This window comes from Streptomyces sp. NPDC003697 (genome assembly GCF_053587115.1).
The window spans coordinates 1-40,517 of the sequence record NZ_JBSFNN010000036.1; the positions used below are offsets into that span (position 1 = coordinate 1).

The 40,517-nt window shown below is 73.0% G+C and carries 28 protein-coding genes and 1 pseudogene; 20 read left to right on the forward strand and 9 right to left on the reverse strand.

Features of this window, described 5'->3' with window-relative positions:
* Positions 1–83: 83 nt before the first annotated feature.
* Positions 84–758 carry a Crp/Fnr family transcriptional regulator gene (locus tag ACWDNY_RS16545; RefSeq protein WP_073947085.1) on the reverse strand — a complete coding sequence of 225 codons (675 nt, stop codon included), beginning with the start codon at positions 756–758 and terminating at the stop codon, positions 84–86.
* A 275-nt stretch (positions 759–1,033) separates the two neighbouring features.
* Between ACWDNY_RS16545 and nth the strand changes: the two genes are divergently transcribed.
* The 3 genes from nth to ACWDNY_RS16560 all read left to right on the forward strand — a co-directional run bounded on the left by nth (position 1,034) and on the right by ACWDNY_RS16560 (position 4,352).
* Positions 1,034–2,221 (forward strand): endonuclease III, encoded by a 1,188-nt coding sequence (gene nth / locus ACWDNY_RS16550; protein WP_451646454.1) that lies wholly within the window; start codon positions 1,034–1,036, stop codon positions 2,219–2,221.
* A gap of 138 nt (positions 2,222–2,359) precedes the next feature.
* Positions 2,360–3,055, forward strand: coding sequence for an NUDIX hydrolase (locus tag ACWDNY_RS16555; protein WP_451646455.1), 696 nt, complete (start codon positions 2,360–2,362; stop codon positions 3,053–3,055).
* A gap of 97 nt (positions 3,056–3,152) precedes the next feature.
* Complete coding sequence (locus tag ACWDNY_RS16560; RefSeq protein ID WP_451646456.1) at positions 3,153–4,352, forward strand: MarP family serine protease; 1,200 nt, start codon at positions 3,153–3,155, stop codon at positions 4,350–4,352.
* Between the two features lie 427 nt (positions 4,353–4,779).
* Here the strand turns inward: ACWDNY_RS16560 and ACWDNY_RS16565 are convergent, their stop codons facing one another.
* From ACWDNY_RS16565 to ACWDNY_RS16585, 5 genes are all read right to left on the reverse strand, one after another.
* Positions 4,780–5,730 carry an alpha/beta fold hydrolase gene (locus tag ACWDNY_RS16565; protein WP_451646457.1) on the reverse strand — a complete coding sequence of 317 codons (951 nt, stop codon included), beginning with the start codon at positions 5,728–5,730 and terminating at the stop codon, positions 4,780–4,782.
* Positions 5,727–6,221, reverse strand: coding sequence for a phage holin family protein (locus tag ACWDNY_RS16570; RefSeq protein WP_451646458.1), 495 nt, complete (start codon positions 6,219–6,221; stop codon positions 5,727–5,729). The genes ACWDNY_RS16565 and ACWDNY_RS16570 overlap by 4 nt, the downstream gene beginning before the upstream one ends.
* Before the next feature lie 69 nt (positions 6,222–6,290).
* The gene (nhaA, locus tag ACWDNY_RS16575) at positions 6,291–7,754 is read right to left on the reverse strand and encodes a Na+/H+ antiporter NhaA (protein ID WP_451646459.1); all 1,464 of its coding nucleotides are present in this window, start codon (positions 7,752–7,754) and stop codon (positions 6,291–6,293) included.
* A 199-nt stretch (positions 7,755–7,953) separates the two neighbouring features.
* On the reverse strand, positions 7,954–9,909 hold the full coding sequence (gene acs / locus ACWDNY_RS16580) for an acetate--CoA ligase (RefSeq protein WP_451646460.1): 1,956 nt from the start codon (positions 9,907–9,909) through the stop codon (positions 7,954–7,956).
* A 460-nt stretch (positions 9,910–10,369) separates the two neighbouring features.
* Positions 10,370–12,712, reverse strand: a complete 2,343-nt coding sequence (locus ACWDNY_RS16585; RefSeq protein ID WP_451646461.1) for a SulP family inorganic anion transporter — start codon at positions 12,710–12,712, stop codon at positions 10,370–10,372.
* Positions 12,713–13,057: 345 nt separating this feature from the next.
* Here ACWDNY_RS16585 and ACWDNY_RS16590 point away from each other — a divergent pair, with 345 nt between their 5' ends.
* Positions 13,058–14,317 carry a hypothetical protein gene (locus ACWDNY_RS16590; RefSeq protein WP_451646462.1) on the forward strand — a complete coding sequence of 420 codons (1,260 nt, stop codon included), beginning with the start codon at positions 13,058–13,060 and terminating at the stop codon, positions 14,315–14,317.
* A gap of 109 nt (positions 14,318–14,426) precedes the next feature.
* On the opposite strand, the gene ACWDNY_RS16595 is transcribed toward ACWDNY_RS16590, so the two are convergent.
* The gene (locus ACWDNY_RS16595; protein ID WP_451646463.1) at positions 14,427–15,407 is read right to left on the reverse strand and encodes an ATP-binding protein; all 981 of its coding nucleotides are present in this window, start codon (positions 15,405–15,407) and stop codon (positions 14,427–14,429) included.
* Between the two features lie 147 nt (positions 15,408–15,554).
* Here ACWDNY_RS16595 and ACWDNY_RS16600 point away from each other — a divergent pair, with 147 nt between their 5' ends.
* Positions 15,555–16,418 carry an oxidoreductase gene (locus tag ACWDNY_RS16600; RefSeq protein ID WP_451646464.1) on the forward strand — a complete coding sequence of 288 codons (864 nt, stop codon included), beginning with the start codon at positions 15,555–15,557 and terminating at the stop codon, positions 16,416–16,418.
* 457 nt (positions 16,419–16,875) lie between these two features.
* On the opposite strand, the gene ACWDNY_RS16605 is transcribed toward ACWDNY_RS16600, so the two are convergent.
* Positions 16,876–17,709, reverse strand: a complete 834-nt coding sequence (locus tag ACWDNY_RS16605; protein WP_451646465.1) for an HAD family hydrolase — start codon at positions 17,707–17,709, stop codon at positions 16,876–16,878.
* A 579-nt stretch (positions 17,710–18,288) separates the two neighbouring features.
* On the opposite strand from ACWDNY_RS16605, the gene ssd reads away from it, so the two are divergent.
* The 7 genes and pseudogenes from ssd to ACWDNY_RS16640 form a co-directional block, all read left to right on the forward strand.
* Positions 18,289–19,392: a septum site-determining protein Ssd gene (gene ssd / locus ACWDNY_RS16610; RefSeq protein ID WP_451646466.1), complete on the forward strand. Its 1,104-nt coding sequence runs from the start codon at positions 18,289–18,291 to the stop codon at positions 19,390–19,392.
* A gap of 506 nt (positions 19,393–19,898) precedes the next feature.
* Positions 19,899–21,071 carry a TadA family conjugal transfer-associated ATPase gene (locus ACWDNY_RS16615; RefSeq protein WP_451646467.1) on the forward strand — a complete coding sequence of 391 codons (1,173 nt, stop codon included), beginning with the start codon at positions 19,899–19,901 and terminating at the stop codon, positions 21,069–21,071.
* On the forward strand, positions 21,064–21,939 hold the full coding sequence (locus ACWDNY_RS16620; protein ID WP_451646468.1) for a type II secretion system F family protein: 876 nt from the start codon (positions 21,064–21,066) through the stop codon (positions 21,937–21,939). The genes ACWDNY_RS16615 and ACWDNY_RS16620 overlap by 8 nt, the downstream gene beginning before the upstream one ends.
* A 353-nt stretch (positions 21,940–22,292) precedes the next feature.
* Entirely contained in the window at positions 22,293–23,042 is a 750-nt protein-coding gene (locus tag ACWDNY_RS16625; RefSeq protein WP_451646496.1) for a type II secretion system F family protein, read from the forward strand.
* Between the two features lie 129 nt (positions 23,043–23,171).
* Positions 23,172–23,363: a DUF4244 domain-containing protein gene (locus tag ACWDNY_RS16630; protein ID WP_451646469.1), complete on the forward strand. Its 192-nt coding sequence runs from the start codon at positions 23,172–23,174 to the stop codon at positions 23,361–23,363.
* The gene (locus ACWDNY_RS16635; protein WP_451646470.1) at positions 23,350–23,715 is read left to right on the forward strand and encodes a TadE family type IV pilus minor pilin; all 366 of its coding nucleotides are present in this window, start codon (positions 23,350–23,352) and stop codon (positions 23,713–23,715) included. Before ACWDNY_RS16630 ends, ACWDNY_RS16635 begins: the two co-directional genes overlap by 14 nt.
* Positions 23,712–24,194, forward strand: a pseudogene (locus tag ACWDNY_RS16640) (Rv3654c family TadE-like protein); the annotation flags it as partial. The gene ACWDNY_RS16635 and the pseudogene ACWDNY_RS16640, both read left to right, overlap by 4 nt.
* Here the strand turns inward: ACWDNY_RS16640 and ACWDNY_RS16645 are convergent.
* On the reverse strand, positions 24,170–26,770 hold the full coding sequence (locus ACWDNY_RS16645) for a DEAD/DEAH box helicase (RefSeq protein ID WP_451646471.1): 2,601 nt from the start codon (positions 26,768–26,770) through the stop codon (positions 24,170–24,172). The pseudogene ACWDNY_RS16640 and the gene ACWDNY_RS16645 overlap by 25 nt on opposite strands.
* 80 nt (positions 26,771–26,850) lie before the next feature.
* Here ACWDNY_RS16645 and bldG point away from each other — a divergent pair, with 80 nt between their 5' ends.
* The 8 genes from bldG to tmk all read left to right on the forward strand — a co-directional run.
* On the forward strand, positions 26,851–27,192 hold the full coding sequence (gene bldG / locus ACWDNY_RS16650) for an anti-sigma factor antagonist BldG (protein WP_010986038.1): 342 nt from the start codon (positions 26,851–26,853) through the stop codon (positions 27,190–27,192).
* Between the two features lie 105 nt (positions 27,193–27,297).
* Positions 27,298–27,729, forward strand: a complete 432-nt coding sequence (locus ACWDNY_RS16655; RefSeq protein WP_451646472.1) for an ATP-binding protein — start codon at positions 27,298–27,300, stop codon at positions 27,727–27,729.
* Positions 27,730–28,339: 610 nt separating this feature from the next.
* Positions 28,340–30,805, forward strand: a complete 2,466-nt coding sequence (locus ACWDNY_RS16660) for a sodium-translocating pyrophosphatase (RefSeq protein ID WP_451646473.1) — start codon at positions 28,340–28,342, stop codon at positions 30,803–30,805.
* A 192-nt stretch (positions 30,806–30,997) separates the two neighbouring features.
* Positions 30,998–31,603 (forward strand): small secreted protein, encoded by a 606-nt coding sequence (locus tag ACWDNY_RS16665; RefSeq protein ID WP_451646474.1) that lies wholly within the window; start codon positions 30,998–31,000, stop codon positions 31,601–31,603.
* A gap of 82 nt (positions 31,604–31,685) precedes the next feature.
* On the forward strand, positions 31,686–33,206 hold the full coding sequence (locus ACWDNY_RS16670; protein WP_451646475.1) for a DUF7059 domain-containing protein: 1,521 nt from the start codon (positions 31,686–31,688) through the stop codon (positions 33,204–33,206).
* Between the two features lie 458 nt (positions 33,207–33,664).
* Positions 33,665–33,862 carry a hypothetical protein gene (locus tag ACWDNY_RS16675; RefSeq protein WP_451646476.1) on the forward strand — a complete coding sequence of 66 codons (198 nt, stop codon included), beginning with the start codon at positions 33,665–33,667 and terminating at the stop codon, positions 33,860–33,862.
* A gap of 247 nt (positions 33,863–34,109) precedes the next feature.
* Complete coding sequence (gene topA, locus ACWDNY_RS16680) at positions 34,110–36,947, forward strand: type I DNA topoisomerase (protein WP_451646477.1); 2,838 nt, start codon at positions 34,110–34,112, stop codon at positions 36,945–36,947.
* Positions 36,948–37,469: 522 nt separating this feature from the next.
* A partial coding sequence (gene tmk, locus ACWDNY_RS16685) for a dTMP kinase (RefSeq protein ID WP_451646478.1) occupies positions 37,470–40,517 on the forward strand: 3,048 nt, incomplete at its 3' end.

Genomic DNA, 40,517 nt, shown 5'->3' on the forward strand with positions numbered 1-40,517 from the left:
TATTGAGCAGATAGCGCCAGTCGCCGGTGGTCCCGCCTCGTACGAGGCGGGACCACATCGGCGTACGACGGCAGGGTGCCGAGTCAGCGGGAGCGCTTGGCGAGCCGCTCCACGTCCAGCAGGATGACCGCGCGCGCCTCCAGCCGGAGCCAGCCGCGCTGGGCGAAGTCGGCCAGCGCCTTGTTCACGGTCTCGCGGGAGGCACCGACCAGCTGGGCCAGCTCCTCCTGCGTCAGGTCGTGCACGACGTGGATGCCCTCCTCGGACTGCACGCCGAAGCGACGGGAGAGGTCCAGCAGGGCGCGGGCCACACGGCCCGGCACGTCGGAGAAGACCAGGTCGGACATCTGGTCGTTGGTCTTGCGCAGGCGCCGCGCGACGGCGCGCAGGAGGGCGCCGGCCACCTCGGGCCGCGCGTTCAGCCAGGGCTGGAGGTCGCCGTGGCCGAGAGCCAGCAGCTTGACCTCGGTCAGGGCGGTCGCCGTCGCGGTGCGCGGGCCCGGGTCGAACAGCGACAGTTCGCCGATGAGCTCGCCGGGGCCGACCACGGCCAGCATGTTCTCGCGGCCGTCGGGGGACGTGCGGTGCAGCTTGACCTTGCCCTCGGTGACCACGTAGAGACGGTCGCCCGGGTCGCCCTCGTGGAACAGCGAGTCGCCGCGTGCGAGTGTCACCTCCGTCATGGAGGCGCGGAGCTCCGCGGCCTGCTCGTCGTCGAGCGCCGCGAAGAGCGGATTGCGCCGCAGAACGTCGTCCACGAGTTCTCTCCTTGTCGACCTGCTCAGGGGATGGTGCTCCCCCGTGTGTCAGGGGACCGTGTTCCCCATTTTGCCGGACGGTCCGAACAGTGTGATCTGTCACAAGGATGCCGCACAGGTGTCCCGGGGTAAGCGGCAGGGGGCCGATTGGGGGCCGATCTTCCAGGGCCGAAGCGGATCCCGGCGCCTCCCTTTAGGCTGGCCGAGTGTCCAAATCGCCGGTGAGAGCACAGAACGAGGGGGCTGCGCGGGTGGTTGTACGGAAGCGTTCCGCTGTGGGCGAACAAGAGCCCGAGGGCGGCGGGAAAGGTGCGAAGGCGGCGAAAGAGGTGCCCGCGAAGGGGTCGGCGCCCGCGGCAGGGGCCGCCGCGGGCGCCTCCGCGTCCGGAGGGACGGCCTCCGGGAGGAAGACCGCCGGGAGGAAGACCGCCGCAGGGAAGCCTTCCACCGCGCGGAAGACCGCCGCGAAGAAGACCGCCACGAAGAAGACCGCCACGAAGCAGACGACCGCCAGGCCCGCCGCGAAGGAGACCGCGAAGCCCTCCGCCGCGAAGAAGTCCGCCGCCGGCGGCGCCGCCCTGGTCAAGAAGGCCAGGCCGCCCCGGAAGGTGGCCATCGCGCCCGAGGTGGCCACGGTCCCGGTGAAGCAGGTCTCCGCGGAGAGGACCGTCGCCCCGAAGCCGCGGAAGGACGAGTCGCGCACCGCCCTCGTCCGACGCGCCCGCCGGATCGACCGCGAGCTGGCCGCGGTCTATCCGTACGCCCACCCCGAGCTGGACTTCGAGAACCCCTTCCAGCTGCTCGTCGCCACGGTCCTGTCGGCCCAGACCACAGACCTGAGGGTCAACCAGACCACGCCCGCGCTCTTCGCCGCGTACCCCACCCCCGAGGACCTGGCCGCCGCCAACCCGGAGGAGGTCGAGGAGATCCTCCGGCCCACCGGGTTCTTCCGGGCCAAGACCAAGTCGGTGATGGGCCTGTCGAAGGCGCTGGTGGAGGAGTTCGGCGGCGAGGTGCCGGGCCGGCTGGAGGACCTGGTCAAGCTGCCCGGGGTGGGCCGCAAGACCGCGTTCGTGGTCCTCGGCAACGCCTTCGGCCGCCCCGGCATCACCGTGGACACGCACTTCCAGCGGCTGGTGCGGCGCTGGCAGTGGACCGACGAGACCGACCCCGACAAGATCGAGGCGGCCGTCGGCGCGCTGTTCCCGAAAAGCGACTGGACCATGCTGTCGCACCATGTGATCTTCCACGGCCGCCGCATCTGCCACGCCCGCAAGCCCGCCTGCGGTGCCTGCCCGATCGCTCCGCTCTGCCCGGCCTACGGTGAGGGCGAGACCGACCCGGAGAAGGCGAGGAAGCTGCTGAAGTACGAGAAGGGCGGCTTCCCCGGCCAGCGCCTGAAGCCCCCGCAGGCGTATCTGGACGCGGGCGGCAGGCCGGCGCCGCCGCTGGGGGCCGGATGAGGGAAGCGGAGGGCCGCCGACTCGCGGCCCCTACGGAACACGGCAGCCCGGTCCGGGCCGGCGGGCGGCGGGTGCGCGGACCGGTGGAACGAACTCCGGCGACCGGGCGTTGGAGGCAGCAGGACGAGGGGGGTGGCGATGACGCGCGCGAGTGATACCCAGGGCGGCCGGGTGGCGCTCAGCAAGGAGGGCCTGCCCGGGTGGCTGGACCCGGTCGTGCGCGCGGTGGAGACGGTCCAGCCGGTCCAGCTCAGCCGCTTCCTGCCGCCGGAGGACGGCGCGGGACGCCAGTCCGCCGTCCTCATCCTCTTCGGCGAGGGGGAGCGGGGACCGGAGCTGCTGCTGATGGAACGGGCGAGTTCGCTGCGCTCGCATGCCGGCCAGCCGTCGTTCCCCGGTGGCGCCCTCGACCCCGAGGACGGCGACCCGGAGGGCGACGGACCGCTGCGGGCCGCCCTGCGCGAGGCCGAGGAGGAGACCGGACTCGATCCGGACGGGGTCCAGCTGTTCGGCGTGCTGCCGAGGCTCTACATCCCGGTCAGCGGCTTCGTCGTCACGCCCGTGCTCGGCTGGTGGCGTGAGCCCAGCCCGGTCGGCGTCGTCGATCCCGCCGAGACGGCCCGGGTGTTCACGGTGCCCGTGGCGGATCTCACGAACCCGGCGCACCGTGCCACGGCCGTCCACCCCAGAGGCCACCGGGGCCCGGCATTCCTGGTCGAATCGGCCCTCGTATGGGGGTTCACGGCCGGGATCATCGACCGCCTGCTCCACTTCGCGGGCTGGGAGCTGCCCTGGGACCGCGGCAAGCAGGTCCCACTCGACTGGCGGTCATGACAGGGTGGGGGTCCGTGCCGTCCCGCCGGAGGGACGCACCCCAGGTCCCCGGCCGGCCCGTGGTGAGACGGAAGAAGATGAGGCGAGGCTCGAAGCGGTGAACGTGCTGGACATCCTGCTGCTGGTCGCCGCTGTGTGGTTCGCGGTCGTCGGCTATCGCCAGGGTTTCGTGGTCGGCATCCTGTCGGTGGTCGGCTTCCTGGGCGGCGGCCTCGTCGCCGTCTACGCCCTCCCGGCCATCTGGGACGCCCTGACGGACGACTCGGCGGTCGGCACGACCGCCGCTGTCGTCGCCGTCGTCGTCGTCATCGTGTGCGCGTCGGTCGGACAGGCGCTCACCACGCACCTGGGCAACAAGCTGCGCGTGCACATCACCTGGTCCCCGGCCCGCGCCCTGGACGCCACGGGCGGTGCCCTGGTCAACGTCGTCGCCATGCTGCTGGTCGCCTGGCTCATCGGCTCCGCCCTGGCCGGCACGACGCTGCCGACGCTGGGCAAGGAGGTCCGCACCTCCAAGGTGCTGCTCGGCGTCTCGCGGGCGCTGCCCGCCCAGGCGGACACCTGGTTCGCCGACTTCTCCTCGGTGCTCGCGCAGAACGGCTTCCCGCAGGTCTTCAGCCCGTTCGCGAACGAGCCGATCAACGAGGTGCGGCCGCCGGATGCGGCCCTCGCGAACAGTGTTGTCGCCGCCCGGGCCAAGCGGTCCGTGGTCAAGGTGATGGGCACCGCCGAGAGCTGCGGCAAGGTCCTCGAAGGCAGCGGCTTCGTCTTCGACGACCGCCGGGTCATGACCAACGCGCACGTCGTCGGCGGCGTCGACGAGCCCACCGTCCAGATAGGCGGCGAGGGTGAGAAGTACGACGCGAAGGTCGTCCTCTACGACTGGCGGCGCGACATCGCCGTCCTCGACGTGCCGGACCTGAAGGCGCCGGCGCTGAAGTTCACGTCCACCGACGCGCGCGGCGGCGACAGCGCGATCGTCGCCGGCTTCCCGGAGAACGGCGCCTACGACGTCCGCGCGGCCCGCCTGCGGGGACGCATCACGGCCAACGGCCCGGACATCTATCACCGCGGGACCGTCCGCCGTGACGTGTACTCGCTGTACGCCGTCGTCCGCCAGGGCAACTCGGGCGGCCCGCTGCTCACGCCCGACGGCAAGGTCTACGGCGTGGTGTTCGCGAAGTCCCTCGACGACGCGGAGACCGGCTACGCGCTCACGGCCGACGAGATCCGGCAGGACATCACCGAGGGGCGCACCGCGAACCAGCAGGTGGGCAGCGACGCCTGCGCGCTGTGAGGCGCGGGTGGCCCGTCTCCGGGACGCTCACCCGAGCGCGCGGCGCCCGGACGGTCCGCTTCCGCGAGGAACGGGAGTCTGCGCGCGGGGCGCCGGCCCCTGTCCGCGGGGGGCGGTCGGAGGTCAGTCGCGTGCGTGACGGAGCCGTACCGAGACCCAGCGTGCCCGGCGGCGCAGAATGTGCGGGATCCCCACCCGGTCCGTGCCCGGCATCTGCGGTCCGCCCCGCCGGTGGGAACTGAGGCCACCCGTCGAGCGGTGGTCGTGTGCCGCGTCACTGTAGTCGTGCGTCCAGCCCATACCCGGACCTCTGCCCCTGCGCGAAGGTCGATAACCTCCCGGCGGCTCCCCAATTGGCCTATGCGCCGGGCACATAACCGCTGCGCGCACAGGTGTTCGCGTCCGGGGGCCGTGTCCGTCCGATCCGTCAGCGGTCGGGTTCGGGATCCTTCAGCCAGTTGACCAGTTCGGTGGAGAACGCGACCGGGTCCTCCTCGTGCGGGAAGTGGCCCAGCCCGTCGAACAGCCGCCAGCGGTAGGGCGCTTCGACGTACTCCCCGGAACCGGCCGCGCTGCGGGTGCGCTGCACCGGGTCCAGCGAGCCGTGCAGGTGCAGGGTGGGCACGCGCACGGGCCGCTTCATGCGCCGGTAGAACTGGATGCCGTCGGGGCGGGCCAGGGAGCGCACCATCCACCGGTACGGCTCGATCGAGCAGTGCGCCGTCGACGGGATGCAGATGGCGCGGCGGTACGTCTCCACGGCGTCGTCGTCCGGCAGCCGCGGTCCGGACCAGTCCCGCACCAGGCGGGCCACGAGCGCGCCGTCGTCGGCCGTCAGCTGCCGCTCCGGGATCCAGGGCCGCTGGAACCCCCAGATGTAGGAGCCGGCGGCCGTCTGCCGGACGTCGGTCAGCATCGCCGAGCGCCAGCGCCGGGGGTGCGGCATCGACGCGACCGCGAGGCGGCGGACCAGCTTGGGGCGCATCGCGGCCGCCGTCCACGCCAGGTAGCCGCCCAGGTCGTGGCCGACCAGGGCGGCGTCCGGCTCACCGAGCGAGCGGATCACGCCGGTGATGTCGAGGGCGAGGTTGGCGGGGTCGTAGCCGCGGGGTGTGCGGTCGCTGCCGCCCACGCCCCGCAGGTCCATGGCGACGGCCCGGAAGCCCGCGTCGGCGAGCGCGACGAGCTGGTGGCGCCAGGTCCACCAGAACTGCGGGAAGCCGTGCAGCAGCAGCACCAGCGGTCCGTCGCCGAGCTCGGCGATGTGGAAGCGCGCGCCGTTGGCGGCGACGTCGCGGTGGGTCACCTCGGTCCCGCAGGGCAGGCCGATCCGTACGACCGACGTGGGGTGCGCCGAAGGGGTGGCTGGGTCCGTCATGACGACGAGCGTGCCACACCTTCGACAGCCTCCGGGGCCCGCGCCTCCAGAGCCGGGGTCTCGGGGCGCGGGTGCGGCTTGGCCTTCTGCAGGACGCCGGCCGTCTCCTTCATGGACGCGGCGACCTTCTGCGGGCCCTTGCCCCTCTTGGCCTTCTTCGCGAAGACGACGCCGATCAGCGCGAGGAAGGCGGCGACGAGGACGTTGGCGGCGAAGGACAGCAGGAAGCAGACCGCGAGGTTCCAGCCGCTCCATGTACGGATGCCGTAGGCCAGGGCGAAGTTGAGCATGGGCAGGGAGAACAGCAGGAGCACCCCGGCCGCGCTGAACGCGCCGCCGCTCGTCGCGCCGCGCTTGACGTCACGCTTGAGCTGGGCCTTGGCCAGGGCGATCTCGTCATGCACCAGTGCCGACAATTCGGTCGTCGCCGAAGCGACCAGCTGGCCGATGCTGCGTTCGGCACCGACCGGGCTGCCGTCGGGTGCGCTCATCGCGGTCTCCCTCATCTGTCTGCGTCTGTCCGGCTGGACACGGTCCTGCTTTTGTACCGTCCCGTCAGATCATGCCGGACTGTCGTTCTCCTCGCCTGCCCCGCCCGGTACTTCGGCAAGCCGTCTCTCCCGTTCGGCGGCCCTGACCGCGGCGAGGTGGCGGTGCTCGGCGGCCTTCCGCTCGTGGATCCCGGCCATCCGTAGGTGGTACGCGGGATCGTCCTCCTCGTAGACGTCGGGGACGCCGTCGAGGTCCTCGTCCCGGTCCTCGGCCTCGCAGAGCCGGCGGTAGCGGGTGTTGCGCATCTTCAGCAGCACCGTGGCCAGCGTCGCGGCGATCACGGAGCCGGTGAGGACGGCGGCCTTGACCTCGTCCGTCATCACCGCGTCGCCCTCGAACGCCAGCTCGCCGATGAGCAGGGAGACGGTGAAGCCGATCCCGGCGAGCGAGGCCACCGCGAACAGGTCGGCCCAGGCCAGGTCCTCGCTGAGCGAGGCCCGGGTGAAGCGCGCGGTGAGCCAGGTGCCGCCGAAGACGCCGACCGTCTTGCCGACGACGAGGCCGAGGACCACGCCGAGCGTCTCCGGCTTGGTGAACACGTCCGAGAGCGCGTCGCCGGAGAGGGAGACACCGGCGCTGAACAGCGCGAACAGCGGCACGGCGAGGCCCGCCGACAACGGCCGTACGAGATGCTCGACGCGCTCGCCGGGGGAGTGGTCCTCCTGTCGCGGGCCGTCCGGCCCGGTGGTCTCACGCCGGGTGCAGCGCAGCATCAGGCCCATGGCGACACCGGCGATGGTGGCGTGGACGCCGCTGGTGTACATCAGTCCCCAGACGACCACGGCGAGCGGGACGTACACGTACCAGCCGCGCACGCCCTTCCGCAGCAGCAGCCAGAAGACGATCAGGCCGGCCACCGCCCCGCCGAGGGCGACGAAGTCCAGCCGCTCGGTGAAGAAGACGGCGATGATCAGGATGGCGCACAGGTCGTCGACGACGGCGAGCGTCAGCAGGAAGGCGCGCAGGGCGTTCGGCAGCGAGGTGCCGATGACGGCGAGCACGGCGAGCGCGAACGCGATGTCGGTCGCCGTGGGCACCGCCCAGCCGGCGAGCGATCCGCCCGCGGTGGCGGTGGTGACCGTGTAGACGGCGGCGGGGACCGCCATACCGGCGAGCGCGGCGACCACGGGCAGGACGGCCGCCTTGGGATCGCGCAGGTCACCGGCGACCAGTTCGCGTTTCAGCTCGATGCCGGCGACGAAGAAGAAGATCGCGAGCAAGCCGTCGGCCGCCCAGTGCTCGACGGACAGCCGCAGCCCGAGGGCGGAGGGCCCGAAGGAGAAGTGGGAGACGGTCTCGTAGCTGTCGTGCAGCCCGGGGACGTTGGCCCACAGCAGGGCGGCGACCGCGGCGACGAGCAGCAGCACACCGCCGACGGTCTCGGTGCGCAGCGCGTCCGCGACGAAGGTCCGCTCGGGCAGGGACAGGCGTCCCAGTACCTTGCGGGCGGCGTTGGTGGCGGGGATGGTCACGGCGGAGACCTCCGGTCGGTGGGCAGCACGCGTCTCATGCCGACCAGACTTCCCGGCGCACCTATGACGATCTTCTCGTATGACATTGTCCCCGGTCCACCGGGGATCTGCCGGGGCCGCCCCGATCCTCGGGTCCTCGGGGCGAACACGCGAGGAGGCACCCGGCGTGCTGGTCACCGGGTGCCCCTCTGCTCCGTGCTCAGTCCTCGCTGGACGACGTCGGCAGCTTCGACTGGATGAGGTCCATGACCGTCGAGTCGGTCAGCGTCGTGACGTCACCGAGCTGCCGGTTCTCCGCCACGTCCCGCAGCAGACGGCGCATGATCTTGCCGGAGCGTGTCTTCGGCAGCTCCGCCACCGGCAGGATCCGCTTCGGCTTGGTGATCGGGCCGAGCGTGGTGCCGACGTGGTTGCGCAGTTCGGCGACCAGTTCCTCGGTCTCCGTGGCCGTGCCGCGCAGGATCACGAAGGCGACGATGGCCTGGCCGGTCGTCTCGTCCACGGCGCCGACGACGGCGGCCTCGGCCACCGACGGGTGCGACACGAGCGCGGACTCGACCTCGGTGGTGGAGATGTTGTGGCCGGACACGAGCATCACGTCGTCGACGCGCCCGAGGAGCCAGATGTCGCCGTCCTCGTCCTTCTTGGCGCCGTCACCGGCGAAGTACCTGCCCTCGAAACGCGACCAGTAGGTGTCGATGAAGCGCTGGTCGTCGCCCCAGATGGTGCGGAGCATCGACGGCCACGGCTCGGTGAGCACCAGGTAGCCGCCACCGCCGTCGGGCACCTCGTTCGCCTCGTCGTCGACGACCGTCGCCGCGATGCCGGGCAGCGGCCGCTGGGCCGAGCCGGGCTTGGCCTCGGTGACGCCCGGCAGCGGCGAGATCATCATCGCGCCGGTCTCGGTCTGCCACCAGGTATCGACGACGGGGGTGCGGTCGGCGCCGATGTTCTTGCGGTACCAGATCCACGCCTCGGGGTTGATCGGCTCGCCGACCGAGCCCAGCACGCGCAGCGAGGACAGGTCGAACTTCGCGGGGATGTCGTCGCCCCACTTCATGAACGTCCGGATGGCGGTCGGCGCGGTGTAGAGGATGCTCACGCCGTACTTCTGCACGATCTCCCAGAACCGCCCCTGGTGCGGGGTGTCGGGCGTGCCCTCGTACATGACCTGCGTCGCGCCGTTGGCGAGCGGGCCGTACACGATGTACGAGTGGCCGGTGACCCAGCCGACGTCGGCGGTGCACCAGTAGACGTCGGTCTCCGGCTTGAGGTCGAAGACGGCCCAGTGGGTGTAGGCCACCTGTGTGAGGTAGCCGCCGGAGGTGTGCAGGATGCCCTTGGGCCTGCCCGTCGTGCCGGAGGTGTACAGGATGAACAGCGGGTGCTCCGCGTCGAACGCCTCGGGCGTGTGCTCGGCGGACTGCCGGTCGACGAGCTCGTGCCACCAGACGTCCCGGCCCTCGGTCCAGGCGACCTCCTGGCCGGTGCGGCGGACGACGAGCACGTGCTCGACGGTCTCCACGCGCTCGACCGCCTCGTCGACGGCAGGCTTCAGCGCGGACGGCTTGCCGCGGCGGTAGCCGCCGTCGGAGGTGATGACGACCCGGGCGTCGGCGTCCTGGATGCGGGTGGCGAGCGCGTCGGCCGAGAAGCCGCCGAAGACCACGGAGTGCGCGGCGCCGATCCGGGCGCAGGCCAGCATGGCGATCGCCGTCTCCGCGATCATCGGCATGTAGATCGCGACCCGGTCGCCCTTGCGCACACCGAGTTCCAGCAGGGCGTTCGCGGCCCTGGACACCTCGTCCTTGAGCTCGGCGTAGGTGATGGCGCGGCTGTCGCCGGGCTCGCCCTCGAAGTGGATCGCGACGCGGTCGCCGTGACCGGCCTCCACGTGCCGGTCGACGCAGTTGTACGCCACGTTCAGCGTGCCGTCCTTGAACCACTTGGCGAACGGCGGGTTCGACCAGTCGAGGGTCTCGGTGGGCTCCTGGGCCCAGGTCAGGCGGCGGGCCTGCTCGGCCCAGAAGCCGAGCCTGTCAGCCTTGGCCTGTTCGTACGCCTCTGCCGTGACGTTGGCGTTCGCGGCCAGGTCAGCGGGCGGCGCGAAGCGTCGCTCCTCCTTCAAGAGGTTGGCCAGGCTTTCGTTGCTCACGACATCTCCCTTTCCCAGGGTGTCCGTTGTGTCCCAGTGCCACACCTCATCAGACCCAGGGGCCCGCTGACAAGGGTCGACGGGAAATTGGTTTAGACCTGTGTGGGGCCGTGAACAGGACGTTCACGGACATATCGATGCCTGTGAACGGCGCGTGCGTCGGCCTCGACGGTCGGCGTCATCCGTTCCCACGGATGCCCGGCCGCCCCGGTTCAGCATGCCCGCCGGCGGGCCCGGCAGCCGCCGCACGGTTGCGGGTGTGTCGCCGGGCGCGTGCGGCGGGCGGACGGCGGGGGCGGTGCGTCTTGCGGGCGGCGCGTGGGGGTCGCCGGTGCCGGTGCCGTTCACGGTTCCGGGCTGTGCGGAAGTCGCCGGTGCCGGTTCCCGCGTGCGGGGAGCCGGCCGGCGCCGGTTCCGGCCCGCGCCGAGCGCGCCGGTACCGGTGCCGCACCGGACGTCCTCAGGCCGGGCTGGGCAGGTCCTGAGCCGCCTCCACGTCGGTGAACACCTCGTTGCCGTCCTCCGCCCCCGCCAGCAGGTACGCCTGCGCCTCGCCCACGTGGAAGTACATCCCGTGCAGCTCCAGCGTCCCGGCCCGCAGGGCCCTGGCAACCGAGTCGTGGGCGCGCAGGTGCTCCAGCTGCTGGACGACGTTGGTCAGGCACAGCCGCTCGGCCTCGTCGGCCGGCGGGCGCCCCGACAGCCGGGGCTCGGGGCGGCCGTCGTCGGTCATCCGCTCCAGGCTGGGCCGCCCGTGCCGCAGCCAGCGCCCGAGCGGTGTCCCGGGCTTCTCGTGGGCCGAGCCGAGCAGGGCCTGCATGGCCCCGCACCCGGAGTGCCCGCACACCGTGATGGAGCGGACCTGGAGCACGTCCACGGCGTACTCGATCGCCGCCGCCACCGAGTCGTCGCCGTCCTCGCCGGCCGGCGGCACGAGGTTGCCCACGTTCCGCACGACGAAGAGGTCGCCCGGGCCACTGGAGGTGATCATGGACGTCACCAGTCGCGAGTCGGCGCAGGTGAGAAAGAGCTGGGACGGCTGCTGACCCTCTCGCGCCAGGCGCGCGAGCTCGTCCCGCACGAGCGGCGCGGTGTTGCGGTGGAACGCGCTGATGCCGCGCGCCAGTGCCTGTCCGCTCGGACCCGCGACGGCAGGTCCGGATGTGTCGGCGCCGCCCTCCGGCGCCGCCGGCAGCGGGCGTCCGCACTGGTGGTTGCGCCAGGGCGTCCAGGGCCGGCAGCGGCAGCCGCCGGAGTCCGCCGGCTCGGCGAGGCGCACACCGGTCCGGCGGCCGGTCAGTTCGACGGAGCCGCCGTGCGCGGTGTGCGTCCGGCGCCAGTCCTGCAGCGACTCGTACGCGGCGTGGTCCATGAACGAGCCGTCCAGCGCGACGACCGCGGCGGCGCCCTGGGGCACGTGGTGCAGGATCCGGCTGAGCCGAGGGACTGCGAGGAAGGTCAACTGCCCCCGGACGTGCACGTGATGGACTCCGTCGCGCTCCTCGTGGGTGATGCGGGTGTGGGCGAGGCGGTTCAGGGCGACGCCGACGGCTGCGGCGACCCCGAGCGCCACGCCCGCCAGGACGCCGAGGGCCACCACGCCGAGGGTCGTGACGGCGTAGACCAGCACCTCCCGGTGCCGGGTCACCGTGCGGATGTGGTGCAGGGACACCATCTGGACGCCGACGGCCATCACCAGGGCGGCGAGCGAGGCGAGCGGGATGAACTCCAGGACGGGGACCATCAGCAGTGTGGCGACGACCACGAGAGCGCCGTGCAGCATCGTGGAGTTCCGGCTCACGGCACCCGCGCGCACGTTCGCCGTACTGCGCACGGCCACCCCTGCGACCGGCAGTCCGCCGAGCGCTCCGGAGACGACGTTGGCGGCGCCCTGCCCGAGCAGTTCACGGTCCAGGTCGGAGCGTCCGACCCCGGTGGCCGGCGCGGTGCGTCCGGCGACCAGCTTGTCCACGGCGACGGCGCCGAGCAGCGACTGCACGCTGCACACCAGGGTGGTGCTGAGGACGGCGGTGAGGAGGCCGAGCACCGGTCCTTCGGGCAGGCCGGCCAGGGCGTGGCTGCTCCATGACGGCAGGTCGACCCGGGGCAGGCTCAGCCCCAGGAGCGCCGCCGCGGCGGTGGCTCCGGCGACCGCGACAAGCGCGGCCGGCACCTTGGTCAGGAGCCGTCCGGCCCGGCCGGGAAGCCGCGGCCAGAGCAGCAGCAGGGCGAGGGTCAGCACGCTCACGGACACGGAGTCGGGGTGCAGCCCGGCCAACTGGGCGGGCAGGGCGAGCAGGTTGTCGACCACGGAGCTCTGCGGGCTGCCGCCGAGGACGATGTGCAGCTGGGCGACGGCGATGGTGACGCCGATGCCGGCCAGCATCCCGTGCACCACGGCGGGACTGACGGCCAGTGCCGAACGGGCCACCCGCAGGCAGCCGAGTCCGAGTTGGGCGAGCCCGGCGAGCACGGTGATGGCGCACGTCGTACGCCATCCGTAGCGGTGGATCAGGTCGGCGGTGACGACCGTGAGGCCGGCGGCGGGGCCGCTGACCTGGAGCGGGGAGCCGCCGAGCCGGCCGGCGACCAGTCCGCCCACGGCGGCGGCGACCAGGCCGGCCTGGAGCGGGGCGCCGGTGGCGAGGGCGATGCCGAGGGACAGGGGCAGGGCGATCAGGAAGACCGCGACGGCGGCGGACACATCGGCGCCCGCGACGCGGAAGCGGCGGCGGCCGGGTGGCGCGCTGTGGTGCTGGTGCCGGGGCGAGTGGTCGGTGCGGGTCGGAACGCAGGCTGACATGGTTCCCGTCTCCTCCGGGGCGGCGCGGTCGCGGATCTGGTGGTCCCCGCGATGTGGCGGGGTCGGGGTCGCGGCCGTGGGTCACGGCGTGCAGCGGCGGGATGGATCAACTGAATCAACGATCGGTAAAGCGATCGTAATGCCAAGTAAAGCCCATGCATGGATTACCTGCGCGAATGGGGCACTGATTCACCTCGACGTGTGAAGCGGGTTTTTTATCGGCTTGTCGTACTAATTCCTTCTCCGCTCCGTGCGACGTTGGCGGCGCTGCCGGCCGGCCCCGGCACGCGCCCAGCACGCGCCGTCCTCGGCGTCGGACGAGAGAAGGAAGAAGGTGGGCGGAACATGGCCGCCACCCAGAGGTTCGCCGTCGGCGCCGTCGTCGCCGCGGCCTGTGCCTCGTCGCTCGCCGGGTGCGCGAGCGGCACCGACGGTCCCCAACCGACAGCGCACGGACCCCGGAACGGCGCCCCGGCGCCGCAGAGCGTCACCCGCCTGATCGGCGACGGCTCCACCGCGTACACCGGGGCGCAGCCGAACCTGCCCAGACCGGAGCGGCTGCGGCCCGGTCAGAAACCCCCGCAGTTCGTGGTGTTCTCCTGGGACGGCGCGGGGGAGGACAGCCAGCGGCTCTTCTCCCACTTCCGCGAGGTCGCCAGGGCCAACAACGCGACGATGACGTACTTCCTCAGCGGCCTGTACCTGCTGCCCCGGGACAAGCGCGGCCTCTACCGGCCGCCGCAACACGCCCCGGGCAGCTCCGAGATCGGCTTCAACGACGAGAAGGGCATCGCCGACACCGTCGAACAGCTGCGTCTGGCGTGGCTGGAGGGCAACGAGATCGGCACCCACTTCAACGGCCACTTCTGCGGCGAGAACGGCGGCGTCGGCCAGTGGTCGGTCGAGGACTGGAAGAGTGAGATCTCCCAGGCCAAGGAGTTCGTGAAGCACTGGAAGACCAACACCGGCATGACGAGAGCGGCTCCGCTGCCCTTCGACTACGACAAGGAGCTCGTCGGCGCCCGCACTCCCTGCCTCGAGGGCCGGCAGAACTTCCTGCGAGCGGCCGGGGAACTGGGCTTCCGCTACGACACCAGCGGCGTCAGCAACCAGGTGTGGCCCGGCAGGAAGGAGGGCCTGTGGGACCTGTCGATGCAGCTGGTGCCCTTCCCCGGACACTCCTTCGAGCAACTCGCCATGGACTACAACTTCATGGTCAACCAGTCCGGCACCAAGACCCAGGGCGACCCGGCCAAGTTCGACCAGTGGGGCGACCAGATGCGGGACGGCCTGCTCAGGGGCTTCTACCGCGCCTACGACGGAAACCGGGCGCCGCTGATCATCGGCAACCACTTCGAGTCCTGGAACGGCGGCACCTACATGCGGGCCGTCGAGGAGGTCGTCAGGGAGGTGTGCAACAAGCCCGACGTGCGCTGCGTCTCCTTCCGGCAGCTGGCCGACTGGCTGGACGCCCAGGACCCGCAGACCCTTCGGAAGCTGCGAAGCCTGGGTGTCGGCGAGGCACCGAAGGAGCGCTGGGCGTCCTTCCTGCCGGACGGCCCCGCTCCGGCGCCCAAGGGGGTCCCCGGAGCGCCCAGGCCCTGAGTGCGCTGTCCGGGTACGGCCGGCGGGCGGTGGTTGGGTCCCGTGCCACGCGTCGCACCGGCCGCCGCGACCCGTCCGGGCGGGTGGGGACGGGAACCCCGAGCCGTCGTCAGACGGATGCGGTGGCGCCCTCGCCGAGGACGAACCCGGGGTCGACCTGCGCCGCCAGGTCGGTCCCGGTGCGCTCGTTGCCCCAGGAGGCGGCGTTCTTCAGGTGGAAGTGCACCATCTGGCGGGTGTAGTGGTCCCAGTCGCGCAGCTCGTACGTCGCGTCGGCGGCGACCTCGAGTGTCCGCAGGGCGCGGCGGTTGGCGTCCTCCAGGAGCGGGAACCGGGGCGGCCGGCCCTTCTCCATGGCGCGCACCCAGTCGGACTGCCCGACCGTCACGACCAGGTCCTCGCCGACCTCGGCGCGAAGGAAGTCGAGGTCGTCCTGGCCCTGCACCTTGTTGCCGACGACCCTGAGGACGACGCCGAAGTCGTGGGCGTACTGCTTGTACTGGCGGTAGACGGAGACCCCCTTCCGGGTCGGCTCGGCGACGAGGAACGTGATGTCGAAGCGGGTGAACATCCCGGAGGCGAAGGAGTCCGAACCCGCCGTCATGTCGACCACGACGTACTCGCCGCGGCCGTCCACCAGGTGGTTCAGGAACAGCTCCACCGCTCCCGTCTTGGAGTGGTAGCAGGCGACCCCCAGGTCGGCGTCCGTGAAGGAGCCGGTGACCATCAAACGGACGGTGCCGCCGTCGAGTTCCACCTCGCGCGCGCACGCCTCGTACACCGGGTTGTCCTCCCGCACCCGCAGCAGCCGCGAGCCTTCCCCGGGCGGCGTGGTCTTGATCATCGTCTCCGCTGAGGCGATGCGCGGGTTGGTGCCGCGCAGCCAGTCCTTGATCAGCGGCAGCCGGTCGCCCATCGCGGGCAGTGCGGCGGTCTCCGCCTCCTCGAGGCCGAGGGCGGCTCCGAGGTGCTGGTTGATGTCGGCGTCGACCGCGACGACCGGTGCGCCGGCCGCGGCCAGGTGGCGGATGAAGAGGGAGGACAGAGTGGTCTTGCCGCTGCCGCCCTTCCCGACGAAAGCAATTTTCATGTTCACCAAGGGTAGTGCGACCGTCGCGGTACGTGACCGTGGGCCGGGAAAGACCACTCCTTCGTGGGGTCCGGCACCGGGTGGGGGTTTGGACCTCCGGGGGAGTGGGGCCCGCGCGGCCGGGTGCGGGCGCGTAGGGTCGTACTCATGAGTACGACAGGCGGGGCCGTTGATCCTCCCCCGAACTCTCGCACCGCCCCGCGCAAGGGGGACGCCCTCGCGGCCCTGGGCTCGCTGCCCGGTGTGGCCGACTCGGTGGAGTCCGTGCGCAAGGCCGTGGACCGGGTGTACGGGCACCGGATCATGCGGCGCCGGAGCAACGAGATCACCTCCGAGGCAGCCCTGCGCGGCGCACGTGGCTCAGCGGCGCTGTCGGACGCCGACTGGGCCCTCGAGGAGGTGCGCCGGCGCACCGACTTCAGCGGGGACGACGAGGCGCGGGTGGTGGGCGCGGCACTGCGACTCACGGCCGAGGCGGGCCAACTGCTGTCCATCTGGCGCCAGTCGCCGCTGCGGGTCCTGGCCCGGCTGCACCTGGTGGCCGCGGCCGGCAAGGACGACGCGGTCGGACGTCCGCGCCTGGCGGGCGAGGACGTCGACGAGCCGCTGATCGAGCTGCCGTTGCCGAGCGCGGCCGAGGTCTCCGGGCGCCTGGAGGGCCTGTCGGAGCTGCTCCTGGCGGGCAGTTCCGCGCCCGCCCTGGTCATGGCGGCCGTCGTGCACGGCGAACTCCTGGCCCTGCGCCCCTTCGCCTCCCACAACGGCCTGGTCGCGCGCGCGGCCGAGCGCGTCGTGCTGGTCGGCAGCGGCCTGGACCCGAAGTCGGTATGCCCGGCGGAGGTCGGCCACGCCGAACTGGGCCGCGCGGCCTACCGCAAGGCGCTCGACGGCTATGTCTCCGGCACCCCGCAGGGCATGGCCGCCTGGATCGCCCACTGCGGCCGCGCCGTGGAACTCGGCGCACGGGAGTCCACGGCGGTGTGCGAGGCGCTGCAGCGCGGCGCCGCGTGACCGCACGCCGGGTGTGTACCGGCAGGGACACGCCGGGTCGCGCCCGGGGTGGACGTGCGGGGAGGCCTCGGCATGGGCGAGCCCCTCGCGGGGGCTGCGCAGAAATGCGGCGGTACGAGCTCTCGTACCGCCGCTGGCATGCTCGCCGAGTTACCAGGCGTCCTCGATATCTGGCCCATCAGGTCGGGATCGTTGCCCGTCACCTGGTGCGGCTGGCCCGTAATCGACGGGTCGACGTCGCGTGGGTGCCCGGTGTTCATGCTCGGTCCGCGGGGCCAAGTGCGTCATGAAGGTGATCCTCTCGGATGTCCCTCCGGTCTCGCGGGCCGTTGACTCCTTTGTACTGCACGGGCGGAGCAAGTGAAACCCCTGCCTACAGTTCTTTACTTTCTGGTGCGAAGCGGAAGGAAACGGACGCCGGAGGGTGTCACCCGGTCGGCGCGACGGCCGGTTCTCGTCACAGCACCGCGCCCCGGCGCCGGTTCGCGTACCAGACGAGTCCCGCGGTGGCCGCCGCCGCGCCTATCGCCGCGACCGCCACGAGGGCCGGGCGCGGCGGTACGGAGAACGCGGGCAGCCGCTGCTTGAGCCGCACCGGCCGGTGGAAGTCGAGGACCGGCCAGCCGCGGACGAGCGCCTCCCGCCGCAGTGCGCGGTCCGGGTTGACGGCGTGCGGGTGCCCGACCGACTCCAGCATGGGCAGGTCGGTCGCCGAGTCGCTGTAGGCGTAGCAGCGGTCGAGGTCGTAGCCCTCCGACTCGGCCAGCGCCTTGATCGCCTCGGCCTTCGTCGGGCCGTAGGCGTAGTACTCCACCTCGCCGGTGAAGCAGCCGTCCTCGCCCACCACCATCCGGGTGGCGACGACGCGGTCGGCGCCCAGCAGTTCGCCGATCGGCTCGACCACCTCCGCGCCGGACGTGGACACGATGACGACGTCGCGTCCGGCCGTGTGGTGCCCCTCGATGAGGGACGCGGCCTCGTCGTAGATGATCGGGTCGATGAGGTCGTGCAGCGTCTCGGCGACGATCTCCTTGACCTGCTGCACGTTCCAGCCGCGGCACAGCGCGGACAGGTACGCGCGCATCCGCTCCATCTGGTCGTGGTCGGCGCCGCCGGCCAGGAACACGAACTGGGCGTATGCGGTGCGCAGGACGGCCCTGCGGTTGATCAGTCCGCCTTGGTAGAAGGACTTGCTGAAGGTGAGCGTGCTCGACTTCGCAATGACCGTCTTGTCCAGATCGAAGAAGGCCGCCGTACGGGGCGAGGAGTGGTTTTCCACGCCCCCGAGCATAGGGGCAGCCCATTCGGCGTAAGGTGGGCGTGTGGGTTTGCCTGAGAGGGCTCTCGGGTACACCATGGAAGTCACGGATCGTTCGCGACCGTGCTAACCCGGTCCGACTCCTCCCCCCCCGAGTCGGCCGTGGAGACGACCCCCGCTCTCCCCCCCGGCGGGGGTCGTCGCATGTCCGGGTGCGTTTCTCCCCCTTCCTCTCGTGATCGCGTCCTGGTGCGCGACGGCTGCGGGTGTCGTGTGCCCCGCGACCTCGCCGATTACCGTGTGTAACCGCAGCGCTGCGGTGCGGATACCGGGCGGGAGTGGGCCGGGGGGTCACCGGTATGGGTGATGGCGATATTCACAGCCGTGGGGTTGTCCACAGATTTCGACCAAGATCCACATGATTTCCCGCATCGCTGCACCGTGATTCCAGCGCGCTCCGCTTCCGGCGACTTTTCAGCCGTTCCCGATTGCCGGGCGCGTATGGCCGATTCGTATCGGCCGTCCATATGAAGGCCGCTTGCCGGTTCTTCACATGGTCGTGATTCGCGGGCCGCAGGGGCCGCGCGAGCCAAGCAGCGAAGGGGGAGGCCCGTGCCCGGGACCGTCACACACGACCCACCGCCCGCCGCCGGAGGCCGGCAGGGCGGACCACTGATCGTCACGGAGGACACCGAACTCCTCGACGACCTGCTGCGCCTGTGCGCGGCGGCGGGCGCCACGCCCGAGGTGCACCACGGGCTGCCCGAACGCCGGGGCGCCTGGGAAGCCGCGCCGCTGGTCCTGGTCGGGGACGACGCCGCACGGCGGGTCCGCGGCGCCGTGCGGCGGAACGGAGTCGTGCTCGTCGGCCGCGACCAGGACGACTCCGGGGTCTGGCGGCGTGCCGTCGAGATCGGTGCCGACCACGTACTGGTGCTGCCCGACGGAGAGCAGTGGCTGGTCGACCGCATCGCGGACGTCGCCGAGGGCGTCGGCCGGCCCGCGCTCACCGTCGGCGTCATCGGCGGCCGCGGCGGCGCCGGAGCGTCCACACTGGCCTGCGCGCTCGCCGTCACCGCCGCCCGCGAGGGGCTGCGCACACTCCTGGTGGACGCGGACCCGCTGGGCGGCGGCCTGGACGTGCTGCTCGGTGGGGAGACGGCCGAGGGGCTGCGCTGGCCCGCGTTCGCCGCCTCGCGCGGGAGGGTCGGCGGCGGCGCCCTGGAGGAGTCGCTGCCCGAACTGCACGCGCTGCGGGTGCTCAGCTGGGACCGCGGCGACTGCGTCGCCGTTCCGCCCCAGGCCGTCCGGGCGGTGCTGGCCGCCGCCCGCCGCCGCGGCGGCGTGGTGGTGGTCGACCTGCCGCGCCGCGTCGACGAGGGGGTCGCCGAGGTCCTCGCCCAACTCGACGTCGGACTGCTCGTGGTGCCGGCCGAGCTGCGCGCCGTCGCGGCCGCCGGGCGGGTGGCCTCCGCCGTCGGGATGGTCCTGCGCGACCTGCGGGTGGCGGTACGCGGACCGTACGCGCCGGGACTGGACGACGGCGAGGTGGCCCGGCTGCTGGGACTGCCGCTGGCCGGCGAGGTGCCCGTGGAGTCCGGGCTGCGCCGATCGGGCGACGGCGGGAGGCCACCCGGCGCCGCCGCGCGCGGACCGCTGGCCCGGTTCTGCACGGCGTTCTGGGAGCGGGCGCTGATCGAGGCGGGTGCCGCATGAGGGCGCCGGCCGGACCGGCCGGCACCGGGGAGCCCGCGTGGCCGGGTGGCCCTGGGTACGGGGCTGTGGAGTCTGGGTCGCCGGGCCGTCCTGGAAACGGGCCTGCGGGGCCTCGGGCGTCGGACGGCCGTGGGCAGGGGGCTGCGGCGCCTCGGCTTTCGGGCGATCCCCGGAAGGGGGCTGCGGTGCGTCCGCTTTCGGGCGCCCGGAACGGGGCTGTGGGGCGCGAGTGGCCGGTCGGTGGTGGAGGCGGGTCTGCGGGACCAGGCTCGTCGATCGGCCCTGGAAATGCGCCCGCCGGGTCAGGGTGGTCGGGCGGACGGGGAACCGGGGCGGTTCCGTCCGGGTGGTCCGGCGGCCGTGGCCACGACGCCGCGGGGCTCGGCCGCACGGGCAGCCGTGGGAACGGGACTGCGGTCTTCCGCACGCCGGGCGGACCTGGAAACGGGCCTGTGCAGCCTGACTGGCCCAGGTCCGGGTCCGGGTCCGGACCCGCCGGGCCAGAGATGTGCGCCGATCTGCTGGACGGCGTGCGCCGGTGGCTCGCCCGGAGCGGGGCTGATCCGACGCCCGCCCGGGTGGCACAGGCGCTGCGGGAGCAGGGCCGTGTGCTCGGTGACGCGGAGGTCCTCGGGGCGGCCGAGCAACTGCGGTCCGAGCTGATCGGCAGCGGTCCGCTGGAGCCGTTGCTCGCCGATCCCTCGGTGACCGACGTCCTCGTCTCGGCCCCCGATCGGGTGTGGGTGGACCGGGGCGGCGGTCTGGAGCGGACCACCGTCGCCTTCCCCGACGCGGGGGCCGTGCGACGCCTCGCCCAACGCCTGGCCGCCGTGGCCGGACGACGCCTCGACGACGCCCGGCCGTGGGTCGACGCGCGCCTGCCCGACGGCACCCGGTTGCACGCGGTGCTGCCCCCCGTCGCCGTCGGCTGCACCTGCCTGTCCCTGCGGGTGGTCCGGCCGCGCGCGTTCACGCTGGAGGAACTGGTGGCGGCGGGCACGGTCCCGCCGGGCGGTGACCGGGTGCTGGGCGCGCTGATGGAGGCGCGGGTGTCCTTCCTCGTCAGCGGCGGGACCGGCACCGGCAAGACCACGCTGCTCAGTGCCCTGCTGGGGCTGGCCGGACCGGGCGAGCGGATCGTGCTCGCCGAGGACTCCGCGGAGCTGCGGCCCGACCACCCGCATGTCGTCCGGTTGGAGACCAGACCCGCCAACCAGGAGGGTGCGGGCTTGGTCACCCTGGAGGACCTGGTACGGCAGGCACTGCGGATGCGACCGGACAGGCTGGTCGTCGGCGAGGTGCGCGGTGGTGAGGTCGTCCATCTCCTGGCCGCGCTGAACACGGGCCACGAAGGAGGGTGCGGCACCGTGCACGCCAACGCGGCCGCGGACGTCCCCGCCCGCCTTGAGGCGCTGGGAACGGCCGGCGGGCTGGACCGGGCCGCGCTGCACAGCCAGCTCGCGGCCGCCCTGTCGGTGGTGCTGCACCTGGTGCGGGACCGCTCCGGGCGGCGGCGGATCGCCGAGGTGCGGGTGCTGGAGCGGGACGCGTCCGGACTGGTGCGGACGGTTCCGGCGCTGCGCTGGGGCGCGGAGTCGTTCGTGCGGGAGCGGGGCTGGGAGCGGTTGCGGGGGCTGCTCCACGCGGGATCCGGAGGAGGCGGTGAGCGCGATGGCTGACACGACGTCCGGAGGGCGGCTGCTCCTCGCTGCGGCGGTGGGGTGTGCCGGGGCGGTGGTCTGGCTGGGCGGCGGGCACGGCGCAGCGCGGCGGGCGCGGCTGCTGTTCGCCGGCGGCGGGTCGGTGGCCACCGGGCCGCCCTGGCGGGACCGGGCCGTCGGCGTGCTGCGGCGGGTCGGCGGACGGTGCGGGGCGGAATGGTGGCCGCCGGCCGCCGGGCTGGTGCTGGCACTGCTGGGCGCCTCGGTGCTGCCCGCCGTCGCGGGGGCGGCCGGTGTGCCGTGGCTGCGCCGGGCGCGGCTCGCACGGGCGGCGCGACGGGAGGCGGAACGGCGCGTGGACGCGGTGATCGCCCTGTGCGGGGCGCTCGCCGGGCAGGTGAGGGCCGGCCGGCAACCGGGCGAGGCGCTGCTGCACGCGACCCGGGACGCGGGCGGCCTCGGAGACGCACAGGTCGCGGTGCTGGCGGCGGCCCGGTTCGGTGGGGACGTGCCCGGTGCGCTCGCCGCGGCCGCCCGGCAGCCGGGAGCCGAAGGACTGCTGGGCCTGGCCGCATGCTGGCGGGTCGCCGTCGACCAGGGCGCGGGACTGGCGGCCGGACTTGACCGGCTGGAGGCGGCGCTGCGGGCGGAACGGGACCAGCGTGCCGATCTGCGCGCCCAACTGTCGGGCGCCCGGGCCACGGCAGTGATGCTCGCGGCCCTGCCCGCCCTGGGCCTGCTGCTCGGCACGGCCATGGGAGCCGATCCTCTGCACGTGCTGCTGCACACGGGAGCGGGGCTGGGCTGTCTGGTGGCCGGTGGGGTGCTGGAAGCGGTGGGCCTGTGGTGGGCCCTGACGGTCGTACGGAGGGCGGAGGCGGCATGAGCGGGGAGTTTGTCCACAGACTGGGGACGGTGGTGGGTGTACTGCTCGCCCTGGGGCTGCCGGCGCGGTGGCTGTCGGCGGCCCGCCAGGAGCGCAGAGCGCGGCGCCGGCTGGACGGCCTGCTGCCGGGGAGGCCGGGATCCCTCTCGGACACGGGCGCGATGACGGCGGCCGGGCGAGATGCGGTGACGGGTGCGGCGGCCGGGGCCAGGCCGGGCCCGGCGGCGGAGGCGAGGCCGGGCCTGGGACGGGCGGCGGTGGCCGCTGCGGTGACGGGCCTGGGACGGGCGTCGGCGGCCGAGGCGCCACGGGCCGGGGCGGGGCCGGGTACGTGGCCGTGGCTGCGGTCAGGGATGAGGCGGGGGGTGAGGCGGCACATACGGACGGTCGCGACGCCGCATCTCGGGCCGGGGGCGGGAGGGCGGCCGGCGAGGCGTACGGGGCCGTCCCCTGGCGGGCCGTACCCGGGGGCGTGGGCCCAGGTGTGGTCCGGCGCCCGGAGGTGGCTGCCTCCGGCCGGGGCGGTGAGCGCCGGGTGGGTGCTCGCCGGAGGGTTCCTCGGCATCGCACTCGGGCTGGCCGCCGCGACCGGGCTGAGGTGGTGGAGCATGCACCGGACGGCATCCGGCGCCGGGGAAGCAGGGGAGGCGGCCGAGGCCGCCCGGACCCTACCGCTCGCCGCCGACCTGCTGGCGGCCTGCATCGCGGCCGGTGCCGGCCCCGTGGTCGCCGCCCAGGCCGTCGGCGAGGCGCTGGCGGGCCCGGTCGGGGACGGGCTGGCGCGGGGAGCCGCGGAGGTACGGCTGGGCGGTGAACCGGCCGATGCCTGGCGGCGGCTCGCCTCGCTGCCGGGAGCTGAGGCGCTGGCACGGCTGCTGCAGCGCGCGGACGAATCCGGGCTCCCCGCGGCCGGCCCGGTGGCGAGGTTCGCCGCCGACGCCCGCGCCGACCGGGCGCGCGCCGCGACCGCCCGCGCCCGCCGGGCGGCCGTCCTCGTCACCGCGCCGGTGGGACTGTGCTTCCTGCCCGCCTTCGTCGCGGTCGGCGTGCTGCCCGTGGTGATCGGCCTGGCCGGTGGGGTGCTGAGAGGAGGTGGTGGCTGAGGGAGCGGCCGGGCGGAGAGGGCCGGGCAGAGACCGGCCGAGGACGACGGTGAGGGGTCCCAGACGACGAGTCGACGGACGCACCGGCAGACGGATCGACCAAGAGAACGAGACCTCACGGGGGTTGAGATGTACGGAAAGGTTCGGGCACGGCTGAGTGCCCTGCTGCGCCGCGACGCGGGAATGGTCACGTCCGAGTACGCGATGGGCATCATCGCGGCGGTGGCGTTCGCCGTGCTGCTGTACGAGGTGGTGACGAGCGGGCAGGTCAAGACGGAACTGCAGAACATCGTGAAGCGAGCGCTCAGTGCGCGGATGTGAACGCAGGGCCGACCGCGGCTTCGTGACGGCGGAGGCGGCCACGGCCCTGCCCGTGCTGGTGCTGGTCGTCACGACACTGGTGTGGGGACTGCTGGTCGTGCTCGCACAGATCCAGTGCGTGGACGCGGCCCGGGTGGGTGCCCGGGCCGCCGCCCGCCAGGATCCGGACAGCGCGGTCACACAGGCGGCGCGCGAGGCGGCACCGCGCGGGGCGAAGGTCACGGTGACCAGGGTCGGGGAACACGTCCGCGTGGTCGTCGCGGCCACCCCGCCGGGAATGGGCGTCCTGCCCTTCGAACTGCGGGAGGAAGCGGTGGCGGAGGCCGAGGAGAGGGTGGGAGCCGGATCATGAAGGGCTCCGTCGGAAAGGGGACCGCCGGGGGAGGCGGCTCTGAGGCGGATGGGACCACCGCGAGTGAGCGGTTCGCCGACCGCGGTTCCGCCACCGTCTGGAGCGTCGGCGCGGTCGCCGTGCTGTGTGTGGTGTTCGGCGTCGGACTGGCCCTCGGACAGGCCGTGGTGACCCGGCACCGCGCGGCCGGCGCCGCCGACCTCGCGGCGCTTGCGGCGGCGGACCACTGGGCCGAGGGCGGCACCGCGGCCTGCGCCCGGGCGGACCGGGTGGCGCGGGCACAGGGGACGCGGCTCGTCCGGTGCGCGGTCGTGGGGGAGACCTCGGACGTCACGGCGGTGTCGGACAGGGGGCCGTTCTCGGCGGAGGTGAGGGCGAGGGCCGGTCCACCGGATCCACTCCCGCCCGACTCACCGGGCCCGCTTCCGCCCGGCGCCCAGGGCTTGCGTTCGCCTCAGCGCCCGCGCCCGTCAGCGAGGCCCGCGACGCCCTCCGCGCCGGCCCCGGCCTCCTTGCCCCGGGTCTCCTCCGTCTGCTCCCGCTCCGCCCCGGCCGCTTCGTCCTTGTCGCCGTCCCTCTCGTCCTGCTGGGCCCTCTCGTCCTTCTCCTGCGGGGCCCCCTTCAGCAGCACCGTCAGCAGACGCACAGCCCCTCGCTTGTGCAGCGGGTCGTTGCCGTTGCCGCACTTGGGGGACTGGATGCACGACGGGCAGCCGGAGTCGCACTCACAGGAGGCTATGGCCTCGCGGGTGGCGCTGAGCCAGGCCCGCGCGGTGTGGAAGGCGCGCTCGGCGAAACCCGCACCGCCGGGGTGGCCGTCGTAGACGAACACCGTCGGCAGCAGCGTGTCGGGATGGAGCGGAACGGAGACCCCGCCGATGTCCCAGCGGTCGCAGGTCGCGAACAGCGGCAGCATGCCGATGGACGCGTGCTCGGCGGCGTGCAGGGAGCCGCCGAGGATCTCCGGGTTGATCCGGGCCTCGTCCAGCTGGTCCTCGGTGACCGTCCACCACACCGCCCGCGTGCGCAGCGTCCGGGGAGGGAGGTCGAGCTTCGTCTCACCCAGCACCTCACCGGTGATGACCCGTCGGCGCAGGAAGGAGACGACCTGGTTGGTGACCTCGACGGTGCCGTAGCACAGCCGGCCGTCGCCCCACGGCACCTCGACGTCCGTCTCCAGGACGGCGATGGCCGTCGTGTCGCGGGCGACCGTGGTGTACGGCGGAGTGGCCTCCTCGACCAGGGCGACCGAGTCGTCCAGGTCGAGCCGGCGCACCAGGTACGTACGGCCCTGGTGCAGGTGGATCGCGCCCTCGTGCACCGTCGCGTGCGCGGCGCCCTCGTCGACCGTGCCGAGCAGCCGCCCGGTGGCGGCCTCGACGATCTGCACCGGGCGCCCGCCCCCGCCCCGGATGTCGGTGAGGTCCGCGGCCCGTTCACGGCGCGTCCAGTGCCAGGCCTTCGTCCGCCGGCGCAGCAGCTTCGCGGCCTCCAGCTGCGGCAGCAACTCCGCGCCGGCGGGCCCGAACAGCTCGACGTCCTCGTCGGTCAGCGGCAGTTCGGCGGCGGCCGCGCACAGGTGGGGGGCCAGGACGTACGGGTTGTCCGGGTCGAGGACGGTGGACTCCACCGGCTGGTCGAACAGGGCCTCGGGGTGGTGGACGAGGAAGGTGTCCAGCGGATCGTCGCGCGCGACCAGCACCGCCAGCGCGCCCTGCCCGGCGCGGCCGGCCCGGCCCGCCTGCTGCCACAGGGACGCCCGGGTCCCGGGGTAGCCGGCGATCACGACGGCGTCCAGGCCCGACACGTCGATGCCGAGTTCCAGCGCGGTCGTCGCGGCGAGGCCGAGGAGTTCGCCGGAGTGCAGGGCGCGTTCGAGGGCGCGGCGCTCCTCGGGGAGGTAGCCGCCGCGATAGGCCGCCACGCGCCCGGCCAGCGACCGGTCGACCTCGGTCAGCCGCTCCTGGGCGATCACCGAGATCAGCTCGGCGCCGCGCCGGGAGCGGACGAAGGCGACCGAGCGCACGCCCTGCAGGGTCAGGTCGGTCAGCAGGTCGGCCGTCTCGGCGGTGGCGGTGCGGCGGACGGGTGCACCCCGCTCGCCCTGGAGTTCGGTGAGCGGCGGCTCCCACAGAGCGAACACCAGTTCACCGCGCGGCGAGGCGTCGTCGGCGACCTCCACGACGGGCAGCCCGGTCAGCCGACGTGCCGCCACGGCGGGCTCTGCGGCGGTCGCCGAGGCCAGCAGGAAGACGGGCGACGCGCCGTAGCGCGCGCACAGCCTGCGCAGTCGGCGCAGCACCTGGGCGACGTGCGAGCCGAAGACACCCCGGTAGGTGTGGCACTCGTCGATGACGACGTACTTCAGCGCGCGCAGGAAGGAGGACCAGCGGGGGTGCGAGGGCAGGATGCCCCGGTGCAGCATGTCGGGGTTGGTCAGCACGTAGGTGGCGTACTGGCGGATCCACTCCCGCTCCTCGAACGGGGTGTCGCCGTCGTACACCGCCGCGCGCACGGCGGTGCCCAGAGGCTGGGCCAGCCCCTTCACCGAGCGGCACTGGTCGGCCGCCAGGGCCTTGGTCGGGGCCAGATAGAGGGCGGTGGCGCCGCGGCCGTTCGGGGCCTCGGAGCCGTCCAGCAGCGTCGACAGCACCGGGACGAGGTACGCCAGGGACTTGCCGGAGGCCGTGCCGGTGGCGACCACCACCGAGTCGCCGTCCAGGGCGTGCTCCGCCGCGCGCGCCTGGTGCGACCAGGGGTGTTCGACGCCGCAGGCCTGCACCGCCGCGACGACCTCCGGGCGAATCCGGTCGGGCCAGACGGCATGGCGGCCCGCACGCGGGGGCAAGTGCTCCGTATGAGTGATGCGCGCAGCCCGGCTCGGGCCCGAGGCGAGCCGGTCCAGGATCGTGCTCGGGGCGGGGCGGGACGCGCTGTCCGTCGGGGACCGATCGGATCGGTGATTCTTGGCCATCGGCACCGAGTGTGTCACCGGCATGACGGACAATGGAGCCAAGGCGTCGTGCACGCCTGCCGGTAAGTGATTGAATGCCATCGCGGCTGGCGAACCGTCCCGGGGGCTCTGCCGAGGTGTCCCGAGGGGCGACCGCTCGATAGCAAGGTGCTGGAGGATCCGTGGACCTGTCCCTGTCGACCCGTACCGTCGGCGATCGTACGGTCGTCGAGGTCGGTGGCGAAATCGACGTATATACCGCGCCCAAGCTGCGCGAGCAGCTGGTCGAGCTGGTGAACGACGGGAATTTCCACCTCGTCGTCGACATGGAGGGCGTGGACTTCCTCGACTCCACCGGTCTCGGCGTGCTGGTCGGCGGCCTGAAGCGCGTTCGTGCCCATGAGGGCTCACTGCGCCTGGTCTGCAACCAGGAGCGCATTCTCAAGATCTTCCGCATCACCGGTCTCACCAAGGTGTTCCCGATTCACACCTCGGTCGAGGAGGCGGTGGCGGCCACCGACTGACCACCGGCCTCGGGCCGGTGTCCGGGGAGGAAGAAGTTCAGGACGGGGACCGGGCTGTCCGCGGCCCGGCCCCCGACAGCACGCCCACAGCTCCGAGGGGGATGCATGGCCACCGTTGAGCTCCGCTTCAGCGCGCTTCCCGAGCACGTCCGCACCGCCCGTCTGGTGGCGGCGGCGGTGGCGCGCAGGGCCGGAGTGGACGAGGCCGTCCTCGACGAGGTCAGACTCGCTGTGGGCGAGGCCTGCTCCCGTGCCGTCGGGCTCCACCGGAACGGCGGCATCACGGCGCCGGTGAAGGTGATCCTGATAGAGGAGGAGAAACAGTTCTCCATCGAGGTCGGTGACGAGGCGCCGCACGCGGCTGCCGGCGCCGGAGGTGCCTCGGGCGCCCCGGACGACGTGGAGGCCGAGGAGGACGAGATGGGCCTCGCGGTCATCAGCGGTCTCGTCGACGACATGGAGGTCTCGGCGGGGAAGGACGGCGGGCTGATCCGCATGACCTGGCCGACCACCCCGCCGACCGCCGTACTGGCGTAGTCGCGACCCGGACGGCCTCCTTGAGCCGGCCCGGGCTCTCGCCCCCGCCGACCGCCGTACGCGCCCCAGTCCGACGCCGGCTGTCCCCCCAAGTCGACCGCCGTACTCGCCCAGCCGCGACCCGGACGGCCCCCAGCCGGCCCGGGGCTTCTGCCTGAGCCCGACCGACCGCTGCGCTTACCCGGCCGAGCCCGGCCTTCGCTCGAGCCGGCCGCTTCACTCGCCCGGCCGAATTCTCCGCAGCCTTCGCCTGCGCCGCTACGGGCACGAGCCCGGCCCCGGCGTCGGCGCCCGCCTGCGCCCCCCGCGTCCTGCCTTCATCGAAGGGCCCTCCCTCGCAGGGTCCTTCGGCATGTGCGGGTACTGCCGGCCACGCTTACAGTGAGGCATGCAGCGAGTCGTGAATAACTTCACGATCCGCCAGTTGGACAACGGATCAAGCGCGAATGCTTTTGAGGCATTACCGCTTTCGGGTTCCGTGACCGCTCGGCGATCATTTGCCGTGGGGCAGATGAAGACCAATTCGATTTGCCGTCCTCTGTTTTGATCAGGTTCCGGTACCTAGAATCCGTCCACATCTTGAGCTCAGCCCAAGCGTCAAGGAGGACGAATGGCGGGGCTTTCTACCCCTCATCAGTGGGGCCACCCCACGACCCTCGCAGCCGCAGTACTGACCGACGACAACCGGATCATCGTGGCGGTCATCGCGGCCGTCGCGCTCACCGCGCTCATGGTCGCGGGCATCCTGGTGCGCCAGGTGCTCGCCGCGGGCGAGGGCACCGACAGCATGAAGCGGATCGCGGAGGCGGTGCAGGAAGGCGCGAAGGCCTACCTGGGCCGGCAGCTGCGCACACTCGGCGTATTCGCCGTCGCGGTGTTCTTCCTGCTCCTGCTGCTGCCCGCGGACGACTGGAATCAGCGCGCCGGACGATCGGTCTTCTTCCTGATCGGTGCCGCGTTCTCGGCGGCCACCGGCTATTTCGGGATGTCGCTCGCCGTGCGCAGCAACGTGCGCGTTGCCGCAGCGGCTCGCGAGGCCGCTCAGGCCCCTCCGTCCCCCGCCTCCGTCAACGGAGTGAACGCGCCTCCTTTGCCGGGTGAGCCAGTGCGGGGTGAGCCCGAAAAGGATCTCACCACCGTTTCGCACAAGGCGATGAAGATCGCTTTTCGTACCGGTGGCGTCGTCGGCATGATCACGGTGGGGCTCGGCCTGCTGGGCGCCTCCTGCGTGGTGCTGGTGTACGCGGCCGACGCGCCGAAGGTGCTCGAAGGCTTCGGCCTGGGTGCCGCGCTGATCGCCATGTTCATGCGAGTCGGCGGCGGCATCTTCACCAAGGCCGCCGACGTCGGCGCCGACCTGGTCGGCAAGGTGGAGCAGGGCATTCCGGAGGATGATCCGCGCAATGCCGCGACCATCGCCGACAATGTGGGCGACAACGTCGGCGACTGCGCGGGCATGGCGGCCGACCTCTTCGAGTCCTATGCGGTGACCCTCGTCGCCGCGCTGATCCTGGGCACGGCGGCCTTCGGCAACCACGGTCTGGCGTTCCCGCTCCTCGTTCCCGCGATCGGCGTGATCACCGCCATGATCGGCATCTTCGCGGTGGCGCCGCGCCGGGCCGACCGAAGCGGCATGACCGCGATCAACCGCGGCTTCTTCATCTCCGCGGGGATCTCGCTGGCCCTGGTGGCGGCCGCGGCCTTCCTCTATCTGCCGTCGTCGTTCGCCGACCTCGACGGCGTGACCGACGCGGCGATCCTCGGCAAGGACGGGGACCCGCGCGTCCTCGCCCTTGTCGCGGTGGCGATCGGCATCCTGCTGGCCGCCGTGATCCAGCAGCTGACGGGCTACTTCACCGAGACCGGCCGGCGCCCCGTCCGGGACATCGGCAAGACATCGCTGACCGGCCCGGCCACCGTGATCCTCGCCGGCATCTCCGTCGGCCTGGAGTCGGCCGTGTACACCGCCCTGCTGATCGGCCTCGGCGTGTACGGCGCGTTCCTGCTCGGCGGTACGTCGATCATGCTGGCGCTGTTCGCGGTGGCGCTGGCCGGCACCGGCCTGCTCACCACGGTCGGCGTGATCGTCGCCATGGACACCTTCGGGCCGGTCTCCGACAACGCGCAGGGCATCGCCGAGATGTCCGGTGACGTAGAGGGCGCGGGAGCCCAGGTGCTCACCAACCTGGACGCGGTCGGCAACACCACCAAGGCCATCACCAAGGGCATCGCCATCGCGACCGCCGTGCTGGCCGCGTCGGCCCTGTTCGGGTCCTACCGCGACGCGATCACGACCGGGGCGCAGGACGTCGGCGAGGCACTGTCCGGAGCCGGCGCACCGCTGAGCCTGATGATGGACATCTCACAGCCCAACAACCTCGTCGGCCTCATCGCCGGCGCCGCGGTCGTCTTCCTCTTCTCGGGGCTGGCCATCAACGCGGTGTCGCGGTCGGCGGGCTCGGTGGTGTTCGAGGTGCGGCGGCAGTTCCGCGAGAAGCCCGGGATCATGAGCTTCACCGAGAAGCCGGAGTACGGCAAGGTCGTCGACATCTGCACCAAGGACGCCCTGCGGGAACTCGCCACGCCCGGGCTGCTCGCCGTGATGGCCCCCATCTTCATCGGGTTCACGCTCGGTGTGGGCGCGCTGGGCGCCTACCTCGCGGGCGCGATCGGCGCCGGCACGCTGATGGCGGTGTTCCTGGCCAACTCCGGCGGTGCCTGGGACAACGCCAAGAAACTGGTCGAGGACGGCCACCACGGCGGCAAGGGCGGCGAGGCCCACGCGGCCACGGTGATCGGCGACACCGTCGGCGACCCGTTCAAGGACACCGCCGGCCCCGCCATCAACCCCCTGCTGAAGGTGATGAACCTGGTGGCGCTGCTCATCGCGCCCGCCGTCATCAAGTTCAGCTACGGCCACGACGCGAGCATCCCCGTGCGGGTCGTTGTCGCGGTCGTGGCGCTGGCCGTCATCGTCGGTGCGGTCTACGTCTCCAAACGGCGCGGGATCGCCGTGGGCGACGACGACAACGCCGAGCGGACGTCCGAGCCGGCCGACTCCGCGGTGGTGTCGTAGCCGGAAAGGGGCCGGTTCCACGGCGGGCGGGCGGTGCGTTCCGACGCATCGCCCGCCCGCTGCGTGTGTACGCGTCCCGCGTCCTTCGTGAGCCTTCTCTCGCCTGGTGTAAATGGCCACAAGAACGGATGCACCGGGCGCCCGGCTCGTGGTGGCCCTGTGGACGGCGTGTATGTTCCGGGGCCGAGAGCCATGGAAGGGACCAATCCGGTGAACAAGAAGCTCGCGGCCGCACTGTCCGGCGGTGCGGTACTGGCGCTGGCACTGACGGGCTGCTCCGACAGCAGCGCCGACGACAAGAACGACACGCTGAACACGTGGGCCAAGCAGGTCTGCGACGCGGTGCAGCCGCAGGCGAAGAAGATCGCGGCCGCCAACGGCGCGATCCAGAAGCAGACCTCGGACAACAGCGCCCCGGCCGACGTCAAGCAGACCGACTCGCAGGCCTTCCAGGACATGTCCGACGCCTACAAGGCGATCGGCGCCGCCGTCTCCCGGGCCGGCGCGCCCGACGTCGACGACGGCAAGAAGAAGCAGCAGGACGCGGTCAAGGAACTCAACGACCTCTCCGCGTCCTATGCCTCGCTGAAGAAGCAGGTGGACGTGCTCGAGACCAAGGACCAGGCCAAGTTCGCCGACGGCCTCAAGGGTGTCGCCACCCGGCTGGACCAGCTCAGCAAGACCGGGAACGACGCCCTGAAGAACCTCGAGGAGGGCGACGTCGGCCGGGCGATGGCCCAGCAGCCGAGCTGCAAGTCCGCCTCGGCGCCCGCATCGGCTCCGGCGACGGGGAGCTGAGCGGGCCCGGTCGCGGGGAACCGGGCCGCGAAGGGCCCCTACACGCGTGTGCGATGTCGGCGCCGGCCGACACAATGGGGACGTGAGTGACTCCAGCCTGCCCGCCCTGCCCGCCGCCGACCGTCCGGACGTCGCCGTCCGGCTGCGTGAGGCCCTGCTCGGCGCCTCCTTCACCGCCGACGGCCTCCTCGAACTGCTCGGCGCCCCCGCGTACGCGGCACTGGCCCGCAGTGAGACCGTCCCCGCGCTGCGGGCCACGCGGGGGGCCACCCCGCGGGAGACGCTCGTACGGCTGTTCCTGCTGCAGCAGCCGGTGCCGCGGGCCCGCGTGGCGGACGTCCTGCCCGTCGAGGCGTGCCTGGACGCCGGCTGGCTGACGCCCGCCGGCGCCGACGAGGTCGCCGCCGCGGTGGACGTACGGCCGTACGGGGGACCCGGCGGCGAGGACTGGTTCATCGTCTCCGACCTGGGCTGCGCGGTCGGCGGCGCGGGCGGCATCGGCAGCCGGGCGGAGGGCGTCGTCCTCGGCGTCGGGGGCGCGTCCACGACGCTGGCCGGCATCACCGTCCGCACGCCCGCCGGCTCCGCGCTCGACCTCGGCACCGGTTCCGGCATCCAGGCGCTGCACGCCGCCCGGCACGCCACGCGCGTGACCGCCACCGACGTCAACCCGCGCGCCCTGCACATCACCGCGCTGACCCTCGCGCTGTCCGGCGTCCCGGCCGCCGACCTGCGCCAGGGCTCGCTGTTCGAGCCGCTGAAGGACGACGAGACGTACGACCTGATCGTGTCGAACCCGCCGTTCGTGATCTCCCCGGGCGCCCGGCTGACCTACCGCGACGGCGGCATGGCCGGGGACGACCTGTGCCGCACCCTCGTCCAGCAGGCGGGGGAGCGGCTCAACGAGGGCGGTTACGCGCAGTTCCTCGCCAACTGGCAGCACGTGGAGGGCGAGGACTGGCAGGACAGGCTCAGGTCCTGGGTGCCCCGCGGCTGCGACGCCTGGATCGTGCAGCGCGAGGTGCAGGACGTCACGGAGTACGCCGAGCTGTGGCTCAGGGACGCCGGGGACCACCTCGGCGACCCGGCGGAGTACCAGGCGCGGTACGACGCCTGGCTGGACGAGTTCGAGGCGCGCAAGGTGAAGGCCGTGGGCTTCGGCTGGATCACGCTCCGCAGAACGGGCTCCGCGGTGCCCTCGCTCACCGTCGAGGAGTGGCCGCACCCGGTCGAGCAGCCGCTCGGCGAGACGGTGCGGGCGCACTTCGAACGCGTCGACTACCTGCGCGACCACGACGACGCGGCGCTGCTCGCCGGGCACTTCCGGCTGGTGTCCGAGGTCGTGCAGGAGCAGGTCGGGCTGCCGGGCGCCGAGGACCCGGAGCACGTCGTGCTGCGGCAGCACCGCGGGATGCGCCGGGCCACGACGGTGGACACCGTCGGCGCGGGCTTCGCCGGGGTCTGCGACGGCACGCTCAGCGCCGGCCGCATTGTGGACGCCATCGCCCAGCTGATGGGGGAGGACCCCGTGCTGCTGCGGGACCGCACGCCCGCGCAGATCCGGCTGCTGGTGGAGCAGGGGTTCATCGAGCCCGCGGGGTGAACGCGGCGGCCGCCGCGGGGGTGCCGGCTCCGCCGCCGTGTCCCCCGGTTCGGGCCACGACCGGCCGTCGTGCGGCGCGGCCCGGCCGCCGTCCCCCCGTTGCCCCGCCCTGTTCCGCCCTTCCGGTTCCGGTCGCGGCCGCCGGGGTCTGACCGTGCCCTTCCGGTTCCGATTCCGGCCGTTCGGTTCTGTCCGGGCCCTTCCGGTTCTGGTCGCGATGTTGCGGTGTTGGTCCGGCGCCGTCCGGTCCTCCCGTCGTCCCGGTGTCTTCAGCCACTTTTTTGGTCATCTGTCGCGCGAACGCGGACGGTGAGAATCCGGGGCGGCGGGAGCCGCGGTTTCCGCCCTGCGCCCGGTGCCGCGGGTCCGTCCGCCCGGCGTTCACCGGGCGTTGGCCCGGCCGTCGCCCGCGGGTGCCAGCCTCCCGGACCGGGGAACCGGAATGGGAGGGGACAGAGATGGAGAGCGGGTCGGCGATCTTCACCGGGACGGTGTTCGCCCTGTTCGGAGCCGCGCTGCTGGCGTGGACGGTGGTCCGGGTACGGCACGGGCGGCCCGTCGCCCTCGGGGTGAACCGGACGGCCTCGGCGACGTCCGCCGGGCTGGCCGCCGTCGTGGCTCTCGCGGTCGGGGCGTGGTGCTTCACCCGCCTGTGACCGTCACCGGGGCGGCGCCGTCCGGGCGGCCCGCCGACCACTCTCCGCAGCGGCCGGAACGGACCGGCGGGCACTCCGGGCGGCAGGAAGGGCGGTAGTCGGGTTACCGTTCGAGTGGCCGTTGCGGGCTTTTCCCGTTTGACACGAGGGCGGGATGTACCGTCACACTCCGCAGCGTCAGCACCACCCGACCCCGGGAGCCACCAGGCCTGGGGAGCCCCAGCGTCGACCGGAGAGAAGAGCGAAGTTGTCCCCGACCAGCGAGACCGCTCAGGGCGGCCGCCGACTCGTCATCGTCGAGTCGCCCGCCAAGGCGAAGACGATCAAGGGCTATCTCGGCCCCGGCTACATCGTCGAGGCGAGCGTCGGACACATCCGCGACCTTCCGAGCGGCGCTGCCGAGGTCCCCGAGAGGTACACCGGCGAGGTCCGCCGCCTGGGCGTGGATGTCGAGCACGACTTCCAGCCCATCTACGTGATCAACGCCGACAAGAAGGCGCAGGTCAAGAAGCTCAAGGACCTCCTGAAGGAGTCCGACGAGCTCTTCCTCGCCACCGATGAGGACCGCGAGGGCGAGGCCATCGCCTGGCACCTGCAGGAAGTGCTCAAGCCGAAGATCCCGGTCAAGCGGATGGTCTTCCACGAGATCACCAAGGACGCGATCCGCGCGGCTGTCGCCAACCCGCGCCAGCTCAACCAGAAACTGGTCGACGCCCAGGAGACCCGCCGCATCCTCGACCGCCTCTACGGCTACGAGGTCTCGCCGGTGCTGTGGAAGAAGGTCATGCCGCGGCTGTCCGCGGGGCGGGTCCAGTCGGTCGCGACCCGGCTCGTGGTGGAGCGGGAGCGCGAGCGCATCGCGTTCCGCTCGGCCGAGTACTGGGACCTGACGGGCACCTTCTCGACCGGCCGAGCGGGGGACGCGTCCGACCCGTCGACGCTGGTCGCCCGCCTGCAGACCGTCGACGGCCGGCGGGTCGCGCAGGGCCGCGACTTCGACTCCCTGGGGCAGCTCAGGACCGCGAACACGCTCCACCTCGACGAGGCGAACGCCCGCGCCCTGGCCGCCGCCCTTCAGGACACCCGCTTCTCCGTCCGGTCCGTCGAGTCCAAGCCGTACCGCCGCTCGCCGTACGCCCCGTTCCGTACGACGACGCTCCAGCAGGAGGCCAGCCGCAAGCTGGGCTACGGCGCGAAGGCGACCATGCAGATCGCCCAGAAGCTGTACGAGAACGGCTACATCACGTACATGCGTACGGACTCCACGACCCTGAGCGAGACGGCGGTCTCCGCCGCCCGCGCCCAGGTCACGCAGCTGTACGGCGCCGACTACCTGCCGCCGCAGCCGCGGACGTACGCCGCCAAGGTGAAGAACGCCCAGGAGGCGCACGAGGCGATCCGGCCTTCGGGTGATCGTTTCCGCACCCCGGCCCAGACGGGGCTGACCGGTGACCAGTTCAGGCTGTACGAGCTGATCTGGAAGCGGACGGTCGCCTCCCAGATGAAGGACGCGACGGGGAACTCCGTCACGGTGAAGATCGGCGGCGCGGCCGCCGACGGCCGGGACGTCGAGTTCAGCGCGTCCGGCAAGACGATCACCTTCCACGGCTTCCTGAAGGCGTACGTCGAGGGCGCGGACGACCCGAACGCCGAGCTCGACGACCGTGAGCGCCGGCTGCCGCAGGTCGCCGAGGGCGACGCGCTGACCGCCGAGGAGATCACCGCCGACGGCCACGCGACCAAGTCCCCGGCCCGCTACACCGAGGCCAGCCTGGTCAAGGAGCTCGAGGAGCGCGAGATCGGCCGCCCGTCGACGTACGCGTCGATCATCGGCACCATCCTCGACCGCGGTTACGTGTTCAAGAAGGGCACGGCCCTCGTGCCGTCCTTCCTGTCCTTCGCCGTGGTCAACCTGCTGGAGAAGCACTTCGGACGGCTCGTCGACTACGACTTCACCGCGAGGATGGAGGACGACCTCGACCGCATCGCCCGCGGCGAGGCGCAGGCGGTGCCGTGGCTGAAGCGCTTCTACTTCGGCGAGGGCACCGCCGAGGGCGCGGCCGCCGACGCCGGCAACGGCGACGGGGACCACCTCGGCGGCCTCAAGGAGCTGGTGACCGACCTGGGCGCGATCGACGCGCGCGAGGTGTCGTCGTTCCCGGTGGGCAACGACATCGTGCTGCGGGTCGGCCGCTACGGGCCGTACATCGAGCGCGGCGAGAAGGACACCGACAGCCACCAGCGCGCCGACATCCCGGCCGACCTGGCGCCGGACGAGCTGACCGTCGAGCTGGCGGAGGAGCTGCTCGCCAAGCCGAGCGGCGACTTCGAGCTGGGCACCGACCCGGCGACCGGCCACACGATCGTCGCCAGGGAAGGCCGCTACGGCCCGTACGTCACCGAGGTGCTGCCCGAGGGCACTCCCAAGACCGGCAAGAACGCGGTCAAGCCGCGCACGGCCTCGCTGTTCAAGTCGATGTCGCCGGACACGGTGACGCTGGAGGACGCGCTGCGGCTGTTGTCGCTGCCGCGCGTCGTCGGCACCGACACCGACGGACAGGAGATCACCGCGCAGAACGGCCGCTACGGTCCGTACCTGAAGAAGGGCACGGACTCCCGTTCGCTGCAGTCCGAGGACCAGATCTTCACGATCACGCTGGAGGAGGCGCGGGCCATCTATGCCCAGCCCAAGCAGCGTGGGCGGGCGGCCGCCAAGCCGCCGCTGAAGGAGCTGGGCGAGGACCCGGTCAGCGGCAAGCCGGTCGTCGTGAAGGACGGACGCTTCGGCCCGTACGTCACCGACGGCGAGACCAACGCGACCCTGCGCTCCGGGGACAGCGTCGAGGAGATCACACCGGAACGCGGCTTCGAGCTGCTGGCCGAGAAGCGCGCCAAGGGGCCCGCCAAGAAGACGACGAAGAAGACCGCCGCCACGAAGGCGACGTCCGCGTCGAAGACGACGGCCGCCAAGAAGACGGCTGCGAAGAAGACGGCCGCCAAGAAGACGACCACCGCGAAGAAGACGGCGGCCAAAAAGACGACGGCGAGGAAGCCGGCCCCCACGAAGGCCGCCTCGGAGGACTGACCTCCCGGCGGCCGGGCCGGCCGGCTGCACGGCACGGCACGGCACGGCGCACAGGCCGGCCCGCCCGGGCGCTCCTCCGCCCGGCGGGCGGCTCCCGCAGCACGTCACCCTCAAAGTCCTCGTCGCACCACCCGGACCCCGGTCCGCACGGTGGCGGCCCGAGGTCACGGGTGCGCCGGGGTTCCGGGCGCGCCGGCGTCCCGTGTCCCCAAGGCGCACCCGGACGTCGTCCTCGGGGGGCGGCGGGCGTCACAGGGCGCCCTACGCCCGCGGCGCCGCCCGAGTTCCGGCGCGGGTCAGGAGTGATCGCGCGACGGTGGGGAATCGGTTCTCTCGCCGGCCGCCTGGCCGGCCGCGGCCTGGCGCACCGTCAGGACGCGGACAGGAAGCGGTCCGTCGCTCCCCCCGGGCGGTGCACACCGGCCGCGCCGAACGAACGTCTCCGCATCACTTCGGTGACGGGACGTGCGCACGTTCGGGCGGGCGCCACGGATCGGCAGCGCATCCCGATAGGCTGATTGCATGACGCGAGCCGAGCAGCCAACGGCCCCCCCTGCGGCCCCTGACGACGCCCTGGTCGCCGATTCCCGGGAGCGCGCCGTCCGCGCGCTGCTGCGCCGGCCGCAACTGAGGCGCCTGTGGAGCGCCCAGCTGGTGGGAGGCGTCGCCGACACCCTGACGCTCCTGGTGCTGGTCCTCCTCGTGCTCCAGGCGGCGATCGCCGAGGGCACGTTCGGTGGCGGCTACCGGGGCGCGGCACTGGCCGTGGCGGCGGTCTTCGGGGCGCGAGTCCTGGCGACGCTGCTGTTCGGCGCGGTCCTCCTCGGCCCGCTGACCTCCCTCACGTCCCGGGAGGGCCCGCTCGACCGCCGCTGGACGATGGTCGGCGCGGACGGCGTGCGCGCCGCCCTGCTGATCGCGGCGCCGCTGTGGATCGACTGGACGCCGGGCGACGCGCCGGCGTTCCTCCTGGTCACGGCCTTCGTCACCGGGATCGCCGAGCGCTTGTGGACGGTGTGCCGGGAGAGCGCGGCGCCCGCGCTCCTGCCCGCACCGCCCCCGGAGGGCGCCACGGTGCGCCCGCTGCCGGACCACATGGGCACCCTGCGCCGCCTGTCGCTGCGGACGGCCTTCGGGGCGCTCCCCCTCGCGGCCGCCGTTCTCGTCGTCGCGGCGCTCCTCAACAACGTGCTCGGCACCGGCATCGACTGGTTCGCCCAGCACCAGGCGGCCCTGGGCGCGTACGTCGCGGCCGGTCTGTTCGCCGCCTCGCTGTCCGTGCTGACGGCCCTGGAGCTGCCCGACACGCGGACCCCCCGCCCGCGGTCGCCGCTCGAGGGGCTGCGCCGCCCGCGGACGGGCACCGGCGTCGACAAGGGCCGTACGGGTGCCCTCCCGCTGCTGGTGACGGCCTGTGCCGCGGTCGCGGGTGCGGTCGCCGCGGCCGTCGCCGTGTGCGTGCTGCACGCCAAGGACCTGGGTGGCGGTCCGGTGCTGTACGGGCTGCTGGTGCTCGCCCTGACCGGCGGGGTCGTCATCGGCATCCGTATCGCCCCGACGGCTCTGGAGTCGCTCTCGCGCCGCCGGCTGCTGTCGCTGGCGATCGCCCTCACCGGCGTCGCGCTGCTCGCCGCCGGGCTCGTCCCGGACGTCACCACGGTGCTGCTCATCCTCGCGCTGGCCGGCGTGAGCGCGGGCGTGGCCGCCAACACCGGGCACACACTGCTCGACCAGGAGACCGAGGACCACCGCCGGGCGCGCACGACCGAGCACCTGCACGCGGTGGTGCGGGTCTGCGTCGCGCTCGGCGCCGTGATCGCACCGGTCGTCGCGGGCGCCATCGGGCCGCACCGCCTGGAGAACGGCAAGTTCGTGTTCGCGCACGGCGGCGCCGCCTTCACGCTGATGCTGGTGGGCGCGCTGCTGCTGCCGGTCGCCGCGCTGGTGCTGGCGAAGGTCGACGACCGTTCCGGCGTGCCGCTGCGGCAGGACCTGCTCGACGCGCTGCGCGGCGGTGACGATCCGGCGCAGGTGCCCGCGTCGAACGGTTTCTTCATCGCCCTGGAGGGCGGCGACGGGGCCGGCAAGTCGACCCAGGCCGAGGCGCTCGCCGAATGGATCAGGGCCAAGGGACACGAGGTGGTCCTCACCCGCGAGCCGGGGGCCACGCCCGTCGGCAAGCGCCTGCGGTCGATCCTGCTGGACGTGTCGTCGCAAGGCCTGTCGCACCGGGCGGAGGCGCTGCTGTACGCGGCCGACCGTGCCGAGCACGTCGACACGGTCGTGCGGCCCGCCCTGGAGCGAGGCGCGGTCGTCATCTCCGACCGGTACATCGACTCGTCGGTCGCCTACCAGGGCGCCGGCCGCGACCTGTCCCCGACGGAGATCGCGCGCATCTCCCGCTGGGCGACGAACGGGCTCGTCCCGAACCTGACGGTGCTGCTGGACGTCTCCCCGGAGACCGCCCGGGAACGTTTCACCGAGGCCCCGGACCGGCTGGAGTCGGAGCCCGCCGAGTTCCACGCGCGGGTGCGTTCCGGCTTCCTGACGCTGGCCGCCGCCGACCCCGGCCGCTACCTCGTCGTGGACGCGGGCCAGGAGCCCGAGGCCGTCACGACGGTCGTCCGGCACCGGCTGGACCAGATGCTGCCGCTGTCCGAGGCCGAGGTGAGGGCCCGGGAGGAGGCCCGCCGGAAGGCCGAGGAGGAGGCCCGGCGCAAGGCGGAGGAGGAAGCACGGCGCAAGGCCGAGGAGGAGCGGCTGGAGCGTGAGCGCCAGGAGCAGCTCGCGCGGCTGCGCGCCGAGGAGGAGGAGCGCAAGCGGCGCGAGCTGGAGGAGGCGCAGCGGCGCGAGGCCGAGCGGCAGGCCGAGGAAGCCCGGCAGCGGGCGGAGGAGGCGCGCCGCCGGGCCGAGGAGGAACGGGCGCGGCTGCTCGCCGAGGAGCAGGCCCGTGCCGAGGCCGAGGCCCGGCGCAAGGCCGAGGAGGAGCGGCTGCACAAGCAGGCCGAGGAGGAGGCGCGGCTGCGCGCCGAGGCCGAGGCACTGCGCCTGGAGAAGCAGCGCAAGGCCGAGGAGGCCCTGCTGCGCGCCGAGGAGGCCCGGCGGGCGGCGGAGCAGGCCGCGGCGGCCGCGCAGGCCGGTCCCGGGCAGGCCGGTCCCGGGCAGGCGGGTCCCGGGCAGGCGGCGACTCCGGCGGCCCCGTCGGATGCGTTGACCGTGCCGACGCCGGTGGTGACGCCGACCAACGCGTCGGGCGGCCCGGCCGAGGAGACGGCCGTGCTGCGTCCGGTGCGTGACGAACGGACCGACGGCGCACCCTCCTGGGCGGCCGGGGAGTCCGAGTCCGAGGTCACCGCGAAACTGCCTCAGCCGCTGGTTCCGCCGGCTGCCGGGGAGGGGACGGGGACGGCGACGCACACGCCGGCCGGCTCCGCCGGGGCGACGGACGAGACGGCGGTGCTGCCCCCCGTCGGTTCCGCCGGGGCGACGGACGAGACGGCGGTGCTGCCCCCCGTCGGTTCCGCCGGGGCGACGGACGAGACGGCGGTGCTGCCCCCCGTCGGTTCCGCC

What these genes read in the sequence shown, in the direction of transcription:
- ACWDNY_RS16555 (WP_451646455.1), top strand. Translation starts at nt 2,360, where the DNA reads ATGACGCGCGCGAGTGATACCCAGGGCGGCCGGGTGGCGCTCAGCAAG.
- ACWDNY_RS16565 (WP_451646457.1), bottom strand. Translation starts at nt 5,730, where the DNA reads ATGACGGACCCAGCCACCCCTTCGGCGCACCCCACGTCGGTCGTACGG.
- ACWDNY_RS16570 (WP_451646458.1), bottom strand. Translation starts at nt 6,221, where the DNA reads ATGAGCGCACCCGACGGCAGCCCGGTCGGTGCCGAACGCAGCATCGGC.
- ACWDNY_RS16585 (WP_451646461.1), bottom strand. Translation starts at nt 12,712, where the DNA reads ATGTCAGCCTGCGTTCCGACCCGCACCGACCACTCGCCCCGGCACCAG.
- ACWDNY_RS16590 (WP_451646462.1), top strand. Translation starts at nt 13,058, where the DNA reads ATGGCCGCCACCCAGAGGTTCGCCGTCGGCGCCGTCGTCGCCGCGGCC.
- ACWDNY_RS16595 (WP_451646463.1), bottom strand. Translation starts at nt 15,407, where the DNA reads ATGAAAATTGCTTTCGTCGGGAAGGGCGGCAGCGGCAAGACCACTCTG.
- ACWDNY_RS16600 (WP_451646464.1), top strand. Translation starts at nt 15,555, where the DNA reads ATGAGTACGACAGGCGGGGCCGTTGATCCTCCCCCGAACTCTCGCACC.
- ACWDNY_RS16605 (WP_451646465.1), bottom strand. Translation starts at nt 17,709, where the DNA reads ATGCTCGGGGGCGTGGAAAACCACTCCTCGCCCCGTACGGCGGCCTTC.
- ACWDNY_RS16615 (WP_451646467.1), top strand. Translation starts at nt 19,899, where the DNA reads ATGTGCGCCGATCTGCTGGACGGCGTGCGCCGGTGGCTCGCCCGGAGC.
- ACWDNY_RS16620 (WP_451646468.1), top strand. Translation starts at nt 21,064, where the DNA reads ATGGCTGACACGACGTCCGGAGGGCGGCTGCTCCTCGCTGCGGCGGTG.
- ACWDNY_RS16625 (WP_451646496.1), top strand. Translation starts at nt 22,293, where the DNA reads ATGAGGCGGGGGGTGAGGCGGCACATACGGACGGTCGCGACGCCGCAT.
- ACWDNY_RS16630 (WP_451646469.1), top strand. Translation starts at nt 23,172, where the DNA reads ATGTACGGAAAGGTTCGGGCACGGCTGAGTGCCCTGCTGCGCCGCGAC.
- ACWDNY_RS16645 (WP_451646471.1), bottom strand. Translation starts at nt 26,770, where the DNA reads ATGGCATTCAATCACTTACCGGCAGGCGTGCACGACGCCTTGGCTCCA.
- ACWDNY_RS16655 (WP_451646472.1), top strand. Translation starts at nt 27,298, where the DNA reads ATGGCCACCGTTGAGCTCCGCTTCAGCGCGCTTCCCGAGCACGTCCGC.
- ACWDNY_RS16660 (WP_451646473.1), top strand. Translation starts at nt 28,340, where the DNA reads ATGGCGGGGCTTTCTACCCCTCATCAGTGGGGCCACCCCACGACCCTC.
- ACWDNY_RS16665 (WP_451646474.1), top strand. Translation starts at nt 30,998, where the DNA reads ATGGAAGGGACCAATCCGGTGAACAAGAAGCTCGCGGCCGCACTGTCC.
- ACWDNY_RS16675 (WP_451646476.1), top strand. Translation starts at nt 33,665, where the DNA reads ATGGAGAGCGGGTCGGCGATCTTCACCGGGACGGTGTTCGCCCTGTTC.